Origin of the sequence: Streptomyces rectiverticillatus (assembly GCF_013394065.1) — a bacterium.
Taxonomy (GTDB): domain Bacteria; phylum Actinomycetota; class Actinomycetes; order Streptomycetales; family Streptomycetaceae; genus Streptomyces; species Streptomyces rectiverticillatus.
The window spans coordinates 228487-286157 of the sequence record NZ_CP040752.1 but is presented as its reverse complement, the minus strand read 5'-3'; the positions used below and the strand labels follow the sequence as shown (position 1 = coordinate 286157).

At 71.1% G+C, this 57671-nt stretch carries 47 protein-coding genes and 1 pseudogene (2 of these 48 only partly in view); 23 read left to right on the top strand and 25 right to left on the bottom strand.

From position 1 onward, the window contains the following. Both FGW37_RS01155 and FGW37_RS01150 read right to left on the bottom strand, forming a co-directional pair. Window positions 1-1660, bottom strand: the 5' portion of a protein-coding gene (locus tag FGW37_RS01155; protein ID WP_179079313.1) for a tetratricopeptide repeat protein. The gene continues 1574 nt to the left of window position 1, outside the view; the window shows 1660 of its 3234 coding nt (coding positions 1-1660); it begins with the start codon at window positions 1658-1660; its stop codon lies beyond the left edge, outside the window. Next, entirely contained in the window at window positions 1657-2118 is a 462-nt protein-coding gene (locus FGW37_RS01150) for a hypothetical protein (RefSeq protein ID WP_179079312.1), read from the bottom strand. Before FGW37_RS01150 ends, FGW37_RS01155 begins: the two co-directional genes overlap by 4 nt. A 493-nt stretch (window positions 2119-2611) precedes the next feature. Here FGW37_RS01150 and FGW37_RS01145 point away from each other — a divergent pair, with 493 nt between their 5' ends. Beyond that, window positions 2612-3133, top strand: coding sequence for a hypothetical protein (locus FGW37_RS01145; RefSeq protein ID WP_179079311.1), 522 nt, complete (start codon window positions 2612-2614; stop codon window positions 3131-3133). Between the two features lie 16 nt (window positions 3134-3149). Here FGW37_RS01145 and FGW37_RS01140 read toward each other — a convergent pair whose 3' ends face one another. Next, entirely contained in the window at window positions 3150-3716 is a 567-nt protein-coding gene (locus FGW37_RS01140; protein WP_179079310.1) for a nucleoside deaminase, read from the bottom strand. Between the two features lie 108 nt (window positions 3717-3824). Here FGW37_RS01140 and FGW37_RS01135 point away from each other — a divergent pair, with 108 nt between their 5' ends. Further along, window positions 3825-5201, top strand: a complete 1377-nt coding sequence (locus FGW37_RS01135) for an FAD-binding oxidoreductase (protein WP_179079309.1) — start codon at window positions 3825-3827, stop codon at window positions 5199-5201. On the opposite strand, the gene FGW37_RS01130 is transcribed toward FGW37_RS01135, so the two are convergent. Next, window positions 5149-5856: a TetR/AcrR family transcriptional regulator gene (locus FGW37_RS01130; protein WP_179079308.1), complete on the bottom strand. Its 708-nt coding sequence runs from the start codon at window positions 5854-5856 to the stop codon at window positions 5149-5151. The two genes, FGW37_RS01135 and FGW37_RS01130, sit on opposite strands and share 53 nt — an antisense overlap. Before the next feature lie 23 nt (window positions 5857-5879). Here FGW37_RS01130 and FGW37_RS01125 point away from each other — a divergent pair, with 23 nt between their 5' ends. Continuing rightward, window positions 5880-6446, top strand: a complete 567-nt coding sequence (locus tag FGW37_RS01125) for an SRPBCC family protein (RefSeq protein WP_179079307.1) — start codon at window positions 5880-5882, stop codon at window positions 6444-6446. Between the two features lie 76 nt (window positions 6447-6522). Here the strand turns inward: FGW37_RS01125 and FGW37_RS01120 are convergent, their stop codons facing one another. After that, window positions 6523-7224: an aspartate/glutamate racemase family protein gene (locus FGW37_RS01120; protein WP_179084432.1), complete on the bottom strand. Its 702-nt coding sequence runs from the start codon at window positions 7222-7224 to the stop codon at window positions 6523-6525. 207 nt (window positions 7225-7431) lie between these two features. On the opposite strand from FGW37_RS01120, the gene FGW37_RS01115 reads away from it, so the two are divergent. Continuing rightward, window positions 7432-8541, top strand: coding sequence for an amidohydrolase family protein (locus FGW37_RS01115; RefSeq protein WP_246430201.1), 1110 nt, complete (start codon window positions 7432-7434; stop codon window positions 8539-8541). A gap of 44 nt (window positions 8542-8585) precedes the next feature. Here FGW37_RS01115 and FGW37_RS01110 read toward each other — a convergent pair whose 3' ends face one another. Both FGW37_RS01110 and helR read right to left on the bottom strand, forming a co-directional pair. After that, window positions 8586-9884, bottom strand: coding sequence for a M14 family metallopeptidase (locus tag FGW37_RS01110; protein ID WP_179079306.1), 1299 nt, complete (start codon window positions 9882-9884; stop codon window positions 8586-8588). Between the two features lie 225 nt (window positions 9885-10109). Next, the gene (gene helR / locus FGW37_RS01105) at window positions 10110-12266 is read right to left on the bottom strand and encodes an RNA polymerase recycling motor ATPase HelR (RefSeq protein ID WP_179079305.1); all 2157 of its coding nucleotides are present in this window, start codon (window positions 12264-12266) and stop codon (window positions 10110-10112) included. Between the two features lie 295 nt (window positions 12267-12561). Here helR and FGW37_RS01100 point away from each other — a divergent pair, with 295 nt between their 5' ends. The 3 genes from FGW37_RS01100 (at window position 12562) to FGW37_RS01090 (ending at window position 15622) form a co-directional block, all read left to right on the top strand. Next, window positions 12562-14067 carry a SulP family inorganic anion transporter gene (locus tag FGW37_RS01100; protein WP_179079304.1) on the top strand — a complete coding sequence of 502 codons (1506 nt, stop codon included), beginning with the start codon at window positions 12562-12564 and terminating at the stop codon, window positions 14065-14067. 114 nt (window positions 14068-14181) lie between these two features. Further along, window positions 14182-14655, top strand: a complete 474-nt coding sequence (locus tag FGW37_RS01095; RefSeq protein ID WP_179079303.1) for a carboxymuconolactone decarboxylase family protein — start codon at window positions 14182-14184, stop codon at window positions 14653-14655. A gap of 43 nt (window positions 14656-14698) precedes the next feature. After that, complete coding sequence (locus FGW37_RS01090; RefSeq protein ID WP_179079302.1) at window positions 14699-15622, top strand: RNA polymerase sigma-70 factor; 924 nt, start codon at window positions 14699-14701, stop codon at window positions 15620-15622. A 105-nt stretch (window positions 15623-15727) separates the two neighbouring features. On the opposite strand, the gene katG is transcribed toward FGW37_RS01090, so the two are convergent. The 4 genes from katG to FGW37_RS01070 form a co-directional block, all read right to left on the bottom strand. Continuing rightward, the gene (gene katG, locus FGW37_RS01085; RefSeq protein ID WP_179079301.1) at window positions 15728-17917 is read right to left on the bottom strand and encodes a catalase/peroxidase HPI; all 2190 of its coding nucleotides are present in this window, start codon (window positions 17915-17917) and stop codon (window positions 15728-15730) included. Window positions 17918-18060: 143 nt separating this feature from the next. Next, complete coding sequence (locus FGW37_RS01080; RefSeq protein WP_179079300.1) at window positions 18061-19632, bottom strand: mucoidy inhibitor MuiA family protein; 1572 nt, start codon at window positions 19630-19632, stop codon at window positions 18061-18063. A gap of 8 nt (window positions 19633-19640) precedes the next feature. Beyond that, window positions 19641-21776, bottom strand: a complete 2136-nt coding sequence (locus tag FGW37_RS01075; RefSeq protein ID WP_179079299.1) for a DUF4139 domain-containing protein — start codon at window positions 21774-21776, stop codon at window positions 19641-19643. Between the two features lie 77 nt (window positions 21777-21853). Further along, the gene (locus FGW37_RS01070; RefSeq protein ID WP_246430200.1) at window positions 21854-22447 is read right to left on the bottom strand and encodes a nucleoside-triphosphatase; all 594 of its coding nucleotides are present in this window, start codon (window positions 22445-22447) and stop codon (window positions 21854-21856) included. Between the two features lie 163 nt (window positions 22448-22610). Between FGW37_RS01070 and tsaD the strand changes: the two genes are divergently transcribed. The 3 genes from tsaD (at window position 22611) to FGW37_RS01055 (ending at window position 27386) form a co-directional block, all read left to right on the top strand. Continuing rightward, window positions 22611-23660, top strand: a complete 1050-nt coding sequence (gene tsaD, locus FGW37_RS01065; protein WP_179084429.1) for a tRNA (adenosine(37)-N6)-threonylcarbamoyltransferase complex transferase subunit TsaD — start codon at window positions 22611-22613, stop codon at window positions 23658-23660. A 55-nt stretch (window positions 23661-23715) separates the two neighbouring features. Further along, entirely contained in the window at window positions 23716-26361 is a 2646-nt protein-coding gene (gene alaS / locus FGW37_RS01060; protein ID WP_179079298.1) for an alanine--tRNA ligase, read from the top strand. Window positions 26362-26540: 179 nt separating this feature from the next. Beyond that, a complete protein-coding gene (locus FGW37_RS01055; RefSeq protein ID WP_179079297.1) occupies window positions 26541-27386 on the top strand; it encodes a dienelactone hydrolase family protein in 846 nt (281 codons plus the stop codon). Between the two features lie 206 nt (window positions 27387-27592). Here the strand turns inward: FGW37_RS01055 and FGW37_RS34050 are convergent. Together FGW37_RS34050 and FGW37_RS01050 are read right to left on the bottom strand one after the other, a co-directional pair. Beyond that, window positions 27593-27733, bottom strand: a pseudogene (locus FGW37_RS34050) (sulfotransferase domain-containing protein); the annotation flags it as partial. 47 nt (window positions 27734-27780) lie between these two features. Beyond that, window positions 27781-28188, bottom strand: a complete 408-nt coding sequence (locus FGW37_RS01050) for a hypothetical protein (protein ID WP_179079296.1) — start codon at window positions 28186-28188, stop codon at window positions 27781-27783. A gap of 299 nt (window positions 28189-28487) precedes the next feature. On the opposite strand from FGW37_RS01050, the gene aceE reads away from it, so the two are divergent. From aceE to FGW37_RS01020, 6 genes are all read left to right on the top strand, one after another. Continuing rightward, window positions 28488-31151, top strand: a complete 2664-nt coding sequence (aceE, locus tag FGW37_RS01045) for a pyruvate dehydrogenase (acetyl-transferring), homodimeric type (RefSeq protein ID WP_246430199.1) — start codon at window positions 28488-28490, stop codon at window positions 31149-31151. 426 nt (window positions 31152-31577) lie between these two features. Next, window positions 31578-33119 (top strand): FAD/NAD(P)-binding protein, encoded by a 1542-nt coding sequence (locus tag FGW37_RS01040; protein ID WP_179079294.1) that lies wholly within the window; start codon window positions 31578-31580, stop codon window positions 33117-33119. Continuing rightward, the gene (locus tag FGW37_RS01035) at window positions 33116-34393 is read left to right on the top strand and encodes an MFS transporter (RefSeq protein ID WP_179079293.1); all 1278 of its coding nucleotides are present in this window, start codon (window positions 33116-33118) and stop codon (window positions 34391-34393) included. Before FGW37_RS01040 ends, FGW37_RS01035 begins: the two co-directional genes overlap by 4 nt. 182 nt (window positions 34394-34575) lie before the next feature. Then, window positions 34576-35436 (top strand): ABC transporter ATP-binding protein, encoded by an 861-nt coding sequence (locus tag FGW37_RS01030; RefSeq protein WP_179079292.1) that lies wholly within the window; start codon window positions 34576-34578, stop codon window positions 35434-35436. After that, window positions 35433-36419: an ABC transporter substrate-binding protein gene (locus FGW37_RS01025; RefSeq protein ID WP_179079291.1), complete on the top strand. Its 987-nt coding sequence runs from the start codon at window positions 35433-35435 to the stop codon at window positions 36417-36419. Before FGW37_RS01030 ends, FGW37_RS01025 begins: the two co-directional genes overlap by 4 nt. A 4-nt stretch (window positions 36420-36423) precedes the next feature. Further along, complete coding sequence (locus tag FGW37_RS01020; RefSeq protein ID WP_179079290.1) at window positions 36424-38490, top strand: iron ABC transporter permease; 2067 nt, start codon at window positions 36424-36426, stop codon at window positions 38488-38490. A gap of 98 nt (window positions 38491-38588) precedes the next feature. Here FGW37_RS01020 and FGW37_RS01015 read toward each other — a convergent pair whose 3' ends face one another. From FGW37_RS01015 to FGW37_RS00995, 6 genes are all read right to left on the bottom strand, one after another. Further along, complete coding sequence (locus tag FGW37_RS01015; protein ID WP_179079289.1) at window positions 38589-39275, bottom strand: class I SAM-dependent methyltransferase; 687 nt, start codon at window positions 39273-39275, stop codon at window positions 38589-38591. 65 nt (window positions 39276-39340) lie between these two features. Continuing rightward, complete coding sequence (locus FGW37_RS33785) at window positions 39341-39469, bottom strand: hypothetical protein (RefSeq protein WP_281394661.1); 129 nt, start codon at window positions 39467-39469, stop codon at window positions 39341-39343. A 255-nt stretch (window positions 39470-39724) separates the two neighbouring features. After that, window positions 39725-40498 (bottom strand): hypothetical protein, encoded by a 774-nt coding sequence (locus FGW37_RS01010; RefSeq protein WP_179079288.1) that lies wholly within the window; start codon window positions 40496-40498, stop codon window positions 39725-39727. Between the two features lie 214 nt (window positions 40499-40712). Beyond that, window positions 40713-41117, bottom strand: a complete 405-nt coding sequence (locus FGW37_RS01005; RefSeq protein WP_179079287.1) for a hypothetical protein — start codon at window positions 41115-41117, stop codon at window positions 40713-40715. A gap of 86 nt (window positions 41118-41203) precedes the next feature. Next, window positions 41204-42076, bottom strand: a complete 873-nt coding sequence (locus FGW37_RS01000; RefSeq protein ID WP_179079286.1) for a universal stress protein — start codon at window positions 42074-42076, stop codon at window positions 41204-41206. A gap of 157 nt (window positions 42077-42233) precedes the next feature. Next, entirely contained in the window at window positions 42234-43076 is an 843-nt protein-coding gene (locus FGW37_RS00995; protein ID WP_179079285.1) for an alpha/beta fold hydrolase, read from the bottom strand. A 201-nt stretch (window positions 43077-43277) separates the two neighbouring features. Here FGW37_RS00995 and FGW37_RS00990 point away from each other — a divergent pair, with 201 nt between their 5' ends. Both FGW37_RS00990 and FGW37_RS00985 read left to right on the top strand, forming a co-directional pair. Then, on the top strand, window positions 43278-44171 hold the full coding sequence (locus tag FGW37_RS00990) for an MBL fold metallo-hydrolase (protein ID WP_179079284.1): 894 nt from the start codon (window positions 43278-43280) through the stop codon (window positions 44169-44171). Further along, on the top strand, window positions 44168-44401 hold the full coding sequence (locus tag FGW37_RS00985; protein WP_246430198.1) for a VOC family protein: 234 nt from the start codon (window positions 44168-44170) through the stop codon (window positions 44399-44401). Before FGW37_RS00990 ends, FGW37_RS00985 begins: the two co-directional genes overlap by 4 nt. A gap of 59 nt (window positions 44402-44460) precedes the next feature. Here FGW37_RS00985 and FGW37_RS00980 read toward each other — a convergent pair whose 3' ends face one another. Both FGW37_RS00980 and rox read right to left on the bottom strand, forming a co-directional pair. Continuing rightward, entirely contained in the window at window positions 44461-45090 is a 630-nt protein-coding gene (locus tag FGW37_RS00980) for a hypothetical protein (protein WP_246430197.1), read from the bottom strand. Window positions 45091-45177: 87 nt separating this feature from the next. Beyond that, on the bottom strand, window positions 45178-46644 hold the full coding sequence (gene rox / locus FGW37_RS00975; RefSeq protein WP_179079283.1) for a rifampin monooxygenase: 1467 nt from the start codon (window positions 46642-46644) through the stop codon (window positions 45178-45180). Window positions 46645-47026: 382 nt separating this feature from the next. On the opposite strand from rox, the gene FGW37_RS00970 reads away from it, so the two are divergent. Beyond that, a complete protein-coding gene (locus tag FGW37_RS00970; protein ID WP_179079282.1) occupies window positions 47027-48673 on the top strand; it encodes a flavin-containing monooxygenase in 1647 nt (548 codons plus the stop codon). 38 nt (window positions 48674-48711) lie between these two features. Here the strand turns inward: FGW37_RS00970 and FGW37_RS00965 are convergent, their stop codons facing one another. The 3 genes from FGW37_RS00965 to FGW37_RS00955 are packed head-to-tail and all read right to left on the bottom strand — an operon-like array spanning window position 48712 to window position 52598. Beyond that, entirely contained in the window at window positions 48712-50301 is a 1590-nt protein-coding gene (locus tag FGW37_RS00965; protein ID WP_179079281.1) for a serine/threonine-protein kinase, read from the bottom strand. Next, entirely contained in the window at window positions 50298-51944 is a 1647-nt protein-coding gene (locus tag FGW37_RS00960) for a serine/threonine-protein kinase (protein ID WP_179079280.1), read from the bottom strand. Before FGW37_RS00960 ends, FGW37_RS00965 begins: the two co-directional genes overlap by 4 nt. Window positions 51945-51995: 51 nt before the next feature. After that, window positions 51996-52598 (bottom strand): acyl-CoA-like ligand-binding transcription factor, encoded by a 603-nt coding sequence (locus FGW37_RS00955; protein ID WP_179084426.1) that lies wholly within the window; start codon window positions 52596-52598, stop codon window positions 51996-51998. A gap of 104 nt (window positions 52599-52702) precedes the next feature. On the opposite strand from FGW37_RS00955, the gene FGW37_RS00950 reads away from it, so the two are divergent. Continuing rightward, entirely contained in the window at window positions 52703-53641 is a 939-nt protein-coding gene (locus tag FGW37_RS00950) for an oxidoreductase (RefSeq protein WP_179079279.1), read from the top strand. Between the two features lie 45 nt (window positions 53642-53686). Here FGW37_RS00950 and FGW37_RS00945 read toward each other — a convergent pair whose 3' ends face one another. Beyond that, on the bottom strand, window positions 53687-54616 hold the full coding sequence (locus FGW37_RS00945; protein WP_179079278.1) for a CAP domain-containing protein: 930 nt from the start codon (window positions 54614-54616) through the stop codon (window positions 53687-53689). Window positions 54617-54747: 131 nt separating this feature from the next. On the opposite strand from FGW37_RS00945, the gene FGW37_RS00940 reads away from it, so the two are divergent. The 3 genes from FGW37_RS00940 to FGW37_RS00930 all read left to right on the top strand — a co-directional run. After that, window positions 54748-55404, top strand: coding sequence for a maleylpyruvate isomerase N-terminal domain-containing protein (locus tag FGW37_RS00940; protein WP_179079277.1), 657 nt, complete (start codon window positions 54748-54750; stop codon window positions 55402-55404). A gap of 339 nt (window positions 55405-55743) precedes the next feature. Beyond that, window positions 55744-56436 (top strand): transglycosylase SLT domain-containing protein, encoded by a 693-nt coding sequence (locus FGW37_RS00935; protein WP_179079276.1) that lies wholly within the window; start codon window positions 55744-55746, stop codon window positions 56434-56436. A 241-nt stretch (window positions 56437-56677) separates the two neighbouring features. Further along, a protein-coding gene (locus tag FGW37_RS00930) for an MBL fold metallo-hydrolase (RefSeq protein ID WP_246430196.1) crosses the window boundary here: on the top strand, window positions 56678-57671 show its 5' portion. The gene runs 386 nt beyond the window's last position; only the first 994 of its 1380 coding nucleotides appear in the window; its start codon is at window positions 56678-56680; its stop codon lies beyond the right edge, outside the window.

Genomic DNA, 57671 nt, shown 5'->3' with positions numbered 1-57671 from the left:
CCTCGGCGTCGAGGGCCTCGCTCTTGCGTCCGGCGTGCGCGAGCCGGACGGCCAGGGTGTGCAGGGCCTCGCCCTGCTCGCGGGGGTCGTCGGTGACGGCGAGCCGGTGTCGTGTGACGCGCTCGGCGAGGACCGCGTACCCGGTGTCGATGTCGACGTGCCGCGTGTTCCCCGTCACGGACCGGAACGCGCGCTCGATCCCTTCGACGACGCCGAGGCTGAGCTCTTCGACCCTTGCGAGCGAGGCCAGGGCGACGCTGCCCGCGTCCAGCGCGAGCCCCGCGTCCCGCTGCAGCGCCGGGAAGAGGTGCTCCTGCCCCACATGCGGCCACCGGCCGGCCGCCTCCGCGAGGAAGGTCACCGCACGCGGTGTCCAGGGCGCTGCCGCCCCGTCCCCGCCCCGAGCCAGCAGCGCGGTCACGCCGAAGGCGGCCCAGGGGTCGGTGGCGTATCCGGTGACGGGGCTGCCGGGCAGGGTGAGCGCCAGGAAGTCCTCGGCCAGGCGGTCGGGCAGCAGGGGTTCAAGGACGTGGGCGCGGGCCGGGTCGGTGGGCGGGTAGCAGACCGCGTGGTCGCTGAGCAGCTCGTCGGGGGCCGTCTCCGGTATCAGCCTGCCCAGCACGGCGCGGCCGGCGGGGCGGGTCACCGGCCCGGTGAGGACGGCCGTGAAGACGGCCCGCCTCATGAGGTGGTCGGCCGTGCGGTGCGGCAGCCCCGCGGCCGCGTTCTCGTGGAGCTGCCGCCAGTTCTCGTGCTCGCGGTCGAGCAGGTACGCGGTCAGGCCGGTCATGTCGCCGGGCGGCCGGCGCCCGTGGGCTCGCGCGTCCACGGCGACCAGGGCGGCCATCTGCACGGCGAGCGTCAGCCCGAAGTCCTCGTGACCGAGCGGCCCCGGCGGAGCGATGGACTCGACGCCGGGGATCCCGGGGTAGCGGGCTGCGAAGCAGGCCCGAGCTGCCGCGAACATGCGGCCACGCTCATCGCCGTCCGCGGGCAGGGGACGCAGCAGCTGATCCGAGGTCTCGATGCTCTCGCGCAACCGGTTCAGCTGCCCGCGCACGGCCGGCCAGCCGTGGGCGGAGCGGCCGATGAGCAGGATCCGGGCCGGGACGCCCTGTCGCAGCAGCCTGTTGTGGAACAGCCAGCTCAGGTGCGAGACGGGCCACCGGTCGGCGTAGTCGACGAGGACGAGGACGCCGGTGTGCCCGTCGAGCCGCAGGTCCTGGCTGCCCTCCGCGGGCGGGGCGGTGTCGGTGCCGTGTACCGCGGTGACGACCTTCCACCCGGCCGCCTCGGAGTCGGCGGCCAGCCGCGCCGCCAGCCGCGTCTTGCCCTGGCCGCCGGGACCGTGCAGCCAGCGCACGGCCGTCCGGGCGCGCTGTCCGCGCTGGTCGAGCTGGTCGCGCCAGGAGATCAGTTCGCCCACCTCGGTGTCACGACCGGTGAAGTCGACGACCTCGGCCCGTGCGTCGAGCATGCGGCTGGGCTGGGCACGCAGCCATTCGCCGTCGAGACCTAAGAGCCTGCGGTACGCGAACAGCAGGTAGACCGGGGTCCCCTCGCCGAAGACGTGGATGTCCGCGCCGATGGCCCCGTACGCATGCCCGTTCTCCGCCCGCACTTCCTGCCGCAGGACCGCGGGGCCCGGACCCTCGGTCACCGCGGCTCCCCGGAGGGGTCGGGCGCGACGGGCACCTGGTTCTGGTGCAGGGTGTAGTGGTTGACGTTGCCGCCCTGCGCGGCGTACGTCGTGCCGTGGTCGCGTGCGATGTTGGTCTGCTGCCAGCTCTGCCCTGCCTGCTGCGGCGCGATCTCCGCGAGGGCGGCACGCAGTTCCGCCTCGGCCTCGGGGTGGTCTCTCAGCAGTGTCTCCAGCTCCAACTGCCACGAGCCGACCAGAACTTGGCGTATGCGTTCCAGGCGTTCCCGGTCGTCGGCACGGGCGATCTGCGCAGCGCCCCGGTCCAGCTGAGCGCGGATCACCGCCCCGTCGTCGTCCCCCGCACGTCCGAAGACGCGTGCGAACAAGTCCTTCGTCGCCTGCCAGGCGTCCGTTGCCATGCTGTTCACGAGCACCGTGGCGGCGCTGAGGACGAGGGCCGCGGAGGGGTCTGTCATGTCTTCCTCCTGTCGAAGCTTTTTACGACAGTAGGGAAGAGGTGCGTGACACCGACTCGGTTCCGCCTCCGCGGCCTCGGGGGCGGAAGGCCGATACGCGGTAGGCCGTACGGGTGAATTGCAGCATCTGTCCGGGTGGAGTTGGGCAGTTCATAGGCGTGTTTGTCCGTCATTGCGATGCCTGGAGGCCGAGATGAGACACGCACGGTCCCTGGTGATGTCAGCCGTCGCGATTCTCGCGGCAGCGGCTACGACCACCACTGCACAAGGTCAAGGAAACGGAGCGCAGGAGCGCGGGGATTCCCGTGCCATGGCTGCACATACCGTGCACGTCGGCCCCGGTATCAGCATCCCGCCGGGCGAGGCTCGCATTGCGCCGCCGGTGACGTGCCCGAGCGGGGAGGTGGCTTCCGGAGGCGGATTCGAGACCACCGGAAGTTCCGTCTTTCCCACGTGGTCCCGCCTTTCGCCCGGCACCCGTGATGCCTGGCAGGTGAGGGGATTCAACGCCGGTGGCACCGCGGAGCGCATCAACGCCGTCGTCATCTGTACGACGGCACCGCACAGCGATCACTCGGGCAGCGTGTCACTGAATCCGGGCGACTCCGGCCTCGCCAACGGCCCCTGTGACGACGGGCAAGTCGCCAGCGGAGGCGGGTTCTCATCCACTTCGGACCTCGTCCGTCTCTCCAGCTCCATCAATCAGGCCAGTACCTGGAGCGCCGGAGCCACCAATCAGGCGGCCACCCCCCAAACCCTGACCGCGCTGGGGATCTGCCCCACGACCCCGCACCACACCGAGTTCCGAAGCGGGCCGGTCGGGGCGGGGGCGACCGCGGAGCTCACCGTGCCCTGTCCCGCGGGGGAGGTGGTGACCGGCGGTGGCGGCAGCGGTCCGAACTCCACCTTCCTGCGTGACTCGGCTCCGTCGGGGAACGGCTGGAGGATCCGGAGCACCAACACCAGCGACAGCGCCAAAACGCTGATCGTCGTGGCCGTATGCACCGCTCTCTAGAGCCGGTCTCGTCCACTCAATACGGGTGCCGGTTCGGCTTGTTCGTCCACGCGTCGTAGGCGCGCGCGCCGATTTCGGGATGGATTTGCTCGATCTTGATCCTCCGCTTGTCGAGCGGCTTCCCGAAGTCCTCGTACTGGAATGAATCGTCGAAACCGATGCGCCGGGTGTCGTCCAAGCCGCAGCTGAAGTAAACGGCGTCGATCCGGGACCAGTAGATGGCGCTCATGCACATCGGGCACGGAGCGCCGCTGATGTAGATGGAGCAGCCCTGGAGCATACGGGCCCGCTCGGGTACCGGGTCCGGTGAGCCTTCAGGGCGGGGGACGTATTCCAGAGTGCTCTCGTTCTGATGCTCCTCGGCGATCGACGGCGCCTCCGGGTTGAGGTACTGCACGGCCTTGCGAATGGTTTCGACTTCGGCATGGGCCGTGGGGTCTCCGGTCAGGAGGACCCGGTTCTGCCCACGAGCGATGATCTCCCCGTCGCGGGTGATCACTGCGCCGAAGGGGCCGCCCCAGCCGTTCTCCACGGACTCGGTGGCAAGACGCACCGCCTCGGCGATGAGCTCTTCGTGCTCCATTGCGGAGCCTCCTCCCGGCATCGGTTCCCGCTGCGGAGGGGGCTCACGGAGCAGGCAGTCAAACGCCCGGTTTGCCCTAGAAATACCCTTTGGGTTAGGCTACTCCAGGTGAGTCCGCGTGCAAGCCGTGACTTCGCAGGCACCCTGATCCGGCGAGGCGACCGCGCGTACGACAGTGCCAGGGCCGCCGCGGTGTGGAACGGGCTCAAGCCGGAGCGTTTCCCCGAGGCCATCGTGCAGGCAGCGTCCGAGCGGGACGTTGCGGAGGCCCTTTCCTATGCACGTTCCGAGGGGTTCCGCATCTCGATGCGTTCCGGTGGGCACAACTGGTCCGGCTCCCAGCTCCGCGACGGGAGCCTGCTGATCGACCTCTCCGGGCTCCGGCGGTGCAGCGTCGACCCGGGGTCGGCGACGGCCGCTGTGGGGCCCGCCGTCACCGGGGAGGACCTGGTCAAGGCGCTGGCTCCGTACGACCTCGCCTTTCCCGTGGGGCACTGTCCTTCCATCGCGGTGGGCGGATTCCTGCTCAGCGGCGGACTCGGCTGGAACTCTCGCGCTTGGGGGCCGTCATGCGCCGACGTCCTGGAATTCCAGGCCGTCACGGCCGACGGCCGGACGGTCACCTGCAGCGAGACCGAGAACCCCGACCTCTTCTGGGCCGCCCGCGGCGCGGGCCCCGGCTTCTTCGCCGTCGTCACCCGTTTCCGGCTCCGCTTGCACCCCCTCCCGGGCGCCGTCATGGCCACCAGCCTCACCTTCCCGCTGGCCGCAACCGGTCCCGTGGCGGCCTGGGCGGAACAGGTCGCCCACGAACTCCCGGTGAACGTCGAGACTGCCCTCGTCCTCACGGCTTCCGGTGAACCGACCGCCACAGCACCGCCCGGTCCGCGGATCCGGGTCGGCATGACCGCGTTCGCCGCGACGCGCGAAGAAGCACTCGCCGCTCTCTCGTCCGCGGAGTCCTGCCCCTTCGCCGGCAGCACCGTCCTCCGGCAAGAGCCCGAGCCGACGTCGTTCACCCGCCTGCACCTGGGCGTCGGCGCCGCATGGTCTTCGGTGCACCGGTATGCGGCCGACACGCTGTGGTCAGAGGAGTCGTACGAGACGCAACTGAACCGTATGGCCGATGCGGTAGCCCACGCACCCTCCGGCAAGTCTCTCGTGCTCGCGCCGGTGGAGCCCGTATCCGAAGACCCCGCTCTGCTACGGAACATGGCCTTCTCGCCGCTCGGCGAGTCCTACCTCGTCTGCTACGCCATCTGGGACGATCCCGCCGCGGACGCGGCCAACGCACAGTGGCTGCGGGACACCATGGCATCGGCCGATCCGCCGGGCCACGGCGGGCACTACGTCGCCGAGACGGACCTGGAAGCCGACGCCTCCCGGGCCCGGCGCTCGTACGCACCCGCCGACTGGGACCGCCTGCAGGAGCTCAAAGCCGCATGGGACCCCGAGAACGTCTTCCACTCCTACCTGGCACCGTGATCAGGCCGGGTGGTGCCAGGAGTTCGTCCAGTTCGGCTGTGAAGAACAGGGCGGGGTCGAAGCCCATGCTGGTGAAGTGGCCGGCGAGTTCCAGGGACAGAACGCCGTGCAGCCGGGTCCAGAAGGCCAGGGCTTGGCGGAGGGCTGCGGGCGGGGCGGGGTGGCCGCCGGCCCGGTCCCGGTGGTCTTTCAGATGGGCGGTGAACGCACTCGCGGGGCCGCGCGGGGTGGGCGCTGTGCACACGTCGAGCAGGGTTTTCATGATCTCGTCGGCGATGCCGGTGACGTCCTCGGGTGCCTTGTAGCCGGGGACCGGGGTGCCGTAGATGAGGAGATACCGCTGGGGGTCGGCCAGGGCCCAGGCTCGTAGGGCGTGGGCCGGTGCGGCGAGGCCGGCACCGGTGGCGGAGGCCGTGCGGAGGGTATCGGCGAGGCTTCGGTACGCCTCCCGGATGAGTTCGGTGATCAGCTCGTCGCGGCCGGCGAAGTAGCGGTAGAGCGCGGGTCCGCTCATGCCCATCTGTTTGGCGATCGCGTTGAGGGAGAGCGCGGACGCCCCGGCGTTGGCGATCTGCTCCCAGGCGTGCTTCTTGATCTCCGCGCGTACCTGGGTGCGATAGCGCTCTCGCGGGCTGCTCGCGTCCGTCGTCGCCATGGCCTGCCACCTTCCCCGTCCATGTGGCCGCACCGGCCGGGGCCACCGCCACCGCCGCTCACCCCGCCAAGTCCCTCACCTGCCGCGGGGCAGGCGTCGACCCCGACGCCCTCGTCCGCTACCGGACCGAGACTGTCATCCACGCACCGCTGCGCACCATCTGGAAGCTGCAGACCGATGTGGAGCGCTGGCCGTCCTGGCAGGGTGCCGTCACGGCCATGAAGCGCCTCGACCACGGCCCGTTCCGCAAGGGTTCGGCGTTCCGGTGGGCGACCCCGATACCTCCCAACCCCACGACTCCCGCCACCAGTCTGGAGATCACCTCAACCGTCGAGCAGCTCACACACAACTCCTGCATCCGCTGGACCGGCCCCGCGGTCGCCGAAGGACTGCACATCGACGGCGTCCACGTCTGGAACTTCACCAAGGTCAAGGACGGCGTCCGCGTGAGCACCGAAGAGACCCGCACCGGTGCCGAGGTCGAAGCCGACGTCCCTGCCGCGACCGAGATCCTCCGCCAGGGCCTCGAAGCCTGGCTGCGCGACCTCAAGACCGCCGCCGAAGCACCCACCCACAACCGGCCGCGCTGAACCACCGGCCGGCCCCGGTCTCGGATGCGGGAGTGCGGCCGTCCTGGCTCAAATCGCTGCGCTCAAATCGCTGAGCTCAACCGGCGTGTCCGGCCAGGGCGGCGTCGACCGCGGCCTCGGCATGCAGGCGGGCGGTGGGAAAGAGCGGTACGGGGCTGTCCTCGGGGCCGATGAGCAGCTCGATCTCGGTGCATCCCAGGATGATGCCCTCGGCGCCCGCGGCGACGAGTTCCTCGATGACCTGGCGGTAGGCCGCACGCGACTCGTCGCGCACAACGCCCATGCAGAGCTCCTCGTAGATCACCCGGTGAATGAGCGCACGTCCCTCGGAGCCGGGGACGCACACGTCGAGCCCGCCCGCCGTGAGGCGGCCCCGGTAGAAGTCCTGCTCCATGGTGAAGGCCGTGCCCAGCAGCCCCACCCGGCGCAGCCCCGCGGCGCGGACGACGGCTGCGGTGGCGTCCGCGAGGTGCAGGAGCGGGACCGAGGCCGCCGCCTCGACGGAGTCGGCGACCTTGTGCATGGTGTTGGTGCAGATGAGCAGCAGTCCGGCGCCGGCCGCCTCCAACGACCGTGCGGCGTCGGCCAGGACCTCGCCGGCCTCCGCCCAGCGGCCCTGGACCTGCAACTGCTCGATCTCCGCGAAGTCCACGGAGTAGAGCACGCAGCGGGCCGAGTGAAGACCGCCGAGCCGCTCGCGCGTCCGCTCGTTCAGGATCCGGTAGTACTCCGCCGTCGACTCCCAACTCATCCCGCCGATCAGCCCGATCGTCTTCATGCCCGTACCCACGCCCATGCTCTTGCTCCTCGTACGTCACCGCGCTTACACGAACCATAAGGCAGAAGCGGGTTATGTCGTGTCTCGATAAGTTCTGCTTGGGGGAGCGTTGTGCCACTTGTAGGCGTGAAAGCACATGAGGGTTCCTTCGGGCGCACCCCGCGCGCCCTCCCGCAGGGGTGCAGAGGAATGATTCAGTAGCGCTTTGTGACGATAGTGCCTGGTAGTGCGACCCGGATCAGCAGGCGGCTCGTTATCGCCGGTGCGGCTCTGACGGCGGTGGCCATCGCCGCCTCTCCGGCAGGCGCAGGCCGCGCCCTGGCGGAACACGGCTGTTTCGACCGCGCGAGAGAGCCGTACACCTCGGTGGTCGACAGCCACCTTCACTTCCGTCCGTTCGGTGGCCGGCCGGTTCCGTTCGAGGAGCTCAGCGGCTACCTGAGCAAGAGCGGCGTTCACCACGCGAGCATCTACGGCATCGGGCAGATGCTGCCGGTGGACTCCGGCTGCACCTACTACCTCAACTGCCCCGGCACGCCCGTGGTGCCGAGTATGAAGAATGACGTCGCCAACGCCGTGAACTACCTGGAGGCGAAGCCCAAGGACCCCGATCTCACGCTCTCCATGACCTTCATGGACCTCAACCACCCCGAGACCATCCCGCCCGGGATCGCGCTCTACGACAAGGAGTTCCCGGGCATGTTCCGGTGGGCGGGGGAGGTCAACCTCGTCAAGCAGGCGCTGTTCCCCAATCACCACACGTCCGCGACGAGCGAGAACATCAAGAACTGGGCGCCGTTCATGAAGGTGCTGCGGGACCGGGGGATCCCGATCACCATCCACTCGGATCTCGGCAGCGACAAGGAACCGGTGAAGTACCTCCACCTGATGGAGGAGACGCTCAGGCGCTACCCGCAGAACAAGATCGTGTGGGCGCACATGGGGCTGTCCAAGGAACTGTCCACCATGGACCCCGACGAGCACATCTCCATCATGACGAGGCTCCTGGACGCCCACCCCGGCCTGAACCTGGACCTGAGCTGGCGCGTACTGGAGGACCAGTACTTCAGCAAGCCCGGCGTCCGGCAGAAGTACGCAGAGTTCCTCGACCGGTATCCGACCCGGGCCATTCCCGGTACCGACTTCGTCGCGTCCCGGGACAAGGATTACCAGGTCTACGAGCAGGAGCTCGAGGTCACCAGCCGCATCAACAAGGCCTTGGGCGACAAGGCGTTCCGCCACATCGCCCTCGGGCAGAATTACTTCCGGCTGCTCGGCCTGAAGAAGGAGGCCCCGGAGGTATGCGGGGCGGGGTGACGCCCCCTCGCACCGGCACTGATCGGCTGCGGGGGGGGGGCTTGTCAGCAGCGGTCGACGGGTTCGGCCGCGGTGAGTTCGTACGACGCCCTGGCATCCAGCAGCAGCGGTACCAAGGACCGCAGAGACTGGCGCAGCGGGACCAGAGCGCCGCCTGCGGGTGACGGGATGGTTTTGATGCCGTGCAGGGCGAGTTCGTCCTGAGTGTCCGCGTACTGCTCCGCGGTGAGACGGTAGGCGCAGGGCGGGTCGGGCAGGGTCCGGCCCGGGAGCGGGGGTTCGTTGTCGGCACCGCCGAGGTGGACCGGGCCCCGGTCGGTGAGGCCTTCGGCGCGTGCTGCGGCCGTGGCCGAGGTGATCTGCCTGCGTCGTTCGTCCGCGAAGGCGAACGTCCCGTCGAGGGCGACGAGGTGGGACCGCACACGACGCCGGTTGTTCAGCGCCGGATCCGCTTTCTCCGCTTCCGTCATCGGGCCGACGCGGCTCTCGATGAGCAGACCGATCGCGTGCTTGATGCCGGAGGTGTTGCGCAGGATGCGCTCCTGTCCGTCGCCGGCGACCTGTTTGACGGGCTCGCCGGTGGCGGGGTCGGTCCAGATGCCGTAGGTGCCGGTGCTGTGACCGGCATCGTGGGCGGTGGGGCGTACATAAGCCGCCGAGAGGGTCTGTGCCTCCCGGTGTACGCGGGGGTCGGTGTTGAGGTTGCGGGGCCAGAGGTCGAACAGGTCCTTGTCGTAGTACGGCGGGGTGGCCCCGTACTCGTGCAGGTCGTAGACGATGTCGGGCCGGTGGTCCCGGATGACGGCGGCCAGAGCCCGGCTCTCGGCGGTCTTGAGGGCGATGTGGTCGCGGTTGATGTCGACGCCGTCCGCGTTGGTGCGCGTGTCGGCGGCGCGGCCGTCGGGGTTGGCGGTGGGGACGACCAGGACGGTGGTGCGTGCCAGGAAGCGCAGCGTGGCCCGGTCCGTGGCGTGGGCGAGGTCGCGGATGCGGATGAGGCAGGCTTCCCGGCCGGCGGGTTCGTCGCCGTGCTGGCTGCAGGCGAGAAGGAGAGTTTCGGCGGTGTGGCGGGCCGGGCCGATGCGGACCAGCTGGAGCGGTCGGCCCTGGCGGGTGGTGCCGATGCGGCGGACGGCGACGCGGTCGCTCGACCGGTCCAGGGCGGCCAGGAGTCGCTGTTCCTCGGCCAGGGTGGTCCAGCGGGTTCCGTTGCTGAGTTCGAAGCCGGTTCCGAAGCCGGTACGGGGCGGGGTGGGAGCGGCCTGCGCGGGTGTCTGGACGACAGTCAGGGCGAGTGCGGCGGTGGCGAAGCCGATGGCGAGGGTGCGGGTGCGGGCCGTCATCGGTGGGCGCCTACGGGGCCGGGACCGCCCGTCCGGTCGAAAGGGGCGGCATACGGCCGCTGTCAGGAGCGATCTGTACGTCATGCGGGTGGTCCGCGCGCGTGTCCCCATGGGGCGGAAAGTACCCCCGTCTACCCCTGCGCAACAGAGCGCCGTACCTGCCGTCCCTGTTGCGCTCCGTGTCCCCTGGCCGCACGGGGCGGCCAGGGGACATCGGGGGCGGCGTCAGGCGCTCGTGAGGATGACGAGCTGCTGAGTCGCGCGGGTCATCGCGACATAGCGGTCGACGGCTCCTTCGATGCCCTCGCCGAACGTCTCCGGGTCGATGAGGACGACCAGGTCGAACTCGAGCCCCTTCGACAGCGACGGCGTAAGCGACCGGACGCGGGAGGTCGCCCGGAATGAGGGATCGCCGATGACGCAGGCGATTCCGTCGGCATGTGCGGCGAGCCAGGTGCCGAGGACCGCGTCCAGGTCCGCAACGGATCCGTGGACGACGGGGATGCCGCTGCTGCGGACGGAGGCCGGCACGTTGGCGTCCGGGAGCGCAGCGCGGATGGCCGGCTCGGCTTCCGTCATGACCTCTTCCGGCGTGCGGTAGTTGATGCTCAGGGAAGTCACGTTGACCCGGTCGAGCCCGACCCGCTCGAGCCGCTCCTGCCACGACTCCGTGAACCCGTGCCTGGCCTGGGCGCGGTCACCGGCGATGGTGAAGCTCCGGGACGGGCAGCGGAGCAGCAGCATCTGCCACTCGGCGTCGGTCAGTTCCTGGGCCTCGTCCACGACGATGTGCGCGAACGGGCCGGCGAGCAGGTCCGGTGTGGTGCCGGGCAGTGCGCTCTCGTCGATCAGGGTGTCCTGCAGGTCCCGTCCGTGCAGCATCCCCATCGCGCCTTCGCTCTCGTCGATGACGACGTTCTGCAGCAGGCTGTCGATGGCGGCTGACCTGCGCGCGCGTTCGGCGGCGACAGAGGCGTCGTGCCGGCGCTTGCGTACGGACGACTTCGGGTCGCCGAGCCGCTGCCGTGCCGCGTCCAGGAGGGGCAGGTCGGACACCGTCCAGGCCTGGGCGTCCTCGCGTTGCAGTTTGCGAACGTCGTCGGGGCCGAGCCAGGGGGCGCACTTGCGCAGATAGGCGGGCACCGACCACAGATCTCCGACGAGGTCGCTCGCTTCGATCATCGGCCACGCACGGTCGAGGGTCCCCGTCAGCTCGCGGTCCTGCAGCAGCGACCTCCGGAGCAGCTCGGGCGGGGCGTCACTGTCGTCCTCGTCCATCAGGATGGTGATCAGCTCCTCCCGTATCTGCTCGCGCGCCTCGTTGTGCGGAGTGCCGGGTTCCACCGCTTCGAACGCCACCGCCCAGTCGGTGGCGCTCAGCCGGAGTTCGGACCCCCAGGGGGTGGTGATCGTCATTCCCTTGGCGGGCGGCTCCTCGTAGAACCTGACGGCCGCCTCGATCGCCTTCACCATGTCCGCCGACGACTTCAGACGGGCCACGGCCGGGTCGGCCTCGATCGCTGCTCCGGCTCCTTCGGTGACGAGGTCGCGCAGGGTGCAGGTCTGTACGCCCTCCTCGCCGAGGCTGGGCAGGACGTCGGCGACGTAGGCCAGGTAGGGCTGGTGCGGGCCGACGAACAGCACGCCACCGCGGCGGTGGCCGAGGCGGGGGTCGGCGTAGAGGAGGTGGGCGGCGCGGTGCAGAGCGACGACGGTCTTGCCCGTACCCGGGCCGCCGTCGACGACCAGAGTGCCGCGTGATCCCGCCCGGATGATGGCGTCCTGGTCGGCCTGGATGGTGGAGAGCACGTCGCGCATCCGGGCCGACCGGTTGCTGCCCAGGCTGGCGATGAACGCGGACTGGTCGTCGAGCGCGGCGTGCCCCTCGAGCCCGTCGGCGGTGAACACCTCGTCCCAGTAGTCGCTGATCCGGCTGCGGGTCCAGCGGTACCTGCGGCGGCTCGCCAGGCCCATCGGGTTGGCGTGGGTCGCCGCGAAGAACGGCTCGGCCGCGGGGGAGCGCCAGTCGAGCAGCAGCCGGCGACCCGTGCTGTCGGTGAGGCCGAGGCGCCCGATGTACACGGGCTCGGGAGAGTCCGCATGGACGACGTGTCCCAGGCACAGGTCCAGGCCGAAGCGGCGCAGGGTGCGCAGGCGACTGGTCAGGCGGTGGATCTCCGCGTCCCGGTCCATCGCCTCCCGGCCGATCCCGCCGGGCGCCTTGCGCGCGGCTTCGAGGCGGTCGGTCAGCTCGGCGATCGCCTGCTCAAGGCTCTCGGAGATGGCCGCGAAGTGCTGCTCGTCGCGTTCGATCAGTGCCGGGTCGGCCTTGGGGGAGAGGTGGTCGGGAAGATCGAACGCGCTGGTGGTCAGGGAGTTCATATCATCAGCTCCGGTCCGAGAACCGACAACGGCACACGCACTTCGTGGATCTCCAATTTCGGCAGGTTCTGAGCTAGGTCCGCGATTGTGCCCCACGGCCGGGGCCTTGCCGCAAGGCCCCCTGTGCGCTATAAGTTAAGAGTGGCAAGGAGTGGGTACACCTCCTTGCCTTCGTTGTCTGCGCTGGACCCCAGGGGTTGTGTATCCGCCGGCCGGTGGCCAGGGCCGTCCGCGCTTTCCCGCACGCCCCGGCCTGCCGATGGGGCGTGCCCGAACACGACAGGTAGCTGCTTTCTTGTCTTCCACCACTGTGTCTCCCGCGACGCGGCTGCGGGGCCTGCGTCCGGAGTGGCTGAGCGATCCGAAGGTCTGGCGCACCGAGGTGCTGGCCGGGCTGGTGGTCGCGCTCGCGCTGATCCCCGAGTCGATCTCGTTCTCGGTCATCGCCGGCGTCGACCCGGCGATCGGCCTGTTCGCCTCCTTCACCATGGCCGTCACCATCGCGATCGTCGGCGGGCGCCGGGCGATGATCTCGGCGGCGACCGGTGCGGTGGCGCTCGTGATCGCCCCGCTCAACCGCGAGCACGGCCTGGGCTACCTGATCGCGGCCGTCGTCCTCGCCGGTGTCTTCCAGATCGCCCTCGGCGCGCTGGGGGTGGCGAAGCTGATCCGGTTCATCCCCCGCTCGGTCATGGTCGGCTTCGTCAACTCCCTCGCCCTCCTGGTCTTCATGGCCCAGATACCCGAGATACGGGACGTCCCCTGGGCCGTCTACCCCCTGATCGCCGGCGCTCTGGCGCTGATGGTGTTCCTCCCGAAGGTCACCGCGGTCGTCCCGGCGCCGCTCGTCTCGATCGTCATCCTGACGGCGATCACCATCGGTGCGGGGATCGCGGTGCCGACCGTGGGAGACAAGGGCGACCTGCCGTCCTCGCTGCCGGTGCCCGGGCTGCCGGACGTGCCGTTCACCATGGACACCCTGACGACGATCGCCCCGTACGCCTTCGCGATGGCGCTGGTCGGGCTGATGGAGTCGCTGATGACCGCCAAGCTCGTCGACGACATCACCGACACCCGCTCCGACAAGACCCGCGAATCGATCGGCCAGGGCATCGCGAACATCGTCACCGGTTTCCTCGGCGGCATGGGCGGCTGCGCCATGATCGGCCAGACGATGATCAACGTGAAGGTCTCCGGTGCCCGTACCCGCCTGTCGACCTTCCTCGCCGGCGCCTTCCTGATGGTGCTGTGCATCGCCTTCGGGCCCATCGTCTCCGACATCCCCATGGCCGCCCTCGTCGCCGTCATGGTCATGGTGTCCTTCGCGACGTTCGACTGGCACTCCATCGCCCCCAAGACCCTCAAGCGGATGCCCGCCGGCGAGATCGCCGTCATGGTGATCACCGTCGTGTGCGTGGTGGCCACCCACAACCTCGCCGTCGGCGTCGTCGTCGGCACCATCACCGCGATGGTGCTCTTCGCCAAGCGCGTCGCCCACTTCGCCGACGTCACAGCCGTCACCGACCCCGACGGCAGCAGCGTGGTCTACCGGGTGACCGGCGAGCTGTTCTTCGCCTCCTCCAACGACCTCGTCGGCCGGTTCGACTACGCGGGCGATCCCGGCAAGGTCGTCATCGACCTGTCCGCCACCCACGTCTGGGACGCCTCCTCCGTCGCCGCCCTCGACGCGATCGAGACCAAGTACGCCCAGCGCGGCAAGACCGTCGAGATCACCGGCCTGAACGAGCCCAGCGCCCGCATCCACGGCAAGCTCAGCGGCGAACTCACCGGCAGCCACTGACCGGCTGACGCGCGCCGGCAGCGGGGAGACCCAGGTCACATCCGTCCATGTCACAGGGGGCCGGGCTGCCTCGTCTCAGGGGTGTAGCCAGGAACGACCACTGAGGAGCACACCATGGACGCGCGACTGAACTTCTTCACCGACCCGACCGCCGGCAAGGCCATCAAGCACTTCATGGCGGCGGGCAAGGCCCTTAAGGAGTCACCGCTGCCGGCCGCGACGCAGGAGCTGGTGGCGCTGCGCGTGAGCCAGATCAACGGCTGCGCCGTCTGCATCGACATGCACACCAAGGAGGCCGCCGCTGCCGGCGAGACCTCGGTGCGGCTGCACCTGGTGGCGGCGTGGCGGGAGGCGACGGTCTTCACCGAGGCCGAGCGTGCCGCGCTGGAGCTGGCGGAGGAGGGGACCCGGATCGCGGACGCGGCCGGCGGGGTCAGTGACGAGGTGTGGGCGCTCGCCGCCAAGCACTACGACGAGGAGCAGCTCAACGCCCTGGTCATCCTGATCTCCTTCATGAACACGGCGAACCGGATGAATGTCATCACCCGGCAGCCGGCCGGTGACTACAAGCCCGGCCAGTTCCACTGAACGGCAACAGCGAACAGAGGGCTTCAGGGGGAGAGGATTCGGCGTGAGCAAGGTCGAGGAGTTCGAGGAGCTGCGGCCGCTGCTGTTTTCGATCGGCTACCGGATTCTGGGCAGCGTGAGTGAGGCCGAGGACGCGGTGCAGGAGACGTGGCTGCGCTTCGACGGCTCGTCGACCCGGCCCACATCGACCAAGGCCTTTCTGTCGGCGGCGGTGACACGGATCTCGATCGATGTGCTGCGCTCCGCACGGGTGCGGAGGGAGGAGTACGTCGGGCCGTGGTTCCCCGAGCCGCTGCTGAGTGATCCGTATCAGGATCCGGCGCGGTCGGTGGAGTTGGCCGACTCGGTGTCGATGGCGACGCTGCTCCTTCTGGAGCGGCTCAGCCCGCTGGAGCGGGCGGTCTTCCTGCTGCGGGAGGTGTTCGCCTTCGGGTTCGACGAGGTCGCCGCGGCGGTGGGACGTTCGGAGGCGGCATGCCGGCAGCTGCTGGTGCGCGCGCGGCGGCACATGGAGGACGGGCGGCCGCGCTTCGCCGCGGACCGTCAGGAGCGGCAGGAGCTGGCTTCGCGGTTCTTCGACGCGCTGAAGAACGGCGATGTGGGCGGGTTGCAGAATCTGCTGGCCGCCGACGTGCAGATGGTCGGGGACGGCGGCGGTAAGGCCCCGCAGCTGGCCAGGGCCGTCGTGGGTGCGGAGAACGTGGCCCGGTTGCTGGGCACGGTCTACCCCTGGCTGGTCCGGATCGACGTGTCGTTCGAGCCGCACGAGGTCAACGGCCAGCCCGGCGCGATCTTCCGGGACCGGGACGGCAAGGTGCTCCACACCATGGTCCTCGATGTGCTCGACGGGCGGATCCGGACGATCCGCTCGGTGATCAATCCCGACAAGCTCGGCCACATCGGGCCGGTCGCCGACGCCTGGGCCGTCGACCGCGAGGTGAAGCAGGTCCGTCGGCAGGCGAACTGACCCCTGGGGGTATGTACGGCTGCAGGCCTTGCGTGCGGCCGGGCCCCGCACGGATCCGTGCGGAGCCCGGCCGTGGCGGACGAGGCGGCTGACGGGACACCGGGTTCAGACGAGCTCGAACCGGTCGAGGTTCATCACCTTGCCCCACGCCGCCACGAAATCACGTACGAACTTCTCTCCCGCGTCCTGGGACGCGTAGACCTCCGCGACGGCCCGGAGCTGGGAATGCGAACCGAAGACGAGGTCGACGGCCGTGGCCGTCCACTTGACCTCGCCCGTGGCACGATCCCGGCCTTCGAAAAGGTTCTCGGTCGAGGTCGACGCCTTCCACTCCGTGCTCATGTCGAGCAGGTTGACGAAGAAGTCATTGGTCAAGGTCTCCGGGCGGTGGGTGAGGACGCCGTGCGGAGATCGGTCGAAGCCGGTGTTGAGGGCCCGCATGCCGCCGATCAGAACCGTCATCTCGGGGGCGGTCAGCGTCAGCAGGTTGGCGCGGTCCAGCAGGAGGGTCTCCGGAGACAGTTTCTCTCCCGCCCGGAGGTAGTTGCGGAACCCGTCCGCCTTGGGTTCGAGCACGGAGAACGACGCCACGTCGGTCTGCTCCTGCGAGGCGTCCGTGCGCCCCGGTGCGAACGGGACGGTGATGTCGTGCCCGGCGTCCTTCGCGGCCCGCTCGACGGCCGCGCACCCGCCCAGGACGATCAGGTCGGCGAGCGAAACCCTCGTTCCGCCGGCCTGTGAGCGGTTGAAGTCCTGCCGGAGTCGCTCGAGTGTCTGCAGGGCCTCGGCCACCTCGGGCAGGTCATTGACCTCCCAGTCCTTTTGCGGCGCGAGCCGGATGCGTGCCCCGTTGGCCCCGCCGCGCTTGTCGGTGCCGCGGAAGCTCGCCGCCGACGCCCAAGCGGTGGTGACCAGCTGGGGGACGGACAGCCCCGAGGCGAGGATCCTGCTCTTGAGGGCGGCGATGTCCTCGTCCGCGACCAGCTGGTGGTCGACCTCGGGGACGGGGTCCTGCCACAGCTGCGGCTCGGGAATCCAAGGGCCGAGGTAACGCGGGAGGGGCCCCATGTCACGGTGCAGCAGTTTGTACCACGCCTTGGCAAACGCTTCCGCCAGCCTGGCCGGGTTCTCGTGGAAGCTCTTCGCGATCGGCTCGTAGACCGGATCCAGCTTCAGCGCGAGGTCCGTCGTCAGCATCATGGGAGCGTGCCTCTTCGACGGATCATGAGCATCGGGCACGGTGTCCTTGGCCGAAGGATCCGTGGGGGTCCACTGCTTCGCACCGGCCGGGCTCGTCGTCAGCTCCCAGTCGTACCTGAAGAGGTTGTCCAGGTACCCGTTGTCCCACGTCGTCGGCTCCGAGGTCCACGCGCCCTCGAGCCCGCTGGTGAGCGCGTCGGCGCCCTTGCCGCTGCCGCAGGTGTTCCTCCAGCCGAGGCCTTGCTGTTCGATGGGGCCGGCCTCGGGCTCCGGGCCGATGTACGAGGGATCGACGGCACCATGGCACTTGCCGAACGTGTGGCCGCCGACGATGAGCGCAACCGTCTCCTCGTCGTTCATCGCCATACGCCCGAACGTCTCGCGGATGTCCCGGGCGGCAGCCATCGGATCGGGGTTACCGTTGGGCCCCTCCGGATTGACGTAGATCAGTCCCATCTGCACGGCACCGAAAGGACCGGTCAGTTCCCTGTCGCCGCTGTAGCGCTCGTCTCCGAGCCAGGTGTCCTCGGGTCCCCAGAAGATTTCCTCGGGCTCCCAGATGTCCTCTCGCCCGAAGCCGAAACCGAACGTCTTGAACCCCATCGATTCCACGGCGCAGTTTCCGGCGAAGATCAGAAGATCGGCCCAGGAGATTTTCCGGCCGTACTTCTGCTTGACCGGCCAGAGCAGACGGCGCGCCTTGTCGAGGCTCGCGTTGTCCGGCCAGCTGTTGAGCGGGGCGAAGCGCTGAGCGCCGGAGCCGCCACCGCCCCGGCCGTCGGCGATGCGGTACGTCCCCGCTGCATGCCAGCTCATCCGGATGAAGAGCGGCCCGTAGTGGCCGTAGTCGGCCGGCCACCAGTCCTGTGACGCCGTCATCACCTCGAAGACGTCCCGCTTCAGCGCGTCGACGTCCAGGGTCGCGAACTCTTCCGCGTAGTTGAAGTCCTCACCCAGCGGATTGGCACGAGGTGAGTGCTGGTGGAGAACCTGAAGGTCCAGCTGATTGGGCCACCAGTCCCGGTTCGTCCGGGGACGGGACGGCGTCGGGGTGGGGGAGGGGATTACCGGGTTCTCACTCTCGCTGCCGGACACATCCGTCCTTCTTCCTGTTTCGGTGTTTCCGCCGGAATCCGATGGTCGCGCACCGCGGACCGCACCGCTACGAGAACACGCAGAGCACCTCCGAGTGCGGTCGGCGATGCAGCGTGCGTGCAGCGGACCGGGCCCCGCCGAGCTCAGAGCCCGGCGACTTTGGAACTCGCCGACAGCTCGTAGACCAGGGTGACCGTGCGGCGGCCGCCGGGCGGGAGGGGGACGTCCCAGCGGGCGATGCCTTCGGCGTCGACCGCGGCGGGCGCCGGGGAGCAGGCTTCGTTGCGCAGGCGCACCTCCACCGCCGAGACCTCGGAGACCGGGATCCGCTCCCGCAGGACGACCACCCGTTCGCCCTGCTCCCCAGGGGCGGAGAAACGGGACAGGTGCAGCCGGACCGTGCGGGTGACCACGGTCCGCTGCATGATTCCGGCGGAGTCACGGGACTCCTCGGCCTCCCGGACCACCCGGTGGTCGTCACAGCTGCCGAAGGCGAGCTCGACGGGGGCGCCGGGGGCGGTGAAGTCCAGCGTGCCGCGGCCGCTGAACCCACTGCCGCGGACCAGGTCCACGGGCCCGGCGAGCAGCACATGGCCGGACCGGTTGTCGAACCGCACCACCCGGGTGACCAGCGGAGACAGCTCGGGTGAGCAGGCGTACTCGCTGCTCGCGGCCGTGGTGAAGACGGAGAGCGGCACCCGGTGGGCGCGGCCGTCTCCGGGCACGGAGACCGGCGCGGGGGAGCGCAGCACCCGCGTCTCGCCGCCGTCGTCCACCCCGGGGAGGCCGAGCACCGGGACCGGGCCGAGGTCCCCGATCTCCTCCTCGCGCAGCTCGACGTCGACCGTGCGGCGCTCCGCGGCGGAGCGGTCCTTGAGCGTCAGCCGGTCCTCACCCAGCCGCGGGGGATCGGTGGCCAGAGCCGACCGTGCCGTCGACAGCGTCAGCCGTACGTCCGACCAGTCCTCGCCGGTGCGCTGCCAGACCATCGCCTCGGTCTCCAGCGTCAGGGAGTCCCCGTCGAGCACGGCCCGGTAGGCGGGCCGCCACAGCGCACACGCGGTGAGGTGGCTCAGGCGCAGCTCGACCGGCCCCGCGACCGCGGTCTCCACGGTCAGCTCGATGTGACCGACCAGCTCGGCGGGCTCCTCCTCGGAGAGGTCCATGGCCCGCCGGACCTCCCTGAGTTCGGTGGCAAGGGCGGCCAGCCGGGCCTCCACGGCGCGGAGTTGCTCGCCGTACGCGTCGCGCTCGTCGTCCACACGGTCCAGTTCGCGGGACCAGCGGGGCCCTTCGGCCTCCCCGGAGCCGGCGCCTTCGCCGATCTCCCGCAGCACATCGGCGGCGAGGCGGCCGAGGAGGTCGAGGCGGGCGTGCAGCCGATCGCGTCGCTGTCCCAGGGCGAGCTGTTCCTCTTCGAGGAGGTGTACGCGCCGGCGCAGGGCGGAGTCGTCGTCGGCGGACGACAGCGGCCCGCGCGGTGTCCAGGTGCGGACGAGCCGCACGTTCAGCACGGTCGCGGGGTGATCGGCGGTCAGCTCGGCGTGGAGGGTGCGGTCGACGGCCAGGGCACTGACCGGCCCGAAACGCAGCCGCTGGACCCCGGCCTCCAGGTCGAGCGCGGCGGTGCGCTCGATGTGGGCGCGATCCTCCATGCAGGTGACGGCGGTGACGGGGAGGGCGATCGGCTTCGGCGACGTGGACGACGTGGACATGGTGGGTGTCAGCTCCTGCGGTTGCCGCCGACCAGTGCCTTGGCGGCCGGGATGCGGATCTCGTAACCGCCGTCGAGGGCGGTGGTGCCGCCGGCGGGCAGGTCCACCCGCCAGACGCGGGTGCCCGGGGCGTGGTGTTCGGGGCCCGTGCCGGCCTCGGGTGCCGTCCAGTCGGCCCGCTCCTCGATGCGGACGTCCGCTTCGGAGGTGACCGGAACCCGCTCGCGGACCTCGACGGTGACGGGCCTCGCGAGCCTGTTGGCCAGCTCCACGTGGACGCGGTGGTCGAGCACGGTGGTGTTGTTGCGCAGGCCCGAGGTGGACTCGTGCAGGTTCGTACGGCGGGTGACCCGGATGCCCTCGGCCGGCCCGAGCCCCACACGGCGGACACCGCCGGGGGCGAGCGTGGGCAGTGCTGCGGTCAGCAGGAAGTCGTCGTCGACCGTGACCTCCACCGGGCCGGCCAGCAGAGCCCGGCCGGTGGTGTTGGAGAGCACCAACGTCGCGTACACGGTCTGCTCCACGGACGGCACACAGAGGTACTCGGTGCGCAGACCGACCGGGATCTCGGCGACGGTGATGGTGTGCCAGGTGCCGTCCGACGGAACGTCGGCGCGGGCGGTGGCATCGAAGCGGTGATCGAAGGAACCGGCCGACTCGCGGGGCCGCGCGGCGTGCCCGGGCAGCGGCAGCGCGGCCACCGCTTCGGCGCGGCGGCGGTACTCGGCCGCCACCGCGTCGAAGGGAGCGTCAGGAAACAGCCTGCCCCGGCGACCGCCCTGCTCGTCGGGGCCGCACAGGACGAGGGCGGCGTAGTCGAGCTCGGCGCTGCTCGGCTGCGGCGGACCGGGTGCCGGAGGCGGCGGCGGTGGCGCAGCCCGGCCGGGAGCCGCAGGCGCCAGGGGAGCGCGGGCCCCTGCGAAGGGCCCGCCGCCGGGATGCGGCACGGCTCCCGGATGCGAGGGGGCCGGCTGTGACCGCTCGGCCATCTCGCCGCCGAAGTCCTCCGGGAAGGGGCCGCCTGCGCCGCCGGGCGCCCAGGGCGCTGCGGGCGGCGCGCCGTAGCCCTGCGGTGCCGGTGCTGCCGGTGCTGCCGGCGGTGGCGGAACGGGGCCGGGCGCGGAGCCGCCCGCGGCACCCACGGGCGCGGAGCCGGCCCAGGGGGCCGGGAGAGCGCCGGTCGTGTCAGGGCGAGGGCCGGCCGCCTCGTACCCGGCGAACAGGTCGGCGAGCCCCGCCGGGGGCTCGCGCCAGCCCGAAGGCGCGAGGGCGGGCTGACGGCGTCCGATCCGGATCGAGCGGAGCCTCGGCAGGTCGGTGCGGCGCCGCAGGTCGGCGGTGGCCAGGGCGATGCGCACGCCGGTCCAGTCCTCGCCGGTGCGCTGGGCGACCGAGGCGCGCAGCACCAGATCGCCGGTGCCGTCGCCCTGACGGTAGGCGAGGCGGTAGGCAGGCACCCAGACGGCGCCCGGCACCCCGTACTCCAGCTCCAGCTCCAGGTGCGGGTCCGGGGCCGGTTCCAGGTCCGTCTCCGCGCCGGCGGTGCCGTCGAGCGTCAGGACCGCGGAGACCGTGGTCTCCACGTGCGCTGACGGTGCGTCGGTGGAGGCGCGGTCGAGCCTGTCCGTGGCGACGGCGAGTTCGTGCTCGGCGCGGCGCAGTGCCTCCTCCAGCTCGACGAGGCGGGCGTGCAGTCCCGTCAGCCGCTCCTCGACGAAGTCGGCGAGCTCCAGCCACGCGTCGACCGGGGTACGGCGGTGAGAGTCCTCGCGCCTGCGGGCCGGTGGGACCGGGCGCAGCCCCCTGACCTCCTCGATCAGGCTCAGTTGCCGGTCCCGGCGGCCCTGCGCGGCCGCGTACTCGTCGTGCAGCCGCTCGACCTCGCGCCGCAACCCTTCGGGCGTACCGGTGCCGAGCGGCCCGGCCCCAACCTCCACCCGGGCCTCGGTGACACGCACCCCCGGGGTGCCCAGGGTTCGGGCCCGCAGCGAACCCGGGTCCAGCGAGCGGGGGAGCCCCGTCACCCGCACCCGGCCGTCCGGCGGCACGCTGCCCCGGGCCAGACGGCGGCAGACCGCGCCCTGCGCGTACACCACGACCGAATCGAGGGTCGACCCCCACGTCTGTGCCGTCTCAGCCGTCATGTGCTGCGCCCCCACCGCGTCCGTGTTGAGCGCAGCCTACGCCTGAGGGTTCCGCGCATCCGCGCCGGTGCGGAGCCTTACGTCTCCGGCGTCTCCAGCGTCTCCAGGCGTGCCGCCAGTTCCCCGGGCAGCGCATCCCGGTTCTGTGCGGTCACGTGGACCAGTTCGATGCCGGGGCGCTGCTTGAGAGCGTCGGTGAACGGGTCGTGGCGCGCGTGCACGGTGGCGACGACGTCGATGTCGGCCGTGAGCAGTTCCCCCACGGCCTCCCGGAACGCGGAGCTGGACAGCTCCATCCCGCCCAGCTCGTCGATGAGCGCGAGATCCCCCGGAGCCGGAGCCGGAGTCGGATCCGGGCCCGGTCCCGGTGACAGCGGCGCGAGGGCCGACAGGGCCAGTTCGTCCATGACGCGCAGGTCGACACCGTACCGGCCGACGCGCGGTGGCCCGGGGAAGGTGACGTGCGCGAGCACGGCCCGCCTGCCGTCCAGCGTCTCCAGCGCGAAACCCACTCGTGCGGTGCCCTCCCGGATCTCCTCCGTCGTGAAACCGACGGGCGTACGGGTGTGCAGCAGGGAGGCCAGCCGCCGCACGGCGGTCGTCTTGCCCACGCCGGGCCGTCCTTCGAGCAGGATCCTGGTCGGCATCGCGTCCTCCGAGGGTGCGTGCATGGCGTCGTCCCCGCGATCCTCGCGCAGGTGAGGCCGCGGGACTGAGGTGGCGCTCCGGCAAGCGCAGCCCCGGGTGTCAGGGGCCGTGCCCACCTCTCCGCTTATTGCACATATATTGCAGTTGCGAGCAAAAAGCAGAGGGAGACGTGCTGTGGGCGCACCGGTGGTGCTGGGGATCGAGTCGTCGTGCGATGAAACGGGCGCGGGCATCGTGCAGGACGGGAAACTGCTCGCGCACGTGGTGGCGTCGAGCATGGACGAGCACGCGCGGTTCGGCGGAGTGGTGCCCGAGATCGCGGCCCGGGCGCACCTGCACTCCTTCAACCCGGTCGTACGCCAGGCCCTGGACCAGGCCGGGATGCGGCTGAGCGGGATCGATGCGGTCGCCGTCACCACCGGCCCCGGCCTGTCCGGCGCGCTCCAGGTGGGCCTGTCCGGCGCCAAGACCCTCGCCTACGCGGCCGGGGTTCCGCTGTACGGCGTCCACCACCTGGCCGGTCACGTCGCCGCCGACACCCTCGAGCACGGGCCGCTGCCCGAACCGTGCGTGGTGCTGATCGTCTCCGGCGGCCACACCTCCCTGCTGCTCGTACGGGACCTGGTCCGCGAGCCCATCCTGCACCTGGGCGACACCCTGGACGATGCGGCGGGGGAGTGCTTCGACAAGGTGGCCCGGATCCTGGGCCTGCCGTACCCGGGCGGCCCCGCCATCGACCGGGCGGCACGGGAGGGCGATCGGCGGGCCGTGGCCTTCCCGCGCCCGCTGACCCGGCCCGGCGACGACCCGTACGCGTTCTCCTTCTCCGGCCTCAAGACGGCGGCGGCCCGCTGGGTCGAGGGCCACCGGCTGCGCGGCGAGGACGTCCCGGTCGCCGACGGGGCCGCCGCCCTTCAGGAGGCCGTGGCCGACGTACTGACCCGCAAGGCGCTCGCCGCCTGCCGCGCGTACGACGTCAGGACGCTGATCGTCGTCGGGGGAGTGGCAGCCAACTCCCGGGTCCGCGCCCTGGCGGAGAAGCGCTGCGCCTCGGCCGGGATCGAACTGCGCGTCCCGCCCATGACCCTGTGCACCGACAACGGCGCGATGATCGCCGCCGTCGGTGACCTCCTCGTCCGCTCCGGCGCCGAACCGGCGCCCCTCGACGTGTCGATCGACCCGTCGGCACCGCTCGAGTACGCGGCTCTGACCCCGCTCGCCCGCACGGCCGCCTGAACAGCGACGACCGAAACCCGAGTCCAAGACCCGAGCAGCAACGGAGCAGCACACCTTGCGTACCGCCGACATCCGCCGCAGATTCCTGGACTTCTTCGCCGAACGCGGCCACACCGTCGTCCCCAGCGCACCACTGCCGACACCGGACCCGACCCTGCTGTTCGTCAACGCCGGCATGGTCCCCTTCAAGCCCTACCTGACCGGGGAGCAGGCGACGCCCTGGCCGCGCGCCACCAGCGTGCAGAAGTGCATCCGCACCCTCGACATCGAGGAGGTCGGCAAGACCACCCGGCACGGCTCCTTCTTCCAGATGAACGGCAACTTCTCCTTCGGCGACTACTTCAAGGAGGAGGCCATCGGCTTCGCCTGGGAGCTGTCGACGAAGGCGCAGGCCGAGGGCGGCTACGGTCTCGACCCCGACCGTATCTGGGTCACCGTCCACCACTCCGACACCGACGCCCGCGGCATCTGGCGCGAGGTCGCCGGACTGCCCGACGAGCGCATCGTGGCCCGCGGCGACGAGGACAACTTCTGGTCCATGGGAGTCCCCGGCCCCTGCGGGCCCTGCTCCGAGCTGTACTACGACCGTGGCCCGGCGCTCGGCCGCGAGGGCGGCCCGGCGGTCGACGAGGACCGCTACATGGAGTTCTGGAACCTGGTCTTCATGCAGTACGAGCGCGGTGAGGGCGTGGGCAAGTCCGGCTACCCGATCCTCGGCGAACTGCCGCGCCGCAACATCGACACCGGCATGGGCCTGGAGCGGATGGCCACCCTCCTTCAAGGCAAGGACAACCTGTACGAGATCGACGAGACCCGCCCGGTCCTCGACCGCGCCGCCGAACTCGCCGGGGTCCGTTACGGCGCCGACCCGCAGGCCGACGTCCGCCTGCGGGTGGTCGCCGACCACGTCCGCACCGCCTTGATGCTGCTCGCCGACGGCACCGCCCCCGGCAACGAGGGCCGGGGCTACGTGCTGCGCCGCATCCTGCGCCGCTCGGTCCGCTCCATGCGCCAGCTCGGCTTCCACGACCCGGCCCTGCCCGAGCTGATGACGGTGGCCCGCGACTGCATGGCCCCCGGCTACCCCGAGGTCACCGAGGCGTTCGCCCGGATCGCGGACCAGGCGTACGGAGAGGAGGACGCCTTCCGCGCCACCCTCAAGCAGGGCACCACCGTGCTCGATACCGCCGTCGCCGGGGTCAAGGCGGACGGCGGCCGCTCGCTGCCCGGCAAGCAGGCCTTCCTGCTGCACGACACCTATGGGTTCCCGATCGACCTCACCCTGGAGATGGCCGCCGAACAGGGCGTCGAGGTCGACTGGGAGGGCTTCACCGCGCTGATGAACGAGCAGCGCGAACGGGCCCGCGCCGACGCCCGGGCCCGCAAGTCCGGCGGTGCCACCGACACCGGCGCGCTGCGGACCGTGCTGGACGCCCACGGCCCGACCGAATGGCGTGCCTGGGAGACCCTGACCACCGAGTCGAAGGTGCTGGCCGTCCTCGGCGCGAACGGCCCGGTGCCGGCCGCCCGCGAGGGCGAGATCGTCTCGGTCGTCCTGGACCGCTCCCCGTTCTACGCCGAATCCGGAGGCCAGGACAGCGACGCCGGCCGCATCTCCGGCAGCTCGGCCGAGGCCGAGGTCCTCGACGTCCAGCGCCCGCTGCCCGGACTGGTCGTGCACCAGGTGCGCATCACCGCCGGGGAGCTCGCCGCCGGTGACCCGGTGGTCGCGGCCGTCGACCCCGAGTGGCGCCTCGGCGCCCGGCAGGCCCACTCCGGCACCCACGTCCTGCACGCCGCGCTCCGCGAGGTCCTCGGCCCCACCGCCCTGCAGTCCGGCTCGTACAACCGGCCCGGCTACCTGCGCCTGGACTTCCCCTGGCGCGGCGCCCTCTCGCAGGCGGTCCGCAGCGAGATCGAGGAGGCCGCCAACCGCGCCCTGCGCCGCGACCTGCCGGTCGGCGTGCGCTGGATGACCCTGGCGGAGGCCAAGGAGCTCGGCGCGCTCGCCCTGTTCGACGAGACGTACGGGGAGCAGGTCCGGGTCGTCGAGATCGGCGGGGCCTGGTCCCGGGAGCTGTGCGGCGGCACCCACGTCGACCACGCCTCCCAGGTCGGCACGGTCGCCCTGACCGCGGAGTCCTCGGTCGGCGCAGGCATGCGCCGCCTGGAGGCCGCGGTCGGTGTCGAGGGCTTCGGCTACCTCGCCCGCGAACGCGACCTGGTCTCCCGCATCGCCGAGCAGCTGAACGCGCCCCGCGCCGAACTCCCCGAGAAGGTCGCCGGCCTCCTGGACCGGCTCAAGGCCACGGACCGGGAGAACGCCCGCCTCAAGGCACGAGCCACCGCGGCTCAGGCCGCCGAGCTGGCCGGCCGGGCCGTGGACGCGGGCGGCACGCTCGTCGTCACCACGACCGCCGACGGCACCACGGACGAGGCCCGCGCCCTGGCCCTCGCCGTCCGCGACCGCCTCCCGCAGGGCTGTCCCGGTGCGGTCGCCGTCGCCACTGCGTCCGGCGGACTGGTCCTGGCCCTCACGGCGCCGGCCCGGGAAGCCGGGCTGAACGCCGCCGCGCTGGTCAAGCAGCTCCTGGGCGGCCGGGGCGGGGGCTCGCCGGAGATCGCCCAGGGCGGCGGCATCCCCGCCGAGCGCGTGAACGACGTCCTGGCGGACCTTCCCCGCCTCGTCGGCGGCCGCTGACCCTGTGACGACCCGCTGACCGCTGAGGGGAGCGCGTGCCGGCCGGCCACGCGCTCCCCAGGGCACCGGCACCGGCGCCGCGCAGCCACGGGGCGGGCGCCCTTCTTGGCGAGATTTCGTCCATGCATGGCGACTTGGCCTCTCACCGTGCGCGGAGCATCAGGCCACGCTTATCAGCCATGAGCGCTGCCGACGGACGTCTTGACGACGCGATCACGGACTTCTCCCGCCGGCCCGTGGATGTGGACGGGGTGGTGAAGACGGTATACGTCGCGGGTGCCGGGCCGGCCGTCGTGCTGATGCCCGAGATGCCCGGCATCAGCCCCGACGTCCTTCGGCTGGCGCGGTGGGTGCGGGATGCGGGTTTCACCGTCTACGTGCCCTCCCTTTTCGGGACCGACGGCGCCTATCCCACGGCCGAGGCCGGTGAGAAGATCGTCCGCCGTGCGTGCGTCAGTGCCGAGTTCCACGCGTTCGCCGGGGGCGGGACCAGCCCCGTCACCGCGTGGCTGCGCGGGCTGGCGCGCCGGGCCCACGCCGAATGCGGCGGTCCGGGAGTCGGCGTGATCGGCCTGTGCTTCACCGGCAACTTCGCCCTCACCATGGCGATGGAACCGGCCGTCATCGCACCGGTGGTCAACCACCCGTCACTGCCGTTCGACGACCCCGCCGGACTCGAGATCAGCGACGAGGACGCGCGCGCGGTCCGCGACCGCATCGCGCGCGACGGACTGAAGGTTCTCGCCTACCGCTTCGACGACGACCGCTGGTGCACCGGCCGGCGCTTCGCCGCCTACCGGGCGCTCCTCGGCGACGCCTTCGACGGCCGCGTCCTTCCCGGAAGCTCCGCCAACACCGAGCCGCCCCCGTTCTTCCGCGACGTGGTCGGCACCCCTCACAGCGTCGTCACCGCCCACCTCGTCGACGAGGAGGGACACCCCACGCGGCAGGCCCGGGACGAGATCCTCGCCTTCCTGACCGAGCGTTTGAGCCCGCCCGGAGGCTCCGGGACGACAGCCGGCTGATGTCGGACGTGAACCGCTCCAGATGAACCGCGCGCCGCCGCGTCCCATCGACTCACCGGAGAAGAGCGCCCGCCAGAAGGCCCGCGGATCGCTGGGCAGAGGACCGTGTACCCCGGGTCCGGTGCATGTGGCCGCAGGTGTTCCAGACACGGTGAGATGCTTCGCAGCGGGCCGGGCAGTCCGGTGTGTCCGAAGACCAGACATGCGGTGATGCGCTGCATCCAGGTCGTGCCGCACTTCGGCGGCGTGGTGATGATGATGTCGTCCGGGCGCGGCCGGAAACGGTCCCAGCGGGTGCTGTCGGATACCGGCGTGCGATACGTGCGTCGGCGCAGCGAGCGGTCCATGCCTGCCTTGTCGCTCAGGGGCGGGCGGGGCTGTCGTCCCTTCGTCGTCAGTGGGCGTTGACGGTCACCCGCCACTGGAAGGTGGCGTGCCGGCACCGGTGCTGCGGGCGGGTGGCCGTACACGTGCGCTGGGCGGTGATGTCACTCTGACCGGCCCCGTCGACGCGGATGTCGGCGGTGGCGCCCCCGTCCGGCGCCTCACGTCCCTCCGTCCGGGTGAGGACGTCGGCCGAGGAGGCCACAGGCGTGTTCCACGTCCACTTCTCGCCGTTGCTCCGGACGGGGCGGAGGCGGATGCTGATCTGATCGCCGGTGCGGAGGCTGAGGGTTCGTCCGTCGGAGGCGTTGGTCAGCGACGTGGTGGCGAGCACCGCCGCGTCGGCGTCCGGAGGCGCGGACGGAATGACCAGCGCGGTGGTGAGAGCGGCGAGGGCGAGCAGGGTCCTGCCGAGCATGATCGGTCCTCCCCCTGGGACACGTGACGTCGTGGCGTCAGCGTAGGAGCCGCCCGGCGGCCCGGTTCCGGGCCTCCCTGCCGTTCACTCGAAGGGGAGAAAGACCGCACGCTATCGCGAATGGCGCGCCGGGATGTGCTCGCCGTCGGGCGTTTGATCGATCATCGATCATTACTCCTCGGTAGGTGTTGACTGCATCAACTTGCCGCTCCTAGCGTGGTCTGACGGAAATGAGGTTCCGTCACACGGAATCCGTGGTACCCCCGTCCCCACCCCGGGATCGTGAAAGAGGATCACCCGTGTCCCAGCTTGACCAACTGCCCGACAAGGACCCGTCGGAGGTCGCCGAGTGGTGCGAGTCCCTGGACTCCGCCGCCCGGTTCGGGGGAGCCGACCGGGCGGCGTACCTGCTGCGCCGTACGCTCGAACACGCCGAGCGGTCCGGGCTGGGCCTCCCTCCGCTCCTGGAGACCCCTTACGTCAACACCATTCCGACCTCCGCCGAGCCCGGCTACCCGGGCGACGAGGAGCTGGAGGCCCGGATCACCGCCTGGAACCGCTGGAACGCGGCCGCCATGGTCACCCGTGGCAACCAGCGCGCGGGCCTGGGCGGCCACATGGCGACGTTCGCCTCGGCGGCCTGGCTCTACGAGACGGGCTTCCAGCACTTCTTCCGCGGTAAAGAATCCGACGGATCAGGCGACCAGCTCTACATCCAGGGCCATGCCTCCCCGGGCATCTACGCACGCGCCTTCCTGGAAGGCCGCCTGACGGAGGGGCAGCTGGACCGCTTCCGGCAGGAGGCCGCGGGCGACGGGCTGCCCTCCTACCCGCACCCGCGCCGGCTGTCCTGGCTGTGGGAGTTCCCGACCGTCTCCATGGGTCTGGGCCCGCTCTCCGCGATCTACCAGGCGCGGTTCAACCGCTATCTGCAGCACCGCGGCATCAAGGACACCTCGCAGTCGCGCGTCTGGGCCTTCCTCGGCGACGGCGAGATGGACGAGCCGGAGTCGACCGCCGCCCTCGCCCTCGCGGGCCGGGAGCGACTGGACAACCTGACCTTCGTCATCAACTGCAACCTCCAGCGCCTGGACGGCCCGGTCCGCCCCAATTTCAAGATCGTGCAGGAGCTGGAGGCCCAGTTCCGCGCCGCCGGCTGGAACGTCGTCAAGTCGCTGTGGGGCACGGCCTGGGACGAGCTCTTCGCGCAGGACGCCGAGGGCGCGCTGGTGCGCCGGCTGGGTGAGGTGCCGGACGCGCAGTTCCAGACGTACGCCACCGCGGACCCGGCCTATCTCCGCGAGCACTTCTTCGGCGCCGAGGGCCCCGGCTCCCCGCTGCACACCATCGGCGCGGGCCTTGCCGACGCCCGGCTCCTGGAGCTCTTCCGGACCTCCCGCGCCGGCCACGAGCCGCGCAAGGTCCACGCCGCCTACCGGGCCGCCGTCGAGCACCGGGGTGCGCCGACCGTCGTCCTCGTGCAGACCGTCAAGGGCTACACGCTCGGCCCGGGCTTCGAGTCGCGCAACGCCAACCACCAGATGAAGAAGCTCACGGGGAAGGAGTTCCGGGCGATGCGGGACCTGCTCGGCCTCCCGATCCCCGACAGCGCACTGGACGGCGAGACGGTCCCGTACGCCCACCCCGGCGAGAACTCCCCGGAGGTGCGGTACCTGCGCGAGCGCCGCTCGGCGCTCGGCGGTCCGGCCCCGGCCCGCAAGGTCGTCGCCAAGCCGCTGCCGGAGCCGTCCGCCAAGCCCTTCGAGGCCCTGCACAAGGGCTCGGGCCGCCAGGAGATCGCCACGACCATGGCGTTCGTCCGGCTGGTCAAGGAGCTGATGCGGGACGAGGAGACCGGCCGGCGCTGGGTGCCGGTCGTCCCCGACGAGGCCCGCACGTTCGGCATGGAGTCCCTCTTCCCCTCGGCCGGCCTGTACTCCCCGGCCGGCCAGACCTACGACCCCGTCGACCGTGACCAGCTCCTGTACTACAAGGAAGCCAAGGACGGTCAGATCCTCAACGAGGGCATCACCGAGGCGGGCTCGCTGGCCGACTTCACGGCGGCCGCCACGTCGTACGCCACGCACGGCGAGCCGATGATCCCGTTCTACATCTTCTACTCCATGTTCGGCTGGCAGCGGACGGCCGATCAGTTCTGGGCGCTGGCCGACCAGCTGGGCCGGGGCTTCGTCATCGGTGCCACCGCCGGCCGCACCACCATGACGGGCGAGGGCCTCCAGCACGCCGACGGCCACTCGCACCTGATCGCCTCCACCAACCCGGCGGCGGTCTCCTACGACCCGGCGTTCGCGTACGAGATCGCGGTCATCGTCCGGGAGGGCCTGCGGCGGATGTACGGCCCCGAAGCCGAGGACGTCTTCTACTACCTGACGGTCTACAACGAGACCAAGGTCCAGCCGCCCATGCCCGAGGGCGCGGAGGAGGGCATCCTCAAGGGCCTCTACCGCTTCAAGGAGGCCGCCGACGCCCCGGACGGCGCCCCTCGCCTCCAGCTGTTGTCCTCCGGCACGGCCGTCCACTGGGCCCTGGACGCCCAGCGGCTGCTCGCCGACGACTGGGGCGTGGCCGCCGACGTGTGGTCCGCGCCCTCCTGGACCGAGCTGCGCCGCGACGCCCTGTCCTGTGACGCGGCGCAGCTCAAGGGCGAGGCCCGGGTCCCGTACGTGACCCGGGCCCTGCACGGTGCGCCGGGTCCGGTCGTCGCCGTCAGCGACTGGATGCGGGCGGTCCCCGACCAGATCGCCCCCTGGGTCGAGCAGGACTGGACGTCCATCGGCACCGACGGCTTCGGCCTCTCCGACACGCGGGAGGCGGTGCGGCGCCACTTCGGCGTCGACGCCGAGTCGGTGACGGTGGCGGCACTCGCGGCGCTGGCCCGGCGGGGCGAGATCAAGCCGGAGACGGTGCGCGAGGCCGCACGGCGGTACGGCCTGGAGGACTGACCCGCACCTCACGCGGGAGGCGGTGAAGGCCCGGCGGACGCCGGGCCTTCACGTGTGAGCAGCGGGAATTTCCCCCGTCGTGCGACCGGAGGTAAGTGCTGCGTACAGGACGGCGGACCGGCTTTTCCCACTCCCTTGAAAACCGGATCCGTGGCCGGTAAACCCAGTGGGGGAATTATGGCCTCCGTCACTGTGGACCTCGTCCCGAACTGGTGAGGTGATCTTTACCCGCCCGGGTACGACATCGCTTCTCACCAGGTGAGTTGAGGGGGAACGGCTCCATACGCATAGCGGAACTCCTGTGGAGCCGACTGTCGTAGCCCCGCCGCCGGAAAGACCACCGTGGTCTCTCGCGCGCACCCCCCGTCGATGCCGAACGGCCGCCTTCAGAGCGGGTTTTGTCCACCACACACCGGAGTAGCAGTGTTGAAGAAACGAACCATCGCCGTGGTCGGCGGCGGTGCCGCCTGCACCGCATTCCTCGCCGCGTACGCCCGGCGGCTGTCGGGCGACGTGGCCGGCGCGGCGGCGGATGTCATCGTCTTCGAACCAGGGAAGAGTTTCGGCCCCGGCATCGCCTATGCCGAGGACGCCGATACCGCTTTGCTCAACCGGCCCTATTCCGCCATGTCCGTGGACTACGGCGACCCCGGGCAGTTCCGCCGCTGGCTCTACCGGCAGACCTCCGCAGGCGAGGGCGGCGGCCCGCAGGCGCGGCGGACGCCGCGTTCGCACTTCGTCTCCCGCTCGCTGTTCGGCCAGTATCTGGAGAACGTCTTCTGCCAGTCCCGGGAGGACCTGCGGCTGCTCGGGGCGCAGGTGACGCTCGTGCCGTCCGCTGTCGTCGACCTGGCCGTGGGGACCGGCGCGGCCGCGGGGAGCGACGGGCACATCCTGACCACCGCCGACGGGGACCGCTTCGTCGCCGACGAGGTGGTCATCGCGATCGGCGCCATCGCGCCGTCCGATGTCTACGGGCTCGCCGGGAGGGCCGGATTCGTCGCCCAGCCGTACCCCCTCGTCAGCTCGCTGAACGAGGTCGACCCGAGCGCGGAGGTGCTCGTACTGGGGGCCGGGCTGACGGCGATCGACGTGGCCGTCGTCCTGGCGGACGCCGGGCAGGAGCGCCGGATCACCCTCGCCTCGCGGTCCGGCCGGATCCCGGACGTGCGCACCGACCTCGGCACCGGCGAACTGCCCGAACTCCTCGCCGGTGCACGCCGGTTGCTCGCACGTGGCAGCGTCAGCCTGCGCAGCGTCCATGAACTCGTCGACGCCACCCTGCGGTCGGGTGGAACGAGCATGCGCGAGGCGCTGCGCCCGTACACCGATGCCTGGTCCGCGCCCGAGCTGATGCGCCACCGGCTGGACAATCCGTTGCCCGGCGGCCTCGCGCAGCGCTGCGTCGGTGCTCTCACCCCGTTCTACTCGGAGCTGTGGCGCTCCCTTCCGGAGGCGAGCCGGCGCCTGTTCCTGCGGGACCATTACCGGACGTACAACTGCCTGCGTAATCCGATGCCGGTGACCAACGCCCACCGGCTGCTCGGCCTCCACGAGGAGGGCCGGCTCGGCTTCGCCAGGGGCATCACCCATGTCACGGCGGCTGCGGGCGGTGGTTTCACCGCGACCTTCGCCGACGGGCGCACCGGGCACTACGACGCGGTCGTCAACGCGGTGGGGCGCACGAACAACACGGCCGCCGCGTCCGCCTCCTCGCTGACGTCCCGGCTGGTGCGCAACGGCACCTTCGTCTCCCACCCGCTGGGCGGCATCCGGGTCGATCCCGGGACCAACCAGGTACGGGGTTCCGAGGGAGCAGCGTTTCCCCGGCTCTATGTGCTCGGCGACCTGGCCTCGGGGGAGCACTTCCACGTGAGTTCCATGGAGCTGGTCGCGCGGCAGGCCGCCCAGGTGGCGGCTCAGCTCGTGCCGGCCTCGGACCGCCTGCTGGTGGGGGCCGTCGCGTGAAGCAGGCCGGACTGCCGCGGGGGCTGGCCGTCTGCTTGATGTCACTGGTGTTCGTGCCTCAGCTGGCGCTCGCGGCCTACGTTCCCGCACTGCCGGCCATCGGCAGGTCGTTCGGGGTCGGGCCGGGCAGCACCAGCAGCTCACTGGTCGGCTACATGGCCGCGTACGCCGTGTGCATGATCCTCACCGGCAACCTGGCGGACCGCTACGGTTCCCGGCGCATCCAGCTGACCGGGCTCGTCGTGTTCACGGGCGCGTCCCTGCTGTGTCTGCTGGCCCCCGGGTACGGGGTCTTCGTGGCGGGCCGGGTGCTGCAGGCGCTCGGTGCCGGTACGGGCACGGTGATCTCCCGGCTGTGGGTGCAGCGGGCGCTGCCCAAGGAGCAGCGACTGCCCATGCTGACCGCGCTGTCCACCGTGATCGCGGTGACCCCGGCCGCGTCGCCGCCGCTGGCGGGCCTGGTGGTGGAACACACCTCCTGGCGTGCGCTGTTCGCCTTCATGGCTGTGCTCGGCGCGGTCACCGTCGGCGCGGTCGCCAAGCTCCTGCCTGCGGACAGCGGCACGGCAGCCGGGGCCGCGGGCACCTCGGCCGGTTCCGTGCGGCCGTCGGGAGGCCTCGCCGGGCTGGCCAGGGCGTACCGTACGGTTCTCGCCCACCGCGACTTCACGGTGTTCGCCGGTGCCATCAGTCTCGCCTGGTGCACCTATTTCACCTTCACCACCTACTCCAGCGATCTCCTGCAGTTGCAGCTGGGTGCCTCGCCCACTGTCTACGGAGCGCTGTACACGCTGGTGATCACGGGTTACGTGGCCGGCAGCACCACGGCGAAGCGGCTGGGCAGGACGCGGTCGCTGGAGTTCATCGCGCGTACCGCCGCCGCGGTGGCGGCGGGCACCGCCCTGCTGATGCCGGTCACGGTGCGCCTGTGGCCGGACAGCGCGCTGAGCATCGTCCTGCCGATGGCCGTGTGCATGCTCGGCGTAGGCGCGCTGTTCCCCACCTGCCAGGCCGGGATGATGCGGTACGAGGGCGAGTACGCCGGTGCCGCTTCGGGGCTGTTCTTCTTCCTGCAGATGGCGTCGGGGGCCTGCTACACCGCCCTGACCGGCATCCCGGGCTCTCCCGACGCCCCGATGCTCGCTCTGGCGATCGCCCTGCCCGCCCTGGCGCTGTTCCTGCTCTGCGTGTTCGCCCTGCGGAGCCGGACGCGGGCGGGTCAGGAGGCTTCGGCCGTCCGGACCGCCGGGCCCGTAAAAACGGGCAGATCGTGATCAGCTGAAGATTCCGGATGGATCGGTCGGCTGGTTCGAGCCTTGCCCGAGCCGGCCGGCTTCGGGAGGAGGGTCTGGTGCACTGCGGCCACGACCTCCCCGGATTTGGCGAATTTTCCTCTTGCGCCCGGCCTGCTGGGGCATCTATCGGTACGCCGTAAGGTTAGGCTAACCTTCGCGGCGTGAATGTCGGTAAAGAGACCTCCGCGGCCGGACGCCCCCGCGGTCATGAACTGTCGGCCACGGGTGTCACCGTGGCCTACGAGGGCGCCGACGTCGTGCACGACGTGTCGTTGACGCTGCGGCCCGGCGAGGTGACCGTCCTGGTGGGCCCGAACGGCAGCGGGAAGTCGACGCTGCTGCGCACCGTCGCGCGGCTGCAGCGGCCCCGGACCGCCACGCTCGTCATCGACGCCGACACCGACGGCCTCGCGCTGTCCCCGCGCGAATTCTCGCGCCGCGTGGCCCTGCTGACCCAAGGGCGCCCCGCCCCCAGCGGGCTGACCGTACGGGACGTCGTCGAATTCGGCCGCTACCCCTACCGCGGCCGCTGGGGCAAAACGGACCCGGACGGCCGGGACGCCGTGGACCGCGCGCTCGCCATGACAGGCGTCGCGGAACTCGCCGAGCGCGGCGCCGAACACCTCTCCGGAGGACAGCTCCAGCGCGTCTGGCTGGCCGGCTGCCTCGCCCAGGAGACCGGCGTGCTGCTCCTCGACGAGCCGACCACCTACCTCGACCTGCGGTACCAGATCGAGCTCCTCGACCTCATGCGCGACCTGGCCGACGACCACGGGATCGCTGTCGGCGCCGTCCTGCACGACCTCGACCAGGCCGCGGCCGTCGCCGACCGGATCGTGCTGCTCCGCGCAGGACGCGTCATCGCCGACGGCGACCCCGAAGACGTACTGACACCTCAGCGCCTGACCGACACCTACGGCATCCGCATCGAGGTCGACACCGACCCCCTCACCGGCCGGCTGCGCACCCGCGCGATCGGCCGGCACCACACAAGAAGCGAAAGGCTCAGCACCACCTCATGAGACGCCTCCTCCTGACCGCAGCGGCCGCCACCGTCGCAGCCCTCACCCTGACCGCCTGCGGAACGACCGAGCCCGCCGCCGACGACGCGAAGAAGGACACCGCCGAACGCATCACCCTCACCGACGCCACCGGCGCGAAGGTGGAGCTCGAGGGCCCGGCCAAGAAGGTCGTCGCCACGGAGTGGAACGTCGTCGAGAGCCTGGTCTCGCTGGGCGTCGACCCCGCCGGCGTCGCCGACGTCAAGGGCTACAAGACCTGGGACACCGCTGCTCCGCTCAAGAACGACCCCAAGGACATCGGCACGCGCGGCGAGCCCAGCACGGACACCATCGCCGCCCTGAAGCCGGACCTCATCGTCGCCACCAGCGACCTGCCCGCGCCCGCCCTGAAGCAGCTGCGCAAGGTCGCCCCGGTCCTGGAGCTGCGGGCCGCCGCCGCCTCCGACCCGATCGGGCAGATGACCAAGAACCTCGACCTCATAGCCCGGGCCACCGGCACCACGAAGAAGGCCGACGAGCTCAAGAAGCAGTTCGAGACGAAGCTCGACGAGGGGAAGAAGGCCCTCGCCGACGCCGGTCGCGCCGGGGCGGAGTACGCCTTCGCCGACGGCTACATCGTCTCCAACCAGGTCACCATCCGGCCGTTCACCAGCGGTTCCCTCATCGGCGCGGTCAACGAGAAGCTCGGCCTGAAGAACGCCTGGACGGTCAAGGGCGACGAGAGCTACGGCCTCGGCTCCACCGACGTCGAGGGCCTCACCAAGCTCGGCGACGACGTGCAGTTCGCCTACATCGGCAGCGACGGCGACAAGAACAGCACACCGTTCGCCGGTGCCCTGGCCAAGGACTCCGCATGGACGTCCCTGCCGTTCGTGGAGAAGGGCAACGTCCACCGGCTGCCCGACGGCATCTGGATGTTCGGCGGCCCCCAGTCGATGAACAAGTACATCGACGCCGTCGTCGAGGCGCTGAAGAAGAAGTAGCACCATGGCCGTCACCGCATCCCCTCCCGCCACCCGTCCGTCGGCGGCCGCCTCCCGGACGGGCGCGGCCGCGGTGACGGCCGCTCTGGTCCTCCTCGTCGCGGGCCTCGCACTCGTCGACATCACCCAAGGCACCGCCGCCGTCGGCGCGCCCGAAGTGTGGAAGGCGCTCACCGGCCAAGCCGACCCCGCCGACGCCTCCGTCGTCGTCTCCTCCCGGCTGCCCAGAATGACCGCCGGACTGCTCGTCGGGGCCGTGCTCGGCATGGCGGGCGCCGCCCTGCAAGCGGTCAGCCGCAACGTCCTCGCCTCACCCGACACCCTCGCCGTCAACGCCGGCTCCTACCTGGCCCTCGGCCTGGCCGCGGCCACCGGCATCTCGCTCCCGCTGTTCGCCTCCTCCGCCGTCGCGTTCGCCGGAGGCCTCGCCGCGGCGGCCGTCGTGCTCAGCCTGTCCAGCATGGGTGCGGGCAGCGTCCGGCTCGTCCTCGCCGGCAGCTCCCTCACCCTGGGCCTCACCGCCGTCACCGAGGGACTGCTCCTGCTGCTCCCCGAGCAGACGCAGGGCCTCTACCAGTGGAACCAGGGCAGCATCTCCCAGAGCGGGTTCGACGGGGTGCTGCAGATGGCGCCGATCGCCCTCGCCGGTCTCCTCGGGCTGCTCCTCATCGCCCGCCGGGTCGACGCTCTGGCCCTCGGCGACGACGCAGCACGCGGCGTCGGCGTCCGCGTCCGCGCCACCCGGATCACCGTGGTCGTGCTCGCGTCGCTGCTCTCCGCGGCGGCCGTCACGCTCGCCGGACCCATCGGCTTCGTCGGCCTGTGCGCCCCCGCCCTCGTGCGACCCCTCGCCCGCAGGGTCCGCGCGTTCACCCGGGCGCGCGCGAGGCTTCCGCTCACGGGCCTGGCCGGTGCCGTGCTCGTCCTCGGCTCGGACGTGCTCCTGCGCACCTTCGTGCCGGCGGACGTCGCGGTCGCCGTACCGACGGGCGTCGCCACCAGCCTGGTCGGCGCCGTGTTCCTGATCGTGATGGCCACGCGGGTCCGGGACACCGCGGGAGCCGCCGCGTCCGAACGGCTGCGCCTCAGGAGCAGGGCCGTCTTCCTCACCACCACGGCCGTCCTGGTGGCCGTTCTCATCGGCGTCGCCATCTCCGCCGTGCTGCTGGGCGACAGCAAGCTGTTGCTCGGCGACGTGGTGAACTGGGCCCAGGGCAGAGCGGGCCGCACCGTCGGCTTCATCCTCGACACCCGCGTGCCCCGGGTCCTCGCGGCGCTCCTCGCAGGCGCGGCCCTCGCCCTCTCCGGGACGCTCGTCCAGGCCGTGACCCGCAACCCGCTCGCGGAGCCCGGCACCCTGGGCGTCTCCAACGCGGCCGCCCTCGGCGCCGTGCTCCTCGTGACGACGGTGCCGTCGGCCGGCTCGTGGAGCCTCGCCGGCGCCGCCTTCGCGGGCTCCGCGATCGGTGCCGTCGTCGTCTTCGGACTCGCCGCGCGAGGCGGGTTCCGGCAGAACCGGCTCGTCCTCGTCGGCTTCGGCATGGCCACCGGGACCTCCGCACTGATCAGCATGCTCATCGTCCTCACCGACCCGTTCAACGCGACGAAGGCCCTCACCTGGCTGTCGGGCTCCACCTACGGGCGGACCCTCCCGGACATCGCGCCGCTCGCGGCCGTGCTCACCGTGGGCGTGCTCGTCGCGGTGCTGCGCCGCACCGAACTCGACCTCGTCTCGCTCGACGAGGACACCCCCAGACTCCTGGGGCTCGACCTGGCACGGGGCCGCCTGGGCTTCCTCGCGCTGAGCGTCCTGCTCAGCGCCACCGCCGTGGCCGCCGCGGGCACGATCGGCTTCGTCGGCCTCGTGGCACCGCACGCGGCCCGGGCCCTGGTGGGCCGCCGGCACGCCCGGGTCGTCCCGGTCGCGGTACTCCTGGGCGCCCTGCTCGTGTGCACCGCAGACCTGCTGGGCCGTACCGTCATCGCACCGGCCCAGCTGGGTGCCGGCCTGATGACGGCGGTGATCGGCACGCCGTACTTCCTCCACCTGCTCATGCGAGGCCGCCGCTAGGACACGTAGGCGTAGGCCACCACCACTGGAACGGCGCCGGGGAACCCGAAGAGGGTTCCCCGGCGCCTGCTTGTCCGGCGGAACGCAGGGGGCTTGACCTAGGCCGGGAGGGCCCGGGCCCAGGTGCGGTCCTCGGTGAGGTAGCCGTCGACCACGAGCCCTGCCTGCGCCAAGGCGTGCTCGAACTCCTCGTCGGTCAGGGGACAGGACAGGAACGTCTGGGTCCACCGTGCGTCCGGGAAGACGCACTCGACGTGGACGGACCGTACGCCGGGACGGACCGGATCGGAGGACACCACGCGGATCAACCCGCCTTCGATCTCCCGCTCCTTCGGCAGGTTCTCGTGCCGGTCCGCGGCCTCCCGCTGGATCAGCACGCAGCCGTCGTCCGCGACATGCCGCCGGCACGCCCGCAGCAGTCCCTCGCGCACCCCGGGGCCGGCCGCGTGGACGAGGAACGAGGCCAGCAGCACGACGTCGAAGCGCTCGTCGAGCTCCAGGGTCTCGATCGGACTGCAGACGGTACGAGCACCGCGGATGTGCGCGAGCATCTCGGGTGATTCGTCGACGGCCGTCACCGTGAAACCTCTGCCGAGCAGAGGACGCGTGATGCGGCCCGGCCCGCAGCCCAGCTCCAGGACGCCGGCCCCGGCCGGGGCGGCACGTTCGACGATGCCGGGCTCGTCGCCCACCGGAAGCCGCAGGTACAGCTCGACCGGGCACCCGTCCGGAGTGATGGATCCCGGCCCGCTACCCGTATATCCCTCGCGCGCTGTGTGAGTCATAAATCCATCGGAACACGAGGGAAAGGGCGGCGGAAGACCACGTCACCCGGGGGAGCGGCGCGGGTTCACGGCCCCGGCGCTCCCTTTGCACGCGCCAGGAACAGGCTCGTGAGCACCCGGACCTTCGTACCGCCCTCGCCCACGATCCGCGCCGCCTCCGCGAGCAGCGGTTCCCGGACCTTCTCCGCGATCACCCGGAAGCCGCTGTACGAGGCGAGCAGGCCGACGCCTTTCCGGTTCCGGCGCCCACCTCCAGCGCGGGTGCCGCGCCGGAACCGGCAGCGAAGTCCAGGACGTCTTCAACGAGTTGCGCCGGGTAGTCCAGCCGGCCGGCGTCGTACTGCTCGGGGTCCTCTCCGAAGGCGTGGCGGCGATTCCGGGTCCCGTCCGTCCACTCGAGCCGCGCGGGGGAGGGCGATCGCAGTGTCGCGAAAGGTGTCAGCAGGTGGTTACGGCTGGACCTCGGTCGGCTTTTCGGCGCGCAGGTCGCTGACGAAGCCGTCCTTGGCCACGCGCATCCAGTAGGCGTGCGCCCGGACCGAAGCGGGGATGTCGGAGCTGCGCTCCAGCTTGCGGTTCATCGAGGTGGTGCCGCTCTGGGCGTCCCGCTGGAACGTGTAGGGGTGCCATATGCCGATCTCGCTGCTGTAGAAGGGCTTGCGCTCCATCAGCATGACCTGGTCGGGGTTGCCCTGCGCGGGGTTCCAGTTGACGCGGACGGTGGCCGCGTCGAGGCGGTCGATCGACGTCACCGCCGGCGCCTTCGGGATCACCGAGGAGGCGGCGGGCTTGAGGTCGTTGCTGCGGATCGTTCGCGGCACGGACGGGTCGTAACCGTCAGGGTTGTCCAGCTTCCCCGTGATGCGGAGTGCAGTGGGAGCCTGGCTCTGCCCGCCCGCGCACGCGTCGACCTGGACGACCGTGCGCCACTCGCCGGCGAACCTCACGAAGTCTTCCTTCTGAAGCGGCAGTTCGCGGACGGCGCCGCCTATGACCCCGCTCACGGAGTAGACGTAGCGGGAGTCGTCGGAGCGGACCACCTGGTAGCTGCACCGGTCCACGGCCGCGGCGCGCGCGGTGATCGCCGCCTGGACCGAGGGCCCCTTGTCGGCGGATCCGGCGGCGGGGGCCGACGAAGCCGCTGCTGCGACACCTGCACCCGAGGCGAGCGCCCCGAGGCTCAGCGCGCACGTGGCGACGGCTGCGGCGATACGAGAAGGCATTGCATCCTCCGGTGACATCCAACGGCCCCTGGGAGCCGACGATTAGATGACGTGCTGGGCCGACCGTGTCGGCCTTGATCGGCATCGCCGACCAGGACGGGACGTTACCGGCAACTGCTGGTCAAAAAGAAGTCAAAGAACTGTAATGCTCGTAACAGGGGAGAGATCCGGCCGGGTTGAGGCGCCGGTGGTCGAGGACGCTGCGGTTCGCGCGTCAGCCACAGCGCAGCCACGCCCAGACCAGCAGCATCCCGCAGACCGCGATGAGGAGCTGGTTGGTCAGCTTGGGCTGCGGGTTCGCCTTTCCGAACAACTTCTCGTCCTCGAAGGCCTTCCTCACTTCCTTGCCGCGTCCGACGAGGCCGAGGGGAAACGCGAGCGTCGCCGTGGAATACACGGACAGCACTGTTTCGAGGTCATGCGCCCTCAGCTTGGCGGCCCCGCCCAGGAACACCACTCCGAGGAGAGGGATGCAGGCTACTTTGACTTTGGAATCCCGCGTGGGTGCGAGGGGCATGCAGACGGCCAGGAGCAGCACTGTCACGATAGACGCGATGATCCACCATGTGCCTATCGAGATGTGCGGAGGGTGCAACGTAATCTCCTTGACCGCCGTCACAGCGGACACTGAACGCGAGACCGCTCCCCGGACACCAGTACCACGCGCCCGGCGCGTGTAGTGTACACGTGGCCGGCGCCCGCCTCTCACCCGTGCGGGACGACAGCGACAGGGCAGGCCGCGTGGTGCAGCGCCGTGTGGCTGACCCGGCCGAGGTGCAGTCCCCGGTGGTCCGGCCGCCGCGAGGCCCCCAGCACCAGCAGGTCGGCGTCGGCAGACGGCTGGAGCAGCGCCTTGTGGGCGGGTCCCTCGACGACCGTGCGCCGGATCGTGACCCGGGGGTACTCACTCTGTGCTGCGCCCAGCACCTCCTCCAGGACGTCCGTGGCCTGTTCCGCGTAGACGCGTACGGAGTCGTCCAGGACCATGAGCGGGTCCGTGGGCTGCTGCGGCGCGCGCCAGGCCCGTACGGCCTCGACCTCGCATCCCCGGCCTTCGGCCTCGCGCAGGGCGAAACGCACGGCGGCGGCCGCCTCCTCCCCTTCCTCGACGCCGACGACGACCTTGTGAGCCGTGCCGCGTATGTTGCGCTGCTCTCCGCGTACGACCGTGACCGGGCAGTGTGCGCGGCCCGCCACGGCGAGACTCACCGACCCCAGCAGCATCCCTCTGAGCACTCCCCGCCCCGACGAACCCGTGACCAGCGCGGCCGCCCTCCGTGACTCGTCCACGAGCGCATCCACCGCGTCGCTCGGCACCGTCACGGCATCCACCTTCACGTCCGGGTGCAGCTGTCCGGCGCGCTGCAGGGCCACGGCGATGACGCGCTCCGCCACGAGCTCGTCCGCGGGCCGTTCATCACCGCCGAACGACGGCACGGGTCCCTCGTAGCGCTCCCACAGCGAGGCGTGGACGACGCGCAAGGAAAGCCCGAAGCGAGCCGCTTCCTCCACTGCCCAGTCGAGCGCCACAAGGCTGCCGTCGGAGCCGTCGACACCGACGACCAGAGGAAACTCCATCTCACCCACCGCCTCGCGCCGAAAGGGGTTCCGTTCCTTTCCTTCTCCTCCATGATCCTGCTTCATCGGTGATCGCGTCACAGGCCGCCCGGCGATCCGTGCCTCCCTCACGCCGCGTGAGGTTGGAACCCGGAGTACGGCGGCTCCGCCGCGCGGTTCAGTGCCCTGGTGCCGCCGTGTCCGTGTCCGCGGCCGCTGCTGCGCCCAGCGCCGTGCGCAGTGCCGCGGCGAAGTCCGCCGGGTGTGTCAGGAAGCCCACGTGCCCGCCCGGGAAGCCGGCGACGTCGCTGCCGGTGTGCTCCGCCAGGGTCCGCGTGGCGCGGTGCATGAGCGTCTCGGGGCCGTCACCACCGGTCACCAAGGCGAACGGTGCCGTGCGCAGCGCGTCGACGTCGGGCCGGAAGCGGGTGAACGAGCGCAGCTCGTACGCCAGGCACGTCTCCATGTTGCCGTGGATGCGCGCCAGCATCTCCCGGACCGGCGCCGGAAGGCCCGAGGCCGACGCCGGCGGCGGTCCCTCCACGCCGATGGCGGCACTGAACCTCTGCATCGCGACGTCGGTGCCGGCCTGCTCGTAGAGCTCGTACACCTCCTGGAAGAACGCATGCCACTCGTCCGCATCGGGAAGCAGGTCGATCACGAACGGCTCGTGCGCGACCAGCGCCCGCACCCGGCCGGGGTGCCGGACCAGGAGGTCCATGCCGGCCATGCCGCCGTAGCTGGTGCCGAAGACGTAGGCCGGTTCACCGGCGGCCAACGCGTCCAGCAGCAAGTGGGCGTCGCGGGCGTGCTCCTCGATCCGCTGCGGGGCGGGGGAGCAGGTGAAGCGGCTACGGGAGTTGCCGCGGGGGTCGTAGGTGATGACGGTGTGGTCCGCCGCCAGTGTGCCGGCCAGCGGGCCGAACATGGCCGCGTCACCGTCACCGCCGTTGATGAGGAGAAGAGGTGGGCCCGATCCGCGTACTTCGTAGTAGATCTCGGCCCCGGGCGCGGTCATCATGCCTGTCTTCATAGGCCTTCAGAGTGCACCGTCGCCGGGGCGCCGGGCAATACCCCGGAAAAGCCACTAACCGGGCTCTTCAGATCAGAGGTGCTCCGCAAGAACAAGATCCGGCCCGTCTTCCCCTTCCCGTGACGCCTGGAGTACTCATGAAGGAGGGCGACCGCCGGAGCGGTCGCACGGGAAACGGGGAGGCATCCGATGCACAAGAAGCCCTCGGAAAGCGGCTGGTACATCGACGAGCGCTGTACGAACTGCGACGTCGCACGGCAGCTCGCGCCGGACCTGGTCGGCGAGGCCGACGGCCGGTCGGTCCTCCTCCGGCAGCCGCGGAACCCCGCCGAGACCGCACGGCTCGGCGCCGCGGCACACGCCTGCCCCACCCGGTCGATCCGCCCGCCCTCACACCGCCTCGACGCGTCATCGGACCCCTACCCGATGGCCCTGGACGACACCGGCGCCGTGTACTTCTGCGGCCACAACTCCCCGCACACCGCGGGGGCCAACTCCTACCTCCTGCGGCGACCCGACGGCACCTTGATGATGGTGGACACCCCGCGCTGGGGTCCCGCGCTCGCCGCGCGCTGCGCGCAACTCGGCCCCGTCACCGACGTCCTCCTCACCCACCGGGACCACGCCGCGCACGGCCGCCGCTACGCCGACCGCTTCGGCGCCCGGCTGTGGATCCACGAGGGCGACCTGGAGGCGGCCCCGGACGCCGACCGGATCCTGCGCGGCACCGAGCCGGCCGACATCGCCGAAGGAGTGAGCGCGCACCCGGTGCCCGGGCACACGCGCGGCAGCGTGCTGTACCTCGCCGACGACCGGTACTGCTTCAGCGGCGACAGCTTCTACTGGTCGCGCACCACGGCGGATCTGGAAGTGGCCCACAGCGTCACCTGGTACTCCATCGAGGAGCAGGCCGCGTCACTGGCCCGCACGGCCGGACGGCTGCGCTTCGAATGGGTGCTGCCGGGTCATGGCGACCGCCGCCGACTCCCGGCCGATGCCATGGCCCGACGGCTTCGGGACCTGGCCTCCCGCGTCGGTGAACTCCGGCCCCGCCCCATCGACTTCGCCGCCGTGCGCTGGTGAAACGACCGCCGGCGGTCGCCCGCCGCAAGACGGTGAAGAACCGTGTGCACCTGGACCTTCAGCCCCAGGACCGCACCCGGGACGAAGAGGTCGAGCGCCTGCTGTCCCTCGGCGCCGTGATGCAGGGCGACCACCGCAAGGCCGACGGCTCGGGCTGGGTGACGCTCCACGACCCCGAGGGCAATGAGTTCTGCGTCGAACGCAGTGCGGCGGAGCGAGCGAAGGGCTGAAAGGGCCGGGCCTCAAGCGGGCCGGGCCTCAAGCACGTAGGACAGGCGCTGGAGCCGGCTCAGTCGGAGTCCTCGAACACGGGGCGCCGGCCTGCGCGGCGCCGTACGAATCCGCGCCGGCCGGCGAGCAGGGCGATGCCCGTCCACCCGGCGACGCCTGTGACAAGAGCGGTGAACTGCCCGCCCGGGTCCACGTCGGAGGCTGCTTCCAGCGGGACGACGCCTTTCGGGTCGCTGATGACCTCGACCCGGTCGCCCACCTTCCACTTCGGGTGGTCTCCGTCGTGGTTCAGGGTCTCTTTGAGCTCGCCCGACCGGCCGGTGAGAGTGAAGCGGTGGTTCGATCCGCGGTCGGCGGAGATGCGGACGGTCTCGCGGACGCCCCGCTCGTCGAGTGTGGCCTCGGGCGCGTACTGGACCGAGCCCACGAGTACGAACACCGCCGGCAGGAAGGAGAGGAAGGCGAGCCACCAGGCGCAGTGGAGGACCCGCAGGACGATCGCGAAGACGCCGCACCCGAGGAGCCCGGTGATGATCGGGATCAGATCCGTACCCAGCGCGACGTACGAGATCCCGGTGTTGACTGCGGCGATGACCCAGCCGAGCCCCACCACGACGAGGGTGAACAGGAGGTACCAACCCCTGTCCACCGTCCCGCCCTGCGATTTCTTCATGTCCACTTCAGCCACCGACGCAGCATAGGCAGCTGACCCGCGAGGGTTGTCTACCGGGGGTCAGGGCAGTGGGCTGCGCCCTACGGTGCCCCGACCGCGCGTTCAGCCGGTGGCAGCACCGAACCACCGCGGCAGATGGACGAGCAGATCCTGCTGATCGTCACCGGCCCACGCCACGTGGCCGTCCGGCCGCAGCAGCACCGCGGGCACGTCCAGTTCCTCGCTGACGTCGACGACGTGGTCGACCCGGTCCGCCCAGCCCTCCACCGAGAGCCGGCCGGTCTGGTCGAGCAGCAGTCCGCGGCCGCCGTGCATCAGCTCGTAGAGGCGTCCCTGCTTCAGCTCCACGTCCCGCATCCGCCGGCCGAGCAGTTCGTGGCCCTCGCCGAAGTCGTAGCGGACCCCGACCGCCGTGATCATCTCGGTCACGTACCGGTTCACCTCCTCGAAGTCCATCAGTTTCGAGAACAGCTCCCGCAGCGCGGTCGGACCCGGATCGGTGCCCAGCAGCGTGATCTGCGCGCGGGTGTTCTCCAGCACGCGGCTGCCCACCGGGTGCCGTTCGGCGTGGTAGGTGTCCAGCAGTCCCTCCGGCGCCCAGCCCTTGACCGCGGCGGCCAGCTTCCAGCCGAGGTTGAACGCGTCCTGCACGCCGAGGTTGAGCCCCTGCCCGCCGGTCGGCGGGTGGATGTGCGCCGCGTCGCCGGCCAGCAGCGCCCGGCCGACCCGGTAGCGCTCGGCCTGCCGGGTGGCATCGCCGAAGCGGGAGAGCCAGCCCGGCGAGTGCACGCCGAAGTCGGTGCCCGCGAAGGCCCTCAGCTGCTGCTTGAACTCCTCGAGGGTCGGCGGGGTCGCCCGGTCCTCGGCCACGCCGTCGGCGGGCACGACGACGCGGTACCTCCCGTTCCCGAGGGGCTGGACTCCGAACCGCAGCTGGGTCTTGTTGACTTCCTTGACGATGGCGGCCACCGTCTCCGGATCCTCGGTCATCCCCATGTCGCCCAGCATCGTCTCGACCTTGGCGGGCTCACCGGGGAAATCGACGCCGAGCAGCTTGCGCACCGTACTGCGGCCGCCGTCGCACCCGACGAGGTAGCGCGAGCGCAGGTGCGTGCGTCCCCCGGCGGCTGCGCCCCCATCGCCGGGGGCACCCCCACTCGCCAGCTCGACGGTCACCCCGTCCTCGTCCTGGCTCAGGCCCACCACTTCGCAGCCGCGCCGGATCTCGGTACCGAGTTCGAGGGCACGCTCGTTGAGCAGCCGTTCGGTGACCGGCTGCGGGGTGGCGACGCCGTACGGGTGCGCCGTGTCCAACCGGTCCGGCCACGGCTTGGCGATGCCGCCGAAGAGCCCGCCGACCTGGAACTTCTCACTGACCGCCAGGAACCGGTCCAGCAGGCCGCGCTGGTCCATCACCTCGACGCTGCGCGCGTGCAGGCCCTGCCCGCGGGACTGCCCGGTCGGCTCGGTCAGCTTCTCCAGTACGACCACGTGCACATCGTGCAGCCGCAACTCGGCGGCCAGCATCAAACCGGTCGGTCCTCCGCCGACCACGATGACGTCAATCATGAATCCCCCATCAAAACAAAGTTGAATTGAACAAAGCCGAATTCCGGCGTGGATCGGTTATTTCCGCAGGCCCCGGCCGAGGTTGATGATTGTGCAGTACGAACGGGGCCTTGCCGCAAGTCCCCTGGTGCGCTATAAGTTAAGAGTGGCAAGGAGCGGGTGTTCCCCCTTGCCTATTGGCCCGCTGCGGGCGGGCAACTTCCCCGGCGCGGGGTGCCACAGGTCGGCGCCCGGCGGGCCCGGCCTCAGGTCTTCCCGTAAGGCCGGTGAGTGAACCAGGATGTGCTGCCACGGGAAGCGCGTAAAGGAGCCGGTCAGCGGCACCGGCGGCGCGCCTCAGCCCGTACGACCCCGGTAGCGAGAGACCTGTCAGGAGAACGGCATGCACACCACCCCCCGGCCCCCCTCCCCGTCCGCCCCCGTCGCCCCGCAACTGGACGCCGTCGTCGTCGGGGCGGGCTTCTCCGGCCTCTACCAGCTGTACCGGCTGCGCGAACTGGGCCTGCGCACCCGCGTCTTCGAAGCGTGCGAAGACATCGGCGGAACGTGGTTCCGGAACCGCTACCCCGGCGCCCGGTGCGACGTCGAGAGCACGTCGTACTCCTTCTCCTTCTCTCCCGAACTGGACCAGGAGTGGGAGTGGAGCGAGCGGTACGCGACGCAGCCGGAGCTCCTGCGCTACCTCCATCACGTCGCCGACCGTTTCGACCTGCGCAAGGACGTCACCCTGCAGACTCGTGTGACCCGGGCGGTGTACGACGAGAGCGGTCACATCTGGCAGGTCACCACCGACACGGGGGAGACGGTCACCACCCGGTTCGTCGTGCTGGCCACCGGCTGCATGTCGGCCGTCAAGGAACCGGACATACCCGGAGCCGGCACCTTCACCGGCCGAGCCCTGCACACCGCCGAATGGCCGCACGAGGGCGTCGACCTCACCGGCAGACGGGTCGCCGTGATCGGCACCGGTTGCTCCGGCGTCCAGGCCATCCCGCTCCTCGCCGAACAGGCCGCCGGACTCACGGTCTTCCAGCGCACGCCGGTCTACGCGCTGCCCGCCCTGAACCGGCCGCTGTCCGCAGCGGAGACCGCCGAACTCAAGGCCCGCTACCCGGAATTCCGCGCCGCCCAGCGGCGGTCCCGCGGAGGCACCGTTTTCGAGCTGCCGACCCGCTCGGCCCTGGAGGTGGACGAAGCGGAGCGCACGGCCACCTATGAGGAAGCCTGGGACTCGGGCCTGCTCAGCGGCCTCCTGCGCACGTACACCGACATCCTCGCCGACCGGGACGCCAACGAGACCGTCGCCGAGTTCGTCCGCTCCAAGATCCGCTCGATCGTCACCGACCCGGCCACGGCCGAGACGCTCTCGCCGCGCACCTTCCCCTTCGGCACCAAGCGCCCCTGCCTGGACACCGGCTACTACGCCACCTACAACAAGCCGCACGTGAACGTCGTGGACCTCACCGAGACGCCGATCGTGGAGATCACACCGCGAGGCGTCAAGACTTCGGACGGGGAACACGCCGTCGACGTCATCGTCTTCGCCACCGGCTTCGACGCCATGACCGGATCCCAGGTCGCCGTGGACATCGTCGGCAAGGGCGGCACCACCCTCAGGGAGAAGTGGGCCGCAGGCCCCCGCAACCACCTGGGCCTGCTCTCGGCCGGGTTCCCGAACCTCTTCACCGTCATCGGGCCCCTCAGCCCCTCGGTGCTCAGCAACGCGGTGGTGTCCATCGAACAGCACGTGGAGTGGATCAGCGACTGCATCGCCCACCTGCAGAAGAACGGCATCACCGAGATCGACGCCACCGCGAGCGCCGAGGAGGAGTGGTGCGCCCACGTCGCCGACCTCGCCTCCCGGACCCTCTACCCGGACGTCGCCTCCTGGTACACGGGCGCCAACGTGCCGGGCAAGCCCCGGGTGTTCCTGGCCTATACGGGCGGCGCGGACCGCTACCGGGCGGAGTGCGACGCCGCCGCCCGGGACGGCTACCGCGGCTTCGTCCTGTCAGGCGCCGCTGACTGAGGGGCCCGATCCCCGGCCCCCGGCGCCGCTGCTCCTGATCAGTTCGCCCGCGGCGGCATGGCCGCCAGCGCAGCCTTCATGATGTCCTGAGCCTCCGCCTCGCACGCAGGGTGCTTGGTGGCGTCGAGGAAGACGTCCACCACGAGGTTGCCGTCGCGGACGCTGAGCCGGCAGGTCTGCTGGTCGCGCTCGGGGGCCGACCAGTACGCCGCGTCGCCCAAGCCGAGGCCGTCCGCGCGGCGCTCGCCCTTCGCACCGCCGGCGAATCGGTCCCGCGCCTTTCCGGTGCCGTTCTCACCGCGGTCGGAGCGGTACAGGTCCCACGAGACGCTCGCGCTGGGGGAGTAGTTCCAGCCGTCCGGCTGGGGCTGGTCCTTGTCGAACCAGGAGCACTGGGTGCTCGCCTCCTCCGCTCTCTCCCGGTAGGAGTCCTTGTCCTTCCTCCGCTCCTCCCGCAGGGGAAGCTTGGGCACGGCCTCCGAGCACACCGGCATCGTCACGTACTTGTCCGGCGGACCGCCGTCGCCGTCGTCGCGCTGCAGCAGGTACCCGCCCACGCCGAGCCCCGCCGCAAGCACGGCCCCCGCCGCCACCCACGCCACGGGCCGGTGGCGGGGGCGGCGGCGTGGGGGAGGGGCGGGGGTGCCGTACGTGGTGGGTACGGCCGTCCGCGGGACGGCGGTGGAGTCGGCGCCGTCCCGCGACAGGAGCGCCGTGCGCTCGGGGTCCCCGTCGAGCAGCCCCTCGACCCGGGCCCGCTGCTCGTCGACCATCCGGTGCACGGCGGGCGGCCACGGCCGGGCCGCCCGCGTCACCGGGCCGAGGAGGGCGAGCAGCTCGGCCGGCGTGGGCCGGCCGGCCGGGTTCTTGGCCAGGCAGCGGACCACGATCCCGCAGAGGGCCGGGGGGATACCGCTCAGGTCGGGTTCGGTGTGGACGAGGTTGTAGAGCGTCTGGAGGGCGGAAGTGCCCGCGAACGGGCTGCGGCCCGTCGCCGCCAGGACGAGGACCGACCCGAGGGAGAACACGTCGCTCGCCCCGGTCAGCTCACGACCCTCCGCCTGCTCGGGCGACATGAACGGCGGTGAGCCGACCACCCACCCCGTACCGGTGAGCTCGGTGACGTCCCCGGCCTCCGCCGCCCGGGCGATGCCGAAGTCGATGACCCGGGCGCCGTCCTCGGCGAGCAGGACGTTCTCGGGCTTGAGATCGCGGTGGACGAGACCGGCCCGGTGGATCTCGTCCAGGGCCGTCGCCAGGCCCACCGCCAGGCGGTGCAGGGCTTCCGCGGGCAGCGCCCCCGCGCGTTCCACGGCCGCACCCAGCGAGGGGCCGGCCACGAACACCGACGCGAGCCAGGGCAGCTCGGCGTCCGCGTCGGCGTCGAGGACGGCCGCCGTGTACGCACCGGACACCTTCCGCGAGGCCTCCACCTCCCGCCGGAAACGGGAGCGGAAGCCGTCGTCGGCCGCGTGCCGTGCGTGGACGAGCTTCACCGCCGCCGTCCGGCCGTCCGGCGCGACGCCGAGCAGGACGCGCCCCATGCCGCCTCTGCCGAGTTCGGTGAGGAGGAGGTACGGCCCGGCCTTCTCCGGCAGCGGGTGCGGCGCGTTCCCGGAGACGCTCACAGGGCCGTCACCGCCGCCACGGCCTGCCGGGCCATGTCCTTCGTGAGGTCCTCGCAGGCCCCCTTCGGGTAGTGGACGCCCTTGACCGCGATGAACAGGTACAGGTTGCCGTCCCGGACGTACAGCACGCAGCTGCTCTCGGTGGAGTTCTTCAGCCACATGCCCTCCTCCACGAAACCGAGTCCGGAGTCGCGCGCGGTCTTGGACCGGATGTACATGCCCTCGTAGCGCTTCTTCGACTGCTCGGCACCGGTGGGGCCGCCCGCGCGCGAGAGATGGAGGTCCCAGTTGATGTCGATCTTGTCGCCGGAGCGGGTGTTCCAGACGCAGCTGGTCGACGGATGCGTGTGTCCGTCGGCATCGGACTGCTGCCACACCCTGTCGGGAAAGTTGCCCGTGGCTTCGCCGAAACCGGTGGGGGCCTTCATGCTGCCGCGGACCTGCACGCAGGTGGGGACCGTCTTGGTGTACTTGTCCGGCACTTGGGCGAGCGGGGTGGAGCCGGGGGTCGGAACGGGCTCGGGAACGAACGTGTAGTACACGTTGTCCGGGCCGACCGCCAGGACCGTGGCCGCCACCGTCGCGAGCGTCACGCCCACCACGATCGCGGCGGTCAGCCACCGGGGGCGGCGGCGCGGGGCGGGGTCCGCTGCCGGCGCCGCGGTGGCCGAGGGGGCTGAGGGGGGCGTCGCGGGTACGGGCAGGGACACGGGCAGGGGTATGGAGTTGGCAGTTGCGGGTGGGGCTGCAGAGCCTGCCGTGGCCGCAAGCCGGGCTGCCCAGGCCCGGCGCTCGGCGATCTGCTGGTACACCGCCTCCGGCCAGGGGCGCGCGGAGGGGGCGAGCGGGCCGGTCAGTTCGAGGAGCTGCGCCGGAGTCGGCCGCGCAGCCGGGTCCTTGGCCAGGCACGGCTCGACGATGCGGCGCAGCCGCGGCGGTACGGAGTCCAGGTCGGGGACGTCGTGGGCGACGGCGTGCATGAGTGCGAGCGGCGAGTTGCCGGCGAACGGAGTGCGGCCCGTACTGGCCATGACAAGCGTGAGGCCGAGGGAGAATACGTCACCGGCCGGGCCCGGCTGCTCGCCCCGGACCTGCTCGGGCGACATGTACGCGGGCGAGCCGATCAGCGCGCCCGTGTGGGTGAGCTTCGTCTGGTGGTCGGCCGCGCGGGCGATGCCGAAGTCGACGACGCGTACGCCGTCCTCGGTCAGGAGCACGTTCGACGGTTTGAGGTCCCGGTGCACGAGCTGTGCCCGGTGGATGTCGGCGAGGGCCTGGGCGAGTCCGGCGGCGAGCAGCCGTACCGCCTCCTCGGGCAGCACGCCTCCCACCTCCAGCGCCTCGCTCAGCGAAGGCCCCGGCAGGAAGAGCGAGGCGAGCCACGGCGTCGGCGCGTCCGGGTCGGCGTCGACGACCGGCGCGGTGTAGGCCCCGGAGACCCGTCGCGACGCGTCCACCTCCCGCCGGAACCGTGAACGGAACCCGGGATCCTCCGCCAGATCGGCATGCACCCGCTTGACGGCCACGAACCGCCCGTCCGGTGCCACCCCGAGCAGCACCTGCCCCATGCCGCCCTGCCCGAGCACCCCGACCGTCCTGAACGGCCCCACGTGCGTCGGTCCGTCCACGCCCAGCATCCGCATGCCGAATCCGTCCTCCCCCTGAATGCGTAGGGATCATAAGACGAGGCGGGCTCAGCCGGTGGGCCGGACGGTGTCGAGCGCCGGGGCGATGACGGCGAAGGCGCGGTCGAGGAGTTCGCCGGGGTCCTCGCTTCCGTCGCTCTCGCTCCACCGGTGCAGTACGGCGTCGAAGGCGTTGAGCGCCATTCCGGCGGCCAGCCGCGGGTACAGGTCCGTGCCGGGGTCGAGTCCCAGGCGGTGCGCCAGTTCCGCCGTGAGGTCGTCGCGCCACTGCGCCTGGCGTTCCAGGAAACGTGCGTGCAGGGCGGGGGTGCGCAGGATCAGCTGAACGACGCGCAGGGCCCTGTCGGAGTGGTCGGAGTGGTCCGCGCAGGCGGCGATGGGGACTGCGACGGCGCACTGGAGTGCCGCGGAGGGCCGCTCATCGGCGGAGCGGGCCGCGAGCTCCGCGCGTATGTCGGCGCCCATGCCGGCCAGGAACTGGACGACCACGTCCTCCTTGGACGCGAAGTAGCGGAAGAACGTGCGCTTGGAGACGCCGGCGGTCGTTGCGATCTCGTCGATGGTGGCCGCGTCGAACCCCTTCAACGCCATTAGTTGCAGCGCTGCTTCGGTCAGCTCGTTCGAGACGAGCCGGCGCTTGCGCTCGGCCATGCTCACTTCGGGGCGGGAACTCACCGGACGATGGTAACGCCATGCCTTGCATGTCACTCAGTGACACCTTGACACCAAGTGCCATGCGCAGCAATCTGTGTCGCATGACGAATCAGAGGCGATGGACTGCCGAACAGATCCCGGACCAGGCCGGACGAGTATTCGTGGTCACCGGCGCCAACAGCGGCCTCGGCCTGGCGACCACCCGGGCGCTCGTCCGCAAGGGTGGGCACGTGATCCTCGCGGTACGCGACGAGGAGAAGGGCCGCCGGGCGGCCGCCGGCATCATCGCCGAACAGCCGGGTGCCGGCCTTGAAGTGCGCCACCTCGACCTGGCCGACCTCGACTCCGTCCGGGCGTTCGCCGAGAAGCTGCACGCCGACCGTTCCCGGCTGGACGTGCTCATCAACAACGCCGGCGTCATGGCACCACCTCGGACGCTGAGCGCCCAGGGCCACGAGCTGCAGTTCGCCTGCAACCACCTCGGTCACTTCGCCCTGACCGGCTTGCTGCTCGATCTGCTGACCGCCGGCCGCGACCCGCGCGTGGTCACGGTGAGCTCGGTCAACCACCGAAAGGCACACCTACGCTTCGACGACCTCACCGGCGAGCGCAGCTACTCGGCCATGGGCTTCTACAACCAGTCGAAGTTCGCCAACGCCGTCTTCGGGCAAGAACTCCACCTGCGGCTGAGCCGAGCCGGCAGCCCGGTCCGCAGCTTGCTCGCCCACCCCGGCTACACCGCCACCAACCTGCAGACGAGCGCACCGATCGGCCTGTGGCGGCTCGTATTCGGCACCATCGGCAACCCACTGCTCGCCCAGCCCCCGGCCCGCGGCGCCCTGCCACAGCTGTACGCCGCGACCGACCCGAATGCGGAGAGCGGCCAGTTCATCGGGCCGGACGGAATGGCCGAACTGCGCGGCGGCCCGGCGAGGGTGGAGCTCGCCTCCGCCGCAGCCGACAGTGAAACGGGCCGGCGTCTGTGGGAGCTGTCGGAACGGCTGACCGACGTACGGTTCGCGCTTCCGGCCCGCGCCTGACGGGCCGACGGCATCCTGCCGCCGGCCTGCGCAGTCACGAACGGGTCAGGAGGACGCGCCGAAGTTCTGCGTCCACCACGGGCCGTTCGACTTGAAGTTGATGCCCACGCCGATTTCCTTGAAGGAGCAGTTCAGGATGTTGGCGCGGTGGCCGGGGCTCTTCATCCAGCCGTCCATCGCCGTACGGGCGTCCTTGGGGCTCTTGAAGATGTTCTCGCCGTACGTGCTCCAGCGGTACCCGGCGGCCGTCATCCGGTCGCCGGGGCTCTTGCCCTCCGGGCTGGTGTGGTCGTAGTAGTCGCGGGCGGCCATGTCGTCGGAGTGGCCCTGGGCCGCCGCCTGCAGCTTCGCGTTGATGGTGAGCGGGGAGCAGCCGGCCTTCGCACGCTCCGCGTTGACCATGGAGACGACCTGCTGCACGTGCTTGGCGTTCGCACCGCCGGCCTGGGCGCCGCCACCACCGCCACCGCCGGCCGGGGGCTTGCGGGCACTGCTGGAGCCGTTGCCGCTCCCATGGCCCGTCGAGGGGGCCTCCTCGGCCTTGGCGGGTGACCGGGTGCCCGGCTTGTCCCCGGCCTCCGTCCCCGCTTCGGTCCTGACCCCGGCCCGGTCCTTCTTCTCCTGGTCCCGGTCCTTGCCCGCGGCCGCCGACGCGCTCGCGCCGGCGCTCGGGGACGCGCTGCTGGCACTGGGAGCCGACGAAGCGGCCGCCGCCACGGAGGGGTGTTCCTTCAACGGCTCGGTGGACCGGTCCGTGGCCGGCGCGGACGGCGCAGCGGCTCCCGTACGGGTCTCCCCGCCGCCAGACAGCGACTGGGCCACGCCGTACCCGCCGCCCACGACGGCTATCAGACCCACCGTCCCACCTATGACCAGTGCCCGCCGGGGGCGCTTGCCACGGGCCCGGCGCCGACGCGGGCCCGGGGTGCCGTCGGACGCCGGGTCGGACATCGGGGTCTCGAGTTCACGATTCATGCGGATCACTTCCGGTGCGGTGTCACTGAGTGCTGGTCCAACACTCAGGAGACGGCGCGACCGGTACCCGATAACAAAAATTTCCGAACGTGTTCGTCCCGACAGGGACCGCGCGCTGCTAGCTTGCGGCCGTGGATCTCTTCTCACGCTCCTGGACAGCGTTGCGCACAGCGGTCGCCGAACTCCCGGACGAGGACTTCGCGCGGCCGTCAGGCTGCACCGGCTGGCTGGTGCGGGACCTGGTGTGCCACCTGATCATCGACGCTCAGGACGTCCTGATCACCCTCGTCACCCCCGCCGAAGCGGAACCGACCCGGGACGCGGTGACCTACTGGAACGTCGAGGACCGACCGCCGACCGGTGAGGACCCGCTCGACGCGCTGACCGTCCGCCTGGCCGCCGCCTACGAAGAGCCGTGGCTGCTGAAGTTCCACCTCGACGACCTCGGTTCCGCCGCCGGTCGCGCTGCCGGGCTCGCGGACCCCGCCCTCCGGGTCGGCACCCGCGACGAGGTCCTCACCGTGGGTGACTACCTTTCCGTCTACGTCCTGGAATGGACGCTGCACCACCTCGACCTGATCGCGCACCTCCCGGACGCGGCGGACCCGCCCGCCGAGGGACTCGCGGGGGCGCGCGAGCTGCTGGAGAAGATCGCCGGTGCGGTGTTTCCCCCGTCGCTCTCCGACAAGGACGCACTGCTGATCGGCACCGGACGGCGCGCCCCGACCGAAGCGGAGAAGCCGGACCTGGGGGAGCTGGCCGCGAAGCTTCCGTTCGTCCTCGGCTGACCGGTCGGCGGCGGCCTGAGTGTCGTCCTCCCGGCCCCCCGCGCTGTAATCAGCTGGTCGCCGTGAGTCGCCGACGAGGGCCCGGAGCGTGAGGGCACCCACGTGGGCCCGATCACATACGATGCCGGGTCGTAGCGCTAGAGGTGCAAAGTGGGGCATTTCGGCCACTTTGTGTGGGTGTTTTACGGCGTTACGTCGTAGGTCACACCCTTTGTCAGGCGGGTTTCGTGCCGCTAACAATGGCTGAGTCGCAGGGCGCCGTCGTTCGAGACGCGGCGCCTTTCCCGTGCCGCAGAGGCCCGGTGCGACGTCCCCGATTGGAAGAGGTTCAGCCCAGCTATGCGTTCCACCATCTCCGGCTATACCGCTCTGCCCAAGGCCCACAAGTTCTCCGCTGCCGGTCTCGTCACCGTCGCGGGTGCCGCCGCTCTGACGTTCGCGCTGGTGCCGCAGGCTTCCGCCGCCGACGTCCCCAGCGTCGCTGTGAAGCCCGTGGCGCAGAGTGCCCAGGAGTTCGGTGTGACGCAGGACGGCGAGCTGGCCGAGGCCGCCGACGCCGCCGCCGTCAAGGCCGGTGCCGACGCCAAGGCCGCCACGGAGACCGCTGCCGAGGCGAAGGCCGGCGCCGAGCGCGCTAACCGTTCCACCGAGCGCGAGGCCCTCAAGCCCGCTCCGGCCGCCAAGCCCGCCGCCCCTGCCAAGAAGGCCTACGCGGACAACCTGGACGGCTGGATCAAGGAGTCCCTGGACGTCCTGCAGGCCAAGGGCATCCCGGCCTCCTACGAGGGCATCAAGCGCAACATCATGCGCGAGTCGACCGGTAACCCGCGTGCGATCAACGACTGGGACGTCAACGCCGTCAACGGCGTCCCCTCGAAGGGCCTGCTGCAGATCATCGACCCGACCTTCAAGGCCTACCACGTCGAGGGCACGTCCTGGGACATCTACGACCCGGTCGCCAACATCACCGCGTCCTGCAACTACGCCGCCGACAAGTACGGCTCCATGGACAACGTCAACTCTGCTTACTGATCCGGCCACGGACAGCATGCAGTGCGCATCGCGCACGAAGGGCGCAGTACCCGCAAGGGGCTGCGCCCTTTCGCGTCGGAGCGGTGTCAGTTCGGCGCCGGAGATGCGCTTGCAGGCGGACGGCGTCGTGGGCGAGAACGCAGTTGGTGCCCCGGCAGTAGGCGACGACCTCGACGCTGCTCCATAAACCCATGGAATATTGTATGAACAGCCGGGATCGGGATGCCACCGCACCGCCACGATGCTGGAGGACGCCATGGGCTTCGCCGACGAGCACCTGATGCCTCTGGTCGACGCCGGGCTGGGCAACAGCGCCTACCTGGTCGATCTGGGCGACGGCCGCGCCCTGGCCGTTGACGCCTCGCGGGACCTCCGGGCCCTGCGCGAGGCCACCGACCGGCGCGGCCTCACGGTGGCGTTCGCCGCCGACACCCACCTGCACGCCGACTTCCTCACCGGCGCGCTCCAGCTCGCGGCCGACGACGGCGCCACCGTGCTGGCCTCGGCCGCCGGCCACCGCGCCTTCCCCCACACGGCACTCCGCGACGGCGACGAGGTGGACCTGGGAGGGCTGACCCTGCGGGCGCTCGCCACACCTGGCCACACGGACGAGCACGTGTCCTTCCTGCTCCTCGACGGCTCCCGCGAACTCGGCGTGTTCACCGGCGGGTCGCTGATCGTCGGCTCGGCCGCCCGCACCGACCTCCAGGGCGCGGACCGGGCCGAGGAGCTGGCCCGCGCCCAGTACCGCTCGCTGCGCCGCCTGGCCGAGCTGCCCGACGCGACCGAGGTGTGGCCCACCCACGGCGCGGGGTCGTTCTGCTCGGCCCCGCCCGGATCCGAGCGGACCACCACCATCGGCGCCCAGAAGCGGGCGAACGACCTCCTGGACGCGCCGGACGAGGACGCGTTCGTCGCCCGGCTGCTCGGATCGCTCGGCTCCTACCCGGCCTACTTCGCCCGCCTCGCCGAACTCAACCGCCGCGGCCCCGCCCTCCTGACCAGCGCCCCCGGCCTGAAGCCGCTCACCCCGGCCCGGGTCCGGGCCCTGCTCGCCGACGGCGCGTACGTGGTCGACGCCCGCCCGGTCGCCGAGTTCGCCGCCGGGCACATCCCCGGTGCCGTCTCGAATCCGCTGCGGCCGGCGTTCGCGACCTGGACCGGCTGGCTGCTGCCCCCGGACGTGCCGCTCGCCTTCGTCCTCGCACCCGGGCAGGACCCGGCCGAACTCGCCT

Bases quoted from the DNA above. Each gene is read 5' to 3' on its own strand.
- FGW37_RS01150 (WP_179079312.1), bottom strand. From the start codon at position 2,118: ATGACAGACCCCTCCGCGGCCCTCGTCCTCAGCGCCGCCACGGTGCTC.
- FGW37_RS01140 (WP_179079310.1), bottom strand. From the start codon at position 3,716: ATGGAGCACGAAGAGCTCATCGCCGAGGCGGTGCGTCTTGCCACCGAG.
- FGW37_RS01130 (WP_179079308.1), bottom strand. From the start codon at position 5,856: ATGGCGACGACGGACGCGAGCAGCCCGCGAGAGCGCTATCGCACCCAG.
- FGW37_RS01120 (WP_179084432.1), bottom strand. From the start codon at position 7,224: ATGAAGACGATCGGGCTGATCGGCGGGATGAGTTGGGAGTCGACGGCG.
- FGW37_RS01110 (WP_179079306.1), bottom strand. From the start codon at position 9,884: ATGACGGCCCGCACCCGCACCCTCGCCATCGGCTTCGCCACCGCCGCA.
- helR (WP_179079305.1), bottom strand. From the start codon at position 12,266: ATGAACTCCCTGACCACCAGCGCGTTCGATCTTCCCGACCACCTCTCC.
- FGW37_RS01095 (WP_179079303.1), top strand. From the start codon at position 14,182: ATGGACGCGCGACTGAACTTCTTCACCGACCCGACCGCCGGCAAGGCC.
- FGW37_RS01080 (WP_179079300.1), bottom strand. From the start codon at position 19,632: ATGTCCACGTCGTCCACGTCGCCGAAGCCGATCGCCCTCCCCGTCACC.
- FGW37_RS01075 (WP_179079299.1), bottom strand. From the start codon at position 21,776: ATGACGGCTGAGACGGCACAGACGTGGGGGTCGACCCTCGATTCGGTC.
- FGW37_RS01070 (WP_246430200.1), bottom strand. From the start codon at position 22,447: ATGCACGCACCCTCGGAGGACGCGATGCCGACCAGGATCCTGCTCGAA.
- FGW37_RS01055 (WP_179079297.1), top strand. From the start codon at position 26,541: ATGAGCGCTGCCGACGGACGTCTTGACGACGCGATCACGGACTTCTCC.
- FGW37_RS01050 (WP_179079296.1), bottom strand. From the start codon at position 28,188: ATGCTCGGCAGGACCCTGCTCGCCCTCGCCGCTCTCACCACCGCGCTG.
- FGW37_RS01025 (WP_179079291.1), top strand. From the start codon at position 35,433: ATGAGACGCCTCCTCCTGACCGCAGCGGCCGCCACCGTCGCAGCCCTC.
- FGW37_RS01020 (WP_179079290.1), top strand. From the start codon at position 36,424: ATGGCCGTCACCGCATCCCCTCCCGCCACCCGTCCGTCGGCGGCCGCC.
- FGW37_RS01015 (WP_179079289.1), bottom strand. From the start codon at position 39,275: ATGACTCACACAGCGCGCGAGGGATATACGGGTAGCGGGCCGGGATCC.
- FGW37_RS01010 (WP_179079288.1), bottom strand. From the start codon at position 40,498: ATGCCTTCTCGTATCGCCGCAGCCGTCGCCACGTGCGCGCTGAGCCTC.
- FGW37_RS01000 (WP_179079286.1), bottom strand. From the start codon at position 42,076: ATGGAGTTTCCTCTGGTCGTCGGTGTCGACGGCTCCGACGGCAGCCTT.
- FGW37_RS00995 (WP_179079285.1), bottom strand. From the start codon at position 43,076: ATGATGACCGCGCCCGGGGCCGAGATCTACTACGAAGTACGCGGATCG.
- FGW37_RS00990 (WP_179079284.1), top strand. From the start codon at position 43,278: ATGCACAAGAAGCCCTCGGAAAGCGGCTGGTACATCGACGAGCGCTGT.
- rox (WP_179079283.1), bottom strand. From the start codon at position 46,644: ATGATTGACGTCATCGTGGTCGGCGGAGGACCGACCGGTTTGATGCTG.
- FGW37_RS00970 (WP_179079282.1), top strand. From the start codon at position 47,027: ATGCACACCACCCCCCGGCCCCCCTCCCCGTCCGCCCCCGTCGCCCCG.
- FGW37_RS00960 (WP_179079280.1), bottom strand. From the start codon at position 51,944: ATGCGGATGCTGGGCGTGGACGGACCGACGCACGTGGGGCCGTTCAGG.
- FGW37_RS00955 (WP_179084426.1), bottom strand. From the start codon at position 52,598: ATGGCCGAGCGCAAGCGCCGGCTCGTCTCGAACGAGCTGACCGAAGCA.
- FGW37_RS00950 (WP_179079279.1), top strand. From the start codon at position 52,703: ATGACGAATCAGAGGCGATGGACTGCCGAACAGATCCCGGACCAGGCC.
- FGW37_RS00945 (WP_179079278.1), bottom strand. From the start codon at position 54,616: ATGAATCGTGAACTCGAGACCCCGATGTCCGACCCGGCGTCCGACGGC.
- FGW37_RS00935 (WP_179079276.1), top strand. From the start codon at position 55,744: ATGCGTTCCACCATCTCCGGCTATACCGCTCTGCCCAAGGCCCACAAG.